The sequence below is a fragment of the Pseudarthrobacter raffinosi genome (assembly GCF_023913835.1).
In the GTDB taxonomy this organism is placed as follows: Bacteria; Actinomycetota; Actinomycetes; order Actinomycetales; family Micrococcaceae; genus Arthrobacter; species Arthrobacter raffinosi.
The window spans coordinates 285,144-340,928 of the sequence record NZ_JAMXBG010000002.1 but is presented as its reverse complement, the minus strand read 5'-3'; the positions used below and the strand labels follow the sequence as shown (position 1 = coordinate 340,928).

The window sequence follows — 55,785 nt, the reverse complement described above, 5'->3', positions numbered from 1 at the left end:
AGACCTCGCGTTCGTCGTCGGTGGCAAAACCGAACAGGGTGAGGGAATCCTCGCGCACGATCAGCGACGTGAAGAGCTTGCCTTCCTCGCCGGTGCGGAGGCGGCTGAGGGTCTGCGGTGTAGCGTTGACGCTCATGCCCGCCCCGTTGAGGTCGATCACGGCAGCGGAAAGGCCAACGTGCGCTACGGTTCCGCGAAGGAAACTGATCAAAGCCGGGCTCCTGGTGTACTGCCGGGCTCTTGGGGGTAGGACCGGCTATCCGAACATATCTACGAATACCCTAGCAAGCGCCCCGGACATTCAGCGTGCGCGGCGCGCTTTCACCTCGGCATCGGCCCACGCGCGCTGGGCAGGCGTCAGCGACAGGCTGCCGGGGCCGGTGGTGGCCATCGCGGCTCCGCTGCCCGCGCGCCAGGCGTGGGTGATGGCAAGGGCCAGGGCATCTGCAGCGTCCGCCGGCCGCGGCGGCGCGTCCAGCCTGAGGATTTTTGTGACGAGTTTGGTCACGGCTTCCTTGTTGGAGGTACCGCTGCCGGTCACCGCTGCTTTCACTTCCGACGGCGTATGCAGAGCCACCGGGATGCCGCGCCGGGCCGCGGCGGCAATCACCACACCGGAGGCCTGTGCCACGCCCATTACCGTGCTGACGTTGAGCTGGGAAAAAACGCGTTCGACGGCGAGCACCTGGGGTTCGTAGCGGTCCAGCCACTCGTCGATGGCCAAGGCAATAACCAGCAGGCGCTGGTCCAGGGTCTCCTCGGGAGAGGTACCCACCACTCCGACTGCCACCATTGTGGCGCGCCTGTTCCGCTCGACGTCCACCACGCCGATGCCGCACCGGGTGAGGCCCGGGTCAACGCCTAATACGCGCAGGGTCACCCTGGGACATCCGCCTTAGGCCACAAAGCCGAAGGTCACTCGGCTTCCAGGGCGGCCTGGACTTCGTCGCTGAGGTCGGCGTTGCTGTACACGTTCTGGACGTCGTCGAGCTCTTCCAGGGCGTCCACGAGCTTCATGAACTTCTTGGCGGCATCGAGGTCCAGCGGCACCTGCATGGACGGCACAAACTCGGCCTCGTCGGTCTCGTATTCGATTCCGGCTTCCTTGAGGGCATCGCGGATGGCCTGGAGGTCGGTCGGCTCGGAGTGGATCTCGAAGCTTTCCCCGTTGTCCTTGACTTCCTCGGCTCCGGCGTCGAGGACGGCCATCAGGACGTCGTCCTCGCTCAGGCCGTTCTTCGGCAGCGAGACAACGCCCTTGCGGCTGAACAGGTAGCTCACCGAACCGGGATCGGCGATGGTGCCGCCGTTGCGGGAGATGGCCAGGCGGACCTCGGAGGCGGCTCGGTTCTTGTTGTCCGTGAGGCACTCGATCAGCAGCGCCGAACCCTGCGGGCCGCGGCATTCGTACATGATCTCGGTGTAGTCAACCACTTCGCCGGTGAGGCCGGCGCCACGCTTGATGGCACGGTCGATATTGTCGGCCGGAACGGAGGTCTTCTTGGCCTTGGTGACGGCGAGTTCCAGGCCCGGGTTGCCGGCGAGGTCCGGTCCGCCCATACGCGCGGCGACTTCGATGTTCTTGATCAGTTTGGCGAACGATTTTGCACGGCGGCTATCGAGGATGGCCTTCTTGTGCTTGGTAGTCGCCCATTTGGAGTGTCCTGACATGCTTTACGCGTCTCCTCTGATCATGCGGATAAAAAGTTCATGTACGCGTTTCTCCCCAGTCACTTCCGGGTGGAAGGAGGTGGCCAGCAGGTGGCCGGAACGCACTGCAACAATTCTAGCTGTCCCCGGCAGAGTCGCCGCGTGGGACGCGAGCTCAGGGTCTGCGGGCTCCACCTGTGCCAGTATCTCCACGCCGTCGCCGACGCGTTCCACCCAGGGTCCGCGGATGAACACCGCGTGCACCGGAGCGACACCGGATTCCGTGGCGCTGAAGTCCAGGCCCTTGAAATCCAGGTCCGTTTCGAATGACTCGCGCTGGCGGCCGAAGGCGTTGCGCCGCACTGTGATGTCCAGGCCGCCGAAGGTCTGCTGCGGGTTGCCGGCCAGGTCTGTGGCCGGATCGGCGATCTCGTCGGCGAGGAGGATCATGCCGGCGCAGGAACCGTAGACCGGCAGTCCGTCGCGGATCCGGTCCTTCAACGGTCCGGCCAGCTCAAAGGCGCGGGCCAGCTTGTCGATGGCCGTGGATTCTCCGCCGGGAATGATGAGGCCGTCCAGGCCGTCCAGTTCGGAGGGGCGGCGGATTCCGACGCCGGCGGCACCCGCAGCTTCCACGGCCCGGAGGTGTTCGCGGAAGTCGCCCTGAAGTGCCAGGACGCCGATCCGGAGGCCCGAGCCCACGCGTGCAGAAGCAGCCGAAAGGGGGTTTGTCATCCAATCAGCATAATGTGCGCTGGTCCCGGGGCGGCGCCGGATGCGCTTCCGGGAAGGGTTCTATGCCGTTGCTGGGATATATTACAGAGCATGCTTTACATCAGTGTTCCGCTCGGCAAGCTGGTCCGCCGGGTGTCCCGGCTCAGGGGCGGAGGGTCCGCGCTGCCCGGGCTGGTGGTCGAAAAAATCGATCCCGGCTTTATGCAGCGGACACTCTCCACGATCCCCCACGGCGTCGCCGTGGTGAGCGGAACCAACGGCAAAACCACTACCACCAAGATGGTGGTGGAACTCCTGGAAAGCCAGGGCCTGAAGGTCTTCACCAACCGCACCGGCAGCAATTTCACCCGCGGCGTGGCGGCGGCCCTGCTGGGCGAAGTGGACTGGCGCGGCAGGCTCCGGGCCGACGTCGCCGTGCTGGAGCTCGACGAAGCCCACGCCACGCATTTTGTGAACCGTGTTCCGCCGCGGTACAGCCTGCTGCTCAACGTCCTGCGTGACCAATTGGACCGGTTCGGCGAGATCGACAAAACGGCCCAGCTGCTGCAGCACATCGCCGACAAAACCACCGGAACCGTGGTCCTCAACCGGGAGGATCCGCGGGTGGCCCGCATCGCGGAAACCCTCACCGGCCAGGACGTCCAGTACTTCGGCCTGGACGATTCGCTCCTTAGCACGTTCCCCAACGACGACGACATGCGGGCAGCGCCCGGCAGCCCCGCCCCCGCAGCGCTCCCCCACAAGCCAGCCGCCGACGTCGTACTCCGCAAAGTGGGGCCGGACACCGCCGATTTTGAGTACGACGGCGCCACGGTCACCACCGCGATGAAGCTCCGCGGCGTCTACAACATCTTTAACGCGGCTGCGGCGCTGACCCTGGCCCGCAGCATCTGTGGCGGCGGTGCCGCCACAGCCGACCACGCCACCCTGCTCACCGCGCTGTCCCAGGTGGAGCCGGCGTTCGGCCGCGGCGAAAGCCTCACGGTGGACGGCCAGCCCCTGGACCTCGTCCTGGTGAAGAACCCCAGCGGTTTCCGGCTGGGACTGAAGTCCTTCCCCGCGGGCGGTTACGCCACCATGATCGCCATCAACGACAACTACGCCGACGGCCGGGACATGTCCTGGCTCTGGGACGTGGAATTCGATTCGCTCCGCGACGGCGGCGTGGACCAGCTGACAGGTTCCCGCGCCTACGACATGGCGCTGCGGCTGCAGTATGACGACGTCCGGATTTGCGGGGTCCAGCCGGAGATCGCGCCCGCACTCGCCGCGTTCATCCGGGACGCCAAGGGCAAACCGAAGCGGATCTTCTGCACCTACACAGCCATGCTGGCCATCCGCCGCGAGCTGTCCAAAATCACCACAGTGGAGGTGGTCTCATGACCGCTGAATCAACCGGCATCGGGCCGGACGGCGTCGAACAGAATTCCAAGGGGACCATCCGGGTCCTGCAGCTCTACCCGCGGGACATGAACATCTACGGCGACTGGGGCAACGCCCTGGTGCTCAAGCAGCGGATCAGCTGGCACGGCTTCACCCCGGATCTGTTGGAGTACAACGTCGGCGACGAGTTTCCGGCCGACGTTGACCTGATTGTCGGGGGCGGCGGCCAGGACAGCGGACAGCTGGTCATCAAGGACGACCTGCAGTCGCAGGCCGGCGTCCTCACGAAGCTGGCCGAGGACGGCGCACCCATGCTGGTGATCTGCGGGCTGTACCAGCTGTTCGGGCGCTTCTTCAAGACCCGCTTAGGCTCGGTCATACCGGGCATCGGTGTCCTGGACGTGGAGACACACGGCACGGACGAGCGCCTGATCGGCAACGTCCGGGTGGCCACCGAAGAGTTCGGCGAGGTGCTGGGATACGAGAACCACAGCGGGCAGACCACGCTGGGTGCGGGCGTCCGGCCGTTGGGGACCACCGCGAAAGGTACCGGCAACAACAGCAGCGACGGCCACGAGGGCGCGCGCTACAAGAATGTGGTGGCCAGCTACCTGCACGGTTCGCTGCTGCCCAAGAACCCTGCCATCGCCGACTTCCTCATAAGGACCGCCGCCGAGCGTAAATACGGCACCTTCACGGCCGGCGCCCCGGACGACCGCTACGCGGTGCTGGCCCGGGAGCACGCAACGCGCCGTCCGCGCTGAGTAGCGCTGCGCGGACGATTTCCCCGTCGAACCGTCTCAGGGATCCTTGGTGATCAGCAGTTCGTGCGCGCCGGCAGCAGCCGCGCCCATCGAGTCCACCACCGTGGCGGTCCTCACCCTGGTGGCGGCGTCGGCCTCGGGAGTTGCACAGACGCCTTGCGGTGCATCGGTTGCCACCGAGCACCAGCGGTACGGGTCGCGGACAATCACCGAGGGGGCCCAGGTCAGGTCCGACGCCGTCCACTTCCCGGCTGCGTCCTGGCTGAACTGTGCCCGCACGAGCAGGCCCTCGTTGTTCACTACGTACCAGGGCGACAGTTCGGCGACTCCGTTGCCCAGGCCGTAGACGATCCAGGTTCCCTTGTAGTTTTCGATGGGCAGCACCGAGTGGGTGTGGTGGCCGTAGATCATGGTGAACTGGCCGCTGTCCACCAGGGCGTGGGCCACCTCCTGCTGCTGAGCGTTGGCTTCACTGGCATACTCGTCGCCGGCGTGCATGGCACCGAGCACGATGTCCGCGCCGAGAGCCCGCGCCTTCACGGCCTTGGCGATCATGGTGGGCGCGTCCAGCATGTCCACCTGCCAGTCGTATTCAGGGTATTGGCCGTTGAGCCCGTAGGTTCCCTGGATGATGGCAATCTTGGCGGCGTTGGTCTGCAGGATCAGGATTCCCTGCGACTCGGTCTGGGTGCGGTAGGAACCGGTGTGCTTCAGCCCCTCCGCATCCAGGGCGTCCAGGGTACGCAGTACTCCGTCCGTGCTCCGGTCGATCGTGTGGTTGCTCGCGGTGGTGCAGGCCTGGTACCCCACCGCCTTAACGGCTGTGATGATCTGCGGCGGGACGTTGAATGACGGGTACGCGGAGAACGGGCCATCGGGCCCGGCCACGGGCGTTTCCTGGTGGCAGATAGCGAGGTCGCTGGCGTGGATGTACTTTCGTTGGCCTTCGAGGAGCGGGGTGAAGTCCAGCCCTGGTTTGTCTGCTGCGGCGGCATCGTCGCGGGCCTGTTGCCAGAGTTGGGTGTGGACCAGCATGTCGCCGGTCACGACGACGGACGTGCACCGCAGCGTGGGGCAGGCCGGCCCCGCGCCGGGGGTGGGAGTGGGCGTCGGGGTGGGGGTCGCCGTCGGGCTTGGCTGCCTTGTCCCGGCGCCGGTACTCGCAGCTGCACCGGAGGAAGGAGCGGTCTGTTCGGCGACCAGGCCGCATCCTGCCAGCAGGGCAGCGGCCAGGGCGCCGGCGGACACCGCAGCAGCGGAACGAACAGCAACAGCGCGCACCGAAGCAGCGCCCAACCTTTTCCCCATAAGCGTCATTGTAGGTCTGGCCGCCGCGCAAATTCGGCAAAGCCGCGCGTTGAGAAGCATGCGCCAGTGTGAAAGGTTAGCGTGATGACGAATCCCCTCCTCAGCGCCAGCGCGCTGCCCTATGGGCTGCCGCCTTTTGCCCGGATCAAACCAACCGATTACGCCGAAGCCATCGACGCTGGCCTGACGGAACATCTGGTGGAAATCCTGGCGATCGTGGACAACCCGGCGCCGGCGGACTTCGAGAACACGGCCCTGGCCATGGAGAAGTCCGGCCAACTGCTCCAGCGGGCGGCCGACTCCTTCTTCACCCTTGCCTCAGCCGACGCAACAGACGAAATCCGTGACCTGGAAACCGAACTCTCACCCCGCATTTCGGCGCATCAGGACGAAATCTACCTCAACCGGGCACTGTTCGACAGGTTCGCGGCGATTGACACCTCCGGGCAGGACGGTGAGTCCGTCCGGCTCGTGGAGGAGTACGTGAAGGAATTCCGCCAGTCCGGGATCCAGCTCGAAAAGCCGGACCAGGAACGGCTGAAGGAAATCAACGCGGAGCTGTCCAAACTGGGCACGGAGTTTGGCCAGCGGGTCAAGGAGGCCATGAAATCTTCTGCCTTGCTGCTGGACACGGCAGCCGAATTGGCCGGCTTGCCGGCGGACGATGTCGCCAGCGCTGCTGAGGCGGCCCGCGCCGTTGGCCACGACGGAAAATTCCTGCTGACGCTGATCCAGCCCAGCAACCAGCCTGCCCTGGCTGCCCTCGAAAACCGGGACATCCGCCGTCGGCTGTTTGAAGCTTCCATCGGCCGGGGCAGTGATGGCGGCAGCCTGGACGTCCTGGAACTGGCCAGGTCGACGGCACGCCTGCGCGCTGAAAAGGCAGCCCTTCTGGGTTTCGCCAACTATGCCGAACTCGTGGTGGACCGCCAGACGGCCCGCGACTTTGACGCGGTCCAGTCCATGCTGACCAGGCTGGCCCCGGCGGCTGTGCGCAATGCCGACGCCGAGGCTGCGGCCCTGACCGAGGCGGCAGGGCATCCGCTGGAGGCCTGGGACTGGGCGTTTTACTCAGCCAAGGTGCGGCGGGAAAAATACGCCGTGGACGAGCAGGCACTCCGCCCCTATTTCGAGCTGGAACGCGTGCTCCGGGACGGCGTCTTCTTCGCCGCCACATCCCTCTACGGCATCACGTTCCACGAACGCAAGGACCTCGCAGGCTACCACCCGGATGTCCGCGTCTGGGAAGTCCGGGACCAGGACGGCAGCGGACTGGGAGTGTTCCTGGGCGACTACTACACCCGCGAATCCAAGCGGGGCGGCGCCTGGATGAACTCGCTGGTGGACCAGTCGGGCCTGCTGGGCACCCGGCCCGTGGTGATCAACAACCTCAACATCTCCAAGCCGCCGGCAGGCGAGCCCACACTCCTGACGCTGGACGAGCTACGCACCACTTTCCACGAGTTCGGACACGCACTCCACGGCTTGTTGTCGAACGTGACGTATCCGCGGTTCGCCGGGACTGCTGTCCCCCGTGACTTTGTGGAATACCCGTCGCAGGTCAACGAGATGTGGATCCTGTGGCCGGAGGTGCTTGCCCATTATGCCCGGCACCACGCCACCGGCGAACCGCTTCCGCAGCAGGTGGTGGACAAGCTGAACGACTCACGGCTCTGGGGCGAAGGCTTCGGGACCACGGAATACCTCGGTGCCGCGCTGCTGGACCTGGCCTGGCATGTGCTGGACGAAACCGAAATCCCCGACGACGTCCTGGCGTTTGAGGCGAAGTCCCTCGCGGCCGTGGGCGTGGCTCATGCCCTGATCCCGCCGCGTTATCGCACCGGCTATTTCCAGCACATCTTCGCCGGGGCTGGCTATGCGGCCGGCTATTACTCGTACATCTGGAGTGAGGCGCTGGATGCCGAAACCGTGGACTGGTTCACCGAGAACGGCGGCATAACGCGCACCAACGGTGAACGCTTCCGCCAGGAGCTGCTCTCCCGCGGCAACAGCAGGGACCCGCTGGAATCCTTCCGCGCGCTTCGCGGCCGGGACGCCCGGCTGGAGCCCCTGCTGAAACGCCGCGGCCTCGACTAACCCCCTCATCGGTTGCTCCGTAACAGCCGTTTTGAGGGCCCATAACGGCGGTTACGGAGCAATCGATGGGGTTTCGACAGGCTCAACCACCGACGACGGCGGCGGCCCACCTTCGAAAAGTGACCCGCCGCCGTCGTACTGCTTTGGAGCTGTTACCAGCCGCGCTCGGAGAGGCGGTGCGGCTGCGGGATCTCGTCGACGTTGATGCCCACCATGGCCTCGCCGAGGCCGCGGGAGGCCTTGGCAATGACGTCGGGGTCATCGAAGAACGTGGTGGCCTTGACCACGGCAGCGGCACGCTGGGCCGGGTTGCCGGACTTGAAGATGCCCGAACCGACGAACACGCCGTCAGCGCCGAGCTGCATCATCATCGCAGCGTCGGCTGGGGTGGCGATGCCGCCCGCGGTGAACAGCACCACCGGGAGCTTACCGGCCGCGGCAACTTCCTTGACCAGTTCGTACGGGGCCTGCAGTTCCTTGGCCGCGACGTAGAGCTCGTCCTCGGGCAGAGCGGCAAGCTTGGCGATCTCGGCGCGGATCTGGCGCATGTGCCCGGTGGCGTTGGAGACGTCGCCGGTGCCGGCCTCACCCTTGGAACGGATCATGGCCGCGCCCTCGTTGATGCGGCGCAGCGCCTCACCAAGGTTCGTGGCGCCACAGACGAAGGGAACCTTGAAGTTCCACTTGTCGATGTGGTGGACGTAGTCGGCCGGGGTCAGGACCTCGGACTCGTCAATGTAGTCCACGCCCAACGACTGCAGGACCTGGGCCTCCACGAAGTGGCCGATCCGGGCCTTGGCCATGACCGGGACGGACACGGCTGCGATGATCGCCTCGATCATGTCCGGGTCCGACATCCGGGACACGCCGCCCTGGGCACGGATATCGGCCGGAACGCGTTCGAGCGCCATCACTGCAACGGCACCGGCGTCTTCGGCGATGCGGGCCTGTTCAACGTTGACGACGTCCATGATGACGCCGCCCTTGAGCATCTCGGCCATGCCCCGCTTGACGCGGTTGCTGCCCGTGACGCTGTTCGCGGACGAACCGGCTTCGCTGCTTACATCAGGTGTAGACACAAAAACCCCTATGGGTAGATAGATGATCTTCGCCGGGCGTGAGGGCGGCAAGAAACCGAAAGTACACGCACCGGGTTGCCGGATCCATTGACCGGGCAGTCACAATACTAGTCCCACGGCAGGCGGCGGGCTTAATCAGGCTTAATCCGAAGCTGCGGACTCCGCAAAGGCCTGGCGGTGGACGGTGGCTACGCGCTGGATGATCGTGATGAGGCTGGCCAAGGCCAGGAGTCCAAGCGTCACCAGAAGAACCACCGGGGGCAATCCCAGGCCGGTAAATCCGGTGACCACGAGCACCGAAACCAGTCTCTCGGCGCGCTCGGCGATGCCCACATTCGCCGTGAAGCCAAGGGATTCGGCCTTGGACCGCGCATACGAGACCACCATGCCCAAAACGAGGCACAGCATGGCGGCGACGGCGATGGCGTAATCGTCGCCCCCGGTGAAGAACCAGATGGCCACACCCGCGAACAGCGCGCCGTCGGCGATCCTGTCCAGGGTGGAGTCCAGGAAGTTTCCCCAGCGGCCGCCAGTGTCCCGCAGCCGGGCCATAATGCCGTCAAGCACGTCCGAGAAAATGAACGCGGTAATGAACAGGGTCCCCCACCAGAGCTGGCCGAGGGGGTAGAAGACCAACGCACCCACCACCACGCCGGCGGTTCCGATGACCGTCACAGCATCAGGGGAAACACCGATTTTCAGGAGCCAGCGCGCAAGCGGAGTGAAAAGCGCGGTGAAAAACCCGCGCGCATGCCTATTCAGCATCCGTCTCCCCGGGCCAGGCCTCTGCAACCTGCTGGCGGACTTCATCCAGGGTCTGGGTGATGGCCTTGGTCTGGGCAATGATGGGGAAGAAGTTGCCGTCCCCGCCCCAGCGCGGCACGATGTGCTGGTGCAGGTGCGCGGCGATTCCTGCCCCGCCAACTACGCCCTGGTTCATGCCGAGGTTGAACCCGCCCGGGTTCGCCACCTTGCGCAGGACCCGCATGGCCGTCTGGGTGATCTCCGCAAATTCCGCGGTCTCTTCCACCGTGAGGTCCGTGTAGTCCGGGACATGCCGGTACGGGCAGACCAGGAGGTGCCCCGGATTGTAGGGAAACAGGTTGAGGACCACGTAACTGGTCTTCCCCCGGTAGACGATCAGGGCTTCCTCGTCAGTCCGGCCCGGACCCACGCAGAAGGGACAGTCGAACTCGCCCTTGAACTGGTGCTGGCCGCCCTTGATGTAGGCCATCCGGTGCGGAGTCCACAGGCGCTGGAAAGCATCCGGCACGCCCGCGAGCTCAAAGTCATCTGTCACGCCGGCATCCCCTGGATAGCCTGCGCCTGTGTTCTCCTGCACCGTGTTCTTATCCGTTTCCGCTAGCTGGTCCGGTTACGGACGGCTTCCGTGATCCGCTTGACGGCCTCGGCCACCGGCACGCCGTTGTCCTGGCTCCCGTCACGGAAACGGAAGGACACCGCGCCCGCCTCGGCGTCGTCGCCGCCGGCGATCAGGACAAACGGGATCTTGTCCTTGCTGGCGGTGCGGATCTTCTTGGGGAACCTGTCCGAGGACGTATCCACCTCTGCGCGGATGCCCGCCGCCTTGAGCTGGTCAACGACGTCGAACATGTATTCGTTGAACGTTTCGGCCACCGGGATGCCCACCACCTGCACGGGGGAAAGCCACGCGGGGAACGCGCCGGCGTAGTGCTCGGTGAGGACACCCATGAACCGCTCGATGGAACCGAAGAGCGCACGGTGGATCATCACAGGACGCTGGCGCGTGCCGTCAGCTGCCTGGAATTCCAGCTCGAAGCGTTCCGGGAGGTTGAAGTCCAGCTGGATGGTGGACATCTGCCAGGTTCGCCCGAGTGCATCCTTGGTCTGGACGGAGATCTTCGGGCCGTAGAAGGCCGCGCCGCCCGGATCCGCGACGAGTTCCAGGCCGGATTCCTCGGCCACTTCGGCGAGTGTCCGGGTAGCTTCTTCCCAGGCTGCGTCTTCGCCGACGTACTTCTCCGGGTCCTTGGTGGACAGCTCCAGGTAGAAGTCGTTCAGGCCGTAGTCCTTCAGCAGGTCGAGCACGAACTTCAGGGTCTTGGTGAGTTCGTCCTTCATCTGCTCGCGGGTGCAGTAGATGTGGGCGTCGTCCTGTGTCATGCCACGGACCCGGGTCAGGCCGTGTACCACGCCGGACTTTTCGTACCGGTAGACCGAACCGAACTCGAAGAGACGCAGGGGCAGTTCGCGGTAGGACCGTCCACGCGAGCGGAAGATCAGATTGTGCATGGGGCAGTTCATCGGCTTCAGGTAGTAGTCCTGGCCGGGCTTGCGCACGGTGCCGTCCTCGTTGAGTTCCGCGTCCACATGCATGGCCGGGAACATGCCCTCCTTGTACCAGTCCAGGTGGCCCGAGACTTCGTACAGGTGACCCTTGGTGATGTGGGGCGTGTAGACGAACTCGTAGCCGGCGTCGACGTGGCGCTGGCGGGAGTAGTCCTCCATCTCCTTGCGGATAATGCCGCCCTTGGGGTGGAACACGGGCAGGCCGGAGCCCAGCTCGTCAGGGAAGGAGAACAGGTCAAGTTCGACGCCGAGCTTGCGGTGGTCGCGCCGCTCAGCCTCGGCGATGCGCTCCTGGTAGGCCTTGAGCGCTTCCTTGGTGGGCCAGGCGGTGCCGTAGATGCGCTGCAGCTGCTGGTTCTTCTGGTTGCCCAGCCAGTACGCGGAGGAGGATCGGGTCAGGGCGAAGGCGTTGGAGATGAGCTTGGTGTTGGGCAGGTGCGGGCCGCGGCAGAGGTCGCACCAGACCGTGGTGCCCTCTTTGCGCTCGACATTGTTGTAGATGGTGATGTCGCCGGCGCCGACCTCGACGTTGACGCCCTCGCCGGCTTCGGCGGCGTTGTTCTTCTTCCCCAGGAGTTCGAGCTTGTAGGGCTCGTTCTTCATGGCCTCGCGGGCCTCGTCCTCGCTGACCACGCGGCGGACGAACTTCTGGTTCTGGTTGACGATCTTGAGCATCATCTTCTCGAGGGTCTTGAGGTCCTCGGGGGTGAACGGTTCTGCGACGTCGAAGTCGAAGTAGAAGCCGTCGGTGATGTACGGGCCGATGCCCAGCTTGGCGTCCGGGCGCAGCTGCTGCACGGCCTGGGCCATGACGTGGGCGGTGGAGTGGCGGAGTACGTCCAGTCCGTCCGGGGAATCGATGGTGACGCCCTCGATCTCGGCGCCCTCGGGCAGCTCCTGGTCCAGGTCCTTCAGCTCGCCGTTGACGCGGGCAACAACAACATCGCGGCGCTCAAAGAAGAGTTCCGCACCGGTTGTCCCGGTAGTCACCTTGGTCTCTTCGCCATCGACGATGAGGGTGATCTGCTGGGCATCTGACACGGGTGTCTCCTATTCAAAGTTTTAGGCTTCATAGCTTGCGGCGTACGGGGACCACAGCCAGCCATCGTCAATGCTATCGGGTTCCCGGGAGGCCGACCAACGGGACCGCGGCCGCTCAGCCGCCCATTCCGGTAATCGCCAGGCTTCGGCTGATCCCGTCCAAAGGATGCGGCACATCGGTGCTCTCCACCCGATCCGCCGCGAACGGCAGGGATTCCACCCGGCTCAGGTCCCAGGCCATGCTGGCGCTCAGGCTGATTCCCCGGGGACCTGTCCGCCGGGTGGTGCCCCGGATCAGCAGCAGCCTGGTGCCGAACAGCAGCAGCCCCGCCTGTTCCTGGGCTTCATGGAAAAACACGGAGTCGACGCAGCCGGTGCCATCGTCGATGCTGATGAACACCACCCGCCGGCCGCCACGCATGGGCGGTGTCTGGGTGGCGATGCGCACCCCGGCCACCAGCACCTCGGTGCCGTTGCGCAGGCTCAACAGTTTGTCTGCAGTGGTGACCCCCAGCCGGTCCAGCATGGGCCGGTGGCTGTCCATCAGGTGCCCGCTGACATCAATGGCCATCAGGTCCAGTTCTGCCCGGACGTTTTCCACCAGGGTGGGCGCGGGAAGCCCGGGCTTGACGTTCCGCAGCTCCACATCCCCCAGCGGCAGGGACAGCTGCCCGTCCATGATGTCGAGGCCCTTCCGGGTACCGCCCGCGGCCTGGAGCTGTTGCAGGTGCTGGACGAGGTCTGCGCGGTTGGCGGCGCCTCCCGATTCACGGTGCAGGGAGTCAAAGGCACCCAGCTGGGCGAGCCTTTTGATGCTTGGCTTGCTCAGCCTGGACCGGGCACGGAGGTCAGCCAGGGAGTCGTAGGGCTGGCCGGCGACAATCCGCTTGAGCTCGGTCCCGGACAGGCCATAGATGCCGTTAAGGCTCAGCCTGATCCCCAGCTTGCCGGCGTCCGGCCCGTCCGTCACCCGTTCCACCCGGTACTCGGCCTGGCTGCGGTTGATGTCCAGCGGCAGGATGGGGATGCCCAGCCTGCGGGCCTCGGCCACCAGCAGCCGTTTGGGGTACATTCCGGGATCGTGTTCCCACAGCCCGGCTAGGAAAGCCTCGGGGTGGTGCGTCTTGAGCCAGGCGGACTGGTAGGTGGGAACGGCAAATGCCGCACCGTGCGCCTTGCAGAAGCCGAAACTGCCAAAGGCTTTCAGGGTCCCCCAGACCTTGTCCACCACTTCCGGGGAGTACCCCTTGACCCGGGCCTCCTTGCGGAAGAACTCTTCCACTTTCAGCTCGTGGACCTCGTTGCCGAGCGCCCGGCGGAACTCATCCGCGCGTGCCAGGCCGCAGCCGGTCATCACGTGGAAGGTTTTCAGGATCTGTTCATGGAAGACAGTGACGCCATGGGTTTCCTGCAGCACGGGTTTCAGGTCCGGGTGCGGGTACACCTCCGGCGCGAAGCCGTGCCGGTGCTCCAGGAAAGGCCGCACCATGTCCGATTTCATGGGGCCTGGCCGGAACAGCGAAATGTCGATGATGAGGTCATTGAACTCACGCGGCGCCAGCTTGCCGATCAGTTCACGCTGGCCGGGTGACTCGATCTGGAAGCAGCCCAGGGTGTGGGTGCTGCGGATCAGTTCGTAGGTTGGTTCATCATCCAGCGGCACGGCGTTGAGGTCGATGTGGCCGTTCTCGGCGATGTAGTCCGGCCCGGTCCCGTCAGGACCTGCAGGGTGGGCCCCTGCCGCCACCACTTCCGCTTTGGAAGGATGGATCCGGATGACTTCCCGGACGGCAAACGCCATCGCGCTCTGCATCCTGACCCCCAGGACATCAAGCTTGAGCATGCCCATGGGATCCATGTCGTGTTTATCGAACTGGCTCATGGGCAGCCCCAGCCCGCTGGGCTGCACAGGGGTCCGGTCAAGCAGCGTGGCATCGCCCAGGATCACCCCGCAGGGATGCATGGAGATATGACGGGGCAGCCGGTCCAGCCGTTCCGTGAGGTCCACCAGCAGGTCAAGCTGCTGGTTTTCGGCGAAGTCCCGTTGTTCCACCCGCCCGGCGAACTCCCGCAGCTCAGGTTTCTCAACCAGTGCCTCACGGAATTTCCGGGCCGAAAAACGCCACAGCTGCTTGGCTATCTCACCGACGTCGTCATCGTCCATCCCCAGGGCCATCCCGGCGTCGCGGACGGCACCGCGTGCGCGGTACCCGTTCTGCATGCTCATCAGCGTGACGCGCTCGGAACCGAATCGGTCAAAGATCCGCCGGTACACGTTGTGCCGTTCGGCGCTTTCGACGTCGATGTCGATGTCCGGCAACGTGGCCCGGTCCCGGGACAGGAAACGTTCGAAGATCAGGTCGTGTTGCAGGGGGTCCACCTGGCTGACATCAATCAGGTAGTTGACCAGGCTGGAGGCCCCGGAACCGCGGGCGGCTGCCCTGACCCCCATGTCCATGATCATCCGGGAGACCTCCGCGACCGTGAGGAAATAGGAGGAAAACCCGAGGTTCCTGATGATTCCCAGCTCGTGCTCCAGCCGCGAGCGCATGTCCTTGTGGGCTGAGCCTGATATTCCGGGGAACCGCCTGCTGATCCCGGCCTCACAGCGCTGCACCAGTTCATCGTGCGGGTCCCGGCTGATGCCTATGACCGATGCCTCGGGGACCACCGGCTGCTTCCAGCCCATGTCAGTCACCGGGTCAATCCGGCAGAAGTCGGCGAGCGCCTCGGTCTGCGCCATCAGCTGTTTGAGGTCCGCTGCGCCATACCCTGCGGCGCGGATGATTTCCTTGCCGAGCTGAAGCATCTGCGCTGAGGATTTGAGCCAGGCCTGCCCGTTGGGCTGGAGCAGCGGTTCGGCCGCGAGCTCGGGGAGGGACTTCAGCGTCCGGGCGGAGTCGAGCACGTCAGCTGTGGCGGCGCCGTCCTCTGCGCAGTAGCGGACAGCGTTGGTGAGCACGGCGGGTACGTGGTGTTCTTCCGCGAGTTTGAGCATTCGTACTGCGTGGGCGGTGCTCAGGGGCGCTCCGGGGGCAGTGAGCTGGGAAACGACTTCCGCCACCAGGGTTCTTGGGGGCATGGCGTCCAGCCAGCTTTTGAAAAGGGTGCGCGGACGGAGGTAGCGCCGGCCGCTCATGGCCCGTCCAACGTCGGAATCCGGGCCGATCAGGACCGTCAGGACCGGTTTCAGGGTTTTGGGGTCGAGCGTGCGGGAGGCGAGTTCGGCGCGGGTGACCGCCACGGGCACCGCTCCCCCGGCTTTGCCGGAGGTGCGGGCATGGGCATCGGACACCAGCCGGCACAGTGCGCGGTAGCCCGCCCCGTTGTTATGGCCGCGGGCGAGCACCACCACCCTGCCGGCGAGCTGGGTGCGGTGGTCGCCGTCGTCGTCGAAAACCGCAAGGTCCACCCCCACGATGGGGTCGATGCCGGCTTCCATGCAGGCTTTGAGGTGTTTGATGGTGCCGTAGAGGCCGTCCCTGTCCGTGCAGGCGAGCGCGGTTGCGCCGTCCGCGGCGGCAACCTGGGCCAGTTCGTCGGGCCAGGCAACGCCATAGTGTGCACTGAAGGCCGTGGAAACGTGAAGGTGGGAGAAGCTCATGCTGTTTGTGGCCGGAGGGCGTCGTGGATCCGCAGGAGCCTCCAGCGGCCGCTGCCGGTATGCCGGCTCAGGTCCAGGGTGAGCGGCTCTCCTGCATCCCGGGGGCCGGCACCCCGCGGGTCCGCCTGCACTTGGACGCGCCAGATTTCGTGGTCCACCAGCCCCGGCCCGCTGCCGAGCGGCGCACGGCGTTCCTCGGCCCACCACTGCCGGCGTTCATACCACCGGACGGGCTCGGCGCACACCGTGTAGTGCCGTCCGGCCCACTGGAGGTTCAGCGGCTGGCCGGCGGGGGTGCAGACAACGTCCACGGACTCGCTGAACATACCCATGGGCGCCTCCCGGAACTGAACGGAGCTGATGCAAAATGCTGATGCAAAAGCAAGGTATTCGAATACATGTTCGAATACCTTGAGTCTACGACGACGCTCCGACAAAACCTAGACAGGGGTGGACGGACGGGCAGCAGGGAGGCAGGATTGTGGCATGAGCACCAATGACGCACTCCTCAAGCACGTAAGCATCAAGGCCCAGGACGAAAAGCTCGTGGCAACCTTTGATATCGACGGCAACATACCGGGGGCAGGTGCGTACGTAGTGGGACTGGTGGCGGCGAGCCCTGATTACTCATCGCAAAGACGCTTGGGCATTGAGTTCATGAACGGGGAGGCCATTGCCTTCTACTCGTTCAGCCATGACCAGAGCGCCGAGGAAAACTATGATCTTGGCGGCGTGACGCACTCGGGCAGCACCATCACCGGCAACTTCCCCGTCGCGGCCGTCCATGGCCTGGGCAAGGGCCACATCATGTCGGCCTTCAGCGAGGCTGACGGCCGGGAGTTCCAGTCGGGCGTCGCCGTCGACGAAGCGCTCTAAGTCGACGAAACGCTCTAGGGAACACCGCGGCAGGTGCTGCCGGAACTGTGTCCGGACAGCACCCGGCGCGTCGTCAGCTGCTTTCTTTGTGGACCTTCATTTCGAGTTCAATGAACCCCGAGATCATGGCCCGGTACGTTGATTCCACGATGTCCGGGTCAATGTCCTTCTTTTCCGCGGCGGCCCGGACATGCTCGATCACCCGTTCCACCCGGCCGGGGGCGCGGACTTCAGCGTCGTCCCCTTTCAGGGTTCCGGCGATCCGGATCAGGCGTTCACGCCGCGCAATGAGGGTGACAATCTGCTCGTCAACTTCGTCGACCGCAATCCGAACCGCAGCGAGCTGTTCTTTGTCGGCCAAAGCGTCCCTATCGTTTCCTTGAATTGTTGCCATCAACTGAGAGTATCGAAGCATGCAGCCCAGAGTCGACTTCATCTCACTAGGCGTTCGCAGTGTTGACGCCTCCCGCCGGTTCTACGCGGAGGGCCTCGGCTGGCCTGTCCACCGCGAGTTTCCCGGCGATGTGGTGTTCATCCAGGTCAACCACGGCCTCATCCTTTCCCTGTGGGACGCCGCGCAGATGCACGCCGAGGCGGGGGTAGGTGCCCCCGGCCCGGTCCCCTGCATCACGCTCAGCCACAACCTGCCCAGCACCGAGGCGGTGGACCGGGTCATGGCGGAAGCGGCATCGGCCGGGGCAACTATCGTCGCCGCGCCGGTCACCCAGCCCTGGGGCGGGTACAGCGGCTATTTCGCCGATCCGGACGGCTTCCGCTGGGAAGTTGCCTACAACCCCACGTGGACAGTGGACGACGCCGGCAAGGTCACCGTTTAGGGGCATGTGGCCCCGAGTGCCGGTTTAGAACAAGGCTTCCACCGGCCGGATCAGTTCCGGGGAGTTGTTGCGTACGTTGCCCACCTCGGTGCCTACCGAATCCACATGCCAGTCGGCCGCGACTTCCTTCACGTGGGCCCGGACCAGGTCCACGAGGAAGGCGGCGTCATCGATCTGCGGATCAAGCCACGACGCCATCGTGGCCCGGTCCATGGGCAGCGGCACGCGGTCGTGCAAGGCGGTGAGCTTGCCGAAAATTGTGGACTCGGCACCGGGCGGCGGGGTGTCTGCCGTCAGGATGGATGTGGAGAGCATCCACCGTCCGGGATCACCCTCGGCCTTGGACGGATCCTTCCACCACTCATACAGGCCCGCGAACACCAGCCCACTGCCTTTGCCTGGATGGACGTAGTAGGGCTGTTTGGCTTTGCCGGTGCCCTGCTTCCATTCGTAGTACCCGTCCGCCGGGACGGCGCAGCGACGTGACTTCACGGCCTTGCGGAAGGCCGGCTTCTCCAGCACAGTCTCGCTCCGCGCGTTGATCATCTTGGGGCCGATGCCCGGATCCTTCGCCCAGGACGGCACCAGGCCCCAGCGGGCCACATGCAGCTGCCGCACGGGGCCGTCGTCGATCAGCCGTTCCAGGACGATCGGCACGTGGTCGGTCGGCGCCACGTTCCATGACGGCGGAAGGTGCACTTCCTCTTCCAGCTGGGCATCAAAGTCGGCCAGCAAGTCACCCACGGCCCGTGCCATCACATAGCGTCCACACATGGCTCCAGCATGCCATCAGCGTTATGTACTGTCATCCGGCACCGCATCCGCCGGGCAGGCTCAGGGAATAGCCCGCCGCGGGTTACCGTTGACAGGAACGAACCCCCTCAACGATTTCAGGAGAGCTCCGTGGACTTTACCCCCGAGAACGGCACCATCACCATGTTTTCCACCACCTGGTGCGGCTACTGCAACCGGCTGAAGAAGCAGCTGGACGCGCAGGGCATCGGCTACACGGAAATCAACATCGAAGAGGTGGAGGGCACAGCCGACCTCGTGGAGAAGCTCAACGGCGGCAACCGCACCGTCCCCACCGTGCTCTTCCCGGACGGCACCGCCGCCACCAACCCCTCCGCTGCCGAGGTAAAGAGCCGCCTCGCAGCCTGACCACGGCAGCTCGTGTGGTAGACAGAACGGGACCAACATCCGTGTTGGTCCCGTTCTGTCTATCTGCATTGAGGGAGCCTTTCGTGGTCCATAAAGTCAAAGGTGTCGTAGCCCGCTCCAAAGGGGCCCCGGTCACTCTGGAGACCATCCTGGTCCCGGAACCGGGCCCGGGCGAGGCCCTGGTGGACATCATCACCAGCGGCGTCTGCCACACCGACCTGCACTACAAACTGGGCGGCATCAGCGATGACTTCCCGTTCCTCCTGGGCCACGAGGCCACCGGAGTGGTCAGCGCCGTGGGCCCCGACGTCACGGACGTCGCCCCGGGCGACCGCGTGGTGCTCAACTGGCGGGCCGTCTGCGGCAACTGCCGCGCGTGCAACCGCGGCCAGGCACAGTACTGCTTCAACACCCTCAACGCCACCCAGAAGATGACGCTTGAGGACGGCACCGAACTGTCCGCCGCCCTGGGCATCGGCGCGTTCATCGAAAAGACCCTCGTGGCCGCCGGCCAGTGCACCAAGGTCGATCCCGACGCCGATGCTGCCGCCATCGGCCTGCTCGGCTGCGGCGTCATGGCCGGACTGGGCGCCGCCATCAACACCGGGGGCGTCAAGCGCGGTGATACGGTCGCCGTCATCGGCTGCGGCGGTGTGGGCGTGGCCGCCATCGCCGGCGCCGCGCTCGCCGGCGCAACCACCATCATCGCCGTCGACATCGACGCGAAAAAGCTGGACCGTGCCAAGGGCCTCGGCGCCACCCACACCGTGGACTCCTCCGCAACGGACCCTGTCGAGAAAATCCGGGAACTCACCGGCGGCTTCGGCGCTGACGTGGTGATTGACGCCGTCGGGCGCCCCGAAACGTACAAGCAGGCGTTCTACGCCCGCGACCTCGCCGGCACCGTGGTGCTGGTGGGCGTCCCGACGCCGGAGATGACCCTGGAGCTGCCCCTGCTGGACGTCTTCGGCCGCGGCGGCTCGCTGAAGTCCTCCTGGTACGGCGACTGCCTGCCGTCCCGGGACTTTCCCATGCTGATCAGCCTCTACAAGCAGGGCAAGCTGGACCTGGATGCATTCGTGACCGAGCGGATCACCATCGACCAGGTGGAGGAAGCGTTCGAGAAGATGCACTCCGGTTCCGTGCTGCGTTCGGTGGTGGAACTGTGAGCGTCCGGATCGATCGTCTCGTCACGTCCGGAACGTTTTCGCTCGACGGCGGTACCTGGGATGTGGACAACAACGTCTGGATCGTGGGCAACGAGGAGGAATGCGTGGTGATCGACCCCGCGCACGATGCCAAGGCCGTAGCCGCGGCCGTCGGTGGCCGGAAGCTCAAGGCGATCCTGCTGACCCACGGCCACGACGACCACATCCGTTCAGTAGCTGACTTCTGGGACCTCGTCCAGGCACCGATCCACCTCCACCGGGAAGACTGGATGCTGTGGCGGAACGTCTACCCGGATGTGGAACCCGACGTCGCCATCAATCACGGCGACGTCATTGAAGTGGCGGGGGCCAGCCTGACGGCCCTGCACACCCCCGGTCACTCGCCCGGCTCGGTGTCCTTCCACCTGGCTGACGGACCCGACGGCGAGGGCTCGCTCTTCAGCGGCGACACCCTGTTCCAGGGCGGCCCCGGCGCCACGGGCAGGTCCTACAGCGACTTCCCCACCATCATCGAGTCGATCCGGACGTGGCTGCTGCCGCTCCCGGCCGAAACGGTGGTCCGGACCGGCCACGGCGCCAGCACCACCATCGGGGTCGAAGCCCCGCACCTGGACGAATGGATCGCCCGGGGCCACTAAAGGGGCCCCGGCCGGCCTGAAACCGGGCCAGCCGGCCCGGCAAGCGCGGGCTACGCCTCCCGAGTATCCAATCCTGCATAGCTGCTGAAGTCGGCATGCTGGAGGGAGGCGTGGCCCGCGTACGCGGCAATAACGGCGTCCTCAACATCCTGGACCATGAGGCCAGGCACCAGATCGTTGGCCGCGCCGGCGGTGGCTGGGTCCCAATCCAGGCCCAGGGCTGCATAGCTGTCCGTCAGGACGCTGCGGATGGGGGCGGAATTTTCCACCACGATCACGGAACTGAACAGCCACCCGCCGCTCACCACGCGCTGCGCTGTGCCCACGAGCTTGATCCGGTGCGCCGGGTCGTCCGGGTGGGTGCCGTGAACGCTGAACTCCCCGGGGCAGTACTCCCCCGGAATTTCGCCAACCGCTGCCTGCACACCGACGTCCCGCAGGGACTGCGCCAGGAGCTCACCAAAGAAGCTGAACCGGCCCTTGGAACCGGCAATGGCGTCCGCATGGGGCATCACATGGTCCACCACCAGCGTGCCCTCGTGGTAGGCGGCGGCGCGTCCGCCGGCCTTCCGCACCAGGGGTTCGAATCCGTGCTCGCGGCAGGCCCGGGCGGCCGCGTCGAAGCCGGGCAGGCGGGTATCCCGCTGGCCGAAGGCAACAGTCGGCGCGGGCCGGTACAGCCGCAGCGTGGGGCCGATCCTGCCGGTCTTCGCCTGGGTCAGCAGTTCGAGGCCGAATTCCAGGTCACGTGCGGCGCCGAGGGAATGATCCTGCCGCACCACGGTGAGCGTCCGGAGTCCCGCTTCGGCGTCCTGCATATTGCTAAGCTCCCTTATGGTCATATTGCAATTCCTTGTCGTCGCGGCTGCGTTCGCGGTCATCGACGCCGTCTGGCTCAAGCTCATGAACCCGTTCTACCGCAGCCACATCGGTGACCTGCTCGCAGACAAGCCACACTTAGGTTACGCCGTGGCTTTCTATGTCATGTACATAGCGGGGATTGTCTTCTTTGCGCTGCGGCCGGCGCTCGACGGCGGCAGCTGGCTGACCGCCGTCGGCTATGGGGCCGCCCTGGGCGCCTTTGCCTACGCGACGTATGACCTGACGAATGCCGCCACGCTCAAGACGTGGCCGGTGCAGCTCATTGTTGTGGACATCCTGTGGGGTGCCGCCCTGACGGGACTGTCCACCCTCGCCGGCTGGCTGGTGTTCCGCGCCACCTGACATCCAGCGGTGTATTGCTGCACCGTCCCCCATCGGGTGGCTAAACTCAGGAACTGGGTCCACCCGCTACTCCTCAGAAGAGGTAATCCACTGATACGCGTCATTAGCTACAACCTCCGCAAGCACCAGGCCAGTGGGGAACTGGTTGATCTTGCCCAGAACTTCGGCGTCGATGCCCTGTGCCTCCAGGAGTGTGACACCTCGGACCTGCCGGACACGCTGGGTCCGCTGCAGCTCGCCGACTCCACCAAGGGCAACCGCCTTGGGCTGGCCATTTACTACCGGCCTGACCGGTTCACGGCCCACGGCACCAAGACCTTCGCGCTCAAAAAGTCCCTGCACGACATGGTCCTGGCGCCCGCCCATGAGCGCCTCATCGGCACGCGCGTGCGGGACAACGAGACCGATCACGAACTGGTTATCGCCTCGTTCCACGCCGCTCCGCTGACCGCCACCAACTCGCTGCGGCGCAACCAGATCCACGCGGCCCACGCGGAACTCCTGGGTATGGGCACCGGCCTTATGACTCTGATGGTGGGTGACTTCAACTACCCCTTCTTCACCAAGAACCTCAACGAACACATGAAGAACACCGGCTACGAACTCTCCCTCAGCGACCGCAGGACCTACACCCGCTACAAAGTATTCAAGGGCCACTTCGACTTTGCCACGTCCCTGGGACTGAACATCGAGAATGTGGAAACCCTGCCCCGCGGCGCCTCCGACCACCTGCCGATTCTGGTGACCGCCGAATATGGCCAGGATTCGACGCCGTTCCAGGAGCCCCCCGCGTCCTGATTTCACCAATTTGGAGGCCCGAGTGCGGCACGACTGGATCAACAAGGCGCTACCGGGCGTTGGTGTTGCGCGTGGCTACAAACGGTCCTGGCTGAAGTCGGACCTGGTGGCCGGGGCGGCCTTGAGCGCAGCCCTGGTGCCGGCAGGGATGGCGTACGCCGAGGCCAGCGGGCTTCCTGCGGTGAACGGGCTGTACGCCTCCGTGGTGCCCATGATCTTCTATGCCGTGTTCGGGCCATCCCGGGTTGTCATTGTGGGGCCGGACTCGGCGCTGGCCCCCATGATCGCGGCCGCCATCCTTCCGCTGGCCGGGCAGGATCCGGAGAAGGCGGTGACCATGGCCGGAGTGCTGGCCATCCTGATCGGCGTCTTCCTGATAGCCGGCCGGATCTTCAAGCTGGGGTTTGTGACCGGATTGCTGTCCCGGCCGATCCGCGTCGGGTACCTGAACGGCATCGCACTGGCCGTCACCGTCAGCCAGCTTCCGCGGCTGCTGGGGATCGATGTCTCGGCCGATGGCCTCTTTGAGCGCCTCACGTCCCTGGCGGACGCCGTCCTCAGCGGCGGTATCAATCCCATCGCCCTGGCTGTGGGTGCCGGCAGTGTGGCCGTCATTGTCGCCGGCCGTTTTCTTCCGTGGAAGGTGCCCAGCGTCCTGTTCGCGGTGGCCGGCTCCATCGCCGCAGTGGCCGTACTGGGCCTGGCCGGACAGCTGCCCATGGTGGGCGCCCTGCCGCAGGGACTCCCGGCCCCTGCGCTGGGCGGAATTGGCGTGGACGAGGTCCTGTCGCTCGTGGGCCCTGCAGCAGGCATCGCGCTGATTGCTTTTGCGGACACCTCCACTTTGTCCAAGAGCCTCGCAGCGCGACGCGGAGCGAGGGTCAACGGCAATGAGGAAATGGGGGCCTTGGGCATCGCCAACGTGGCAACCGGGGTGCTGGGCGGCTTTCCGGTGAGCGGAAGTTCCTCCCGCACCCCGATTGTGCTCGACGCCGGGGCGAAGACGCAGCTCAGCGGTGTGGTGGCAGCCTTGCTCGTAGTCCTTTTTATGGTCGCCACACCGGGGGTGACGGCTTTCCTTCCCACCGCCACGCTCGCCGCCGTGGTGATCGTGGCGGCGTCTTCGCTGGTTGACGTGCGAACGCTCGTGCGCCTCGTCAGGATGAGCCGGCTGGAGGCCCTCCTCCTGGTGGTTACATTCCTCGGCGTCGCCTTTGTAGGGGTCCTGCCGGGAATTGCCGTGGCCATTGGACTGTCCCTTCTGGCCTTTGTCCAGCGCGCCTGGGATCCCTACCGCACTGAGCTGGCCAGCGTGGCGGACGTTCCGGGCTTCCATGACCTGGACCGGCATCCCGAAGGCCGGCGGGTGGAGGGCCTGGTGATTGCCCGTTTCGATGCACCGTTGTTCTTTGCCAACGGGGAAGTGTTCGCCGAGCACATCCACGGCCTGGTGGACGCTGCGCCCTGGCCGGTGAAGTGGGTCATTGTGGCAGCCGAGCCGATCACAGGCCTTGATACGACAGCGCTGGATGAGCTCGTTCTGCTCGACGATGAACTGGCGCAGGACGGTATCAGCTTGGTCTTCGCAGAAATGAAGGGACCGATCAAGGACCGCCTGATCCGGTTCGGGGCGAGCGCACGGTTCACTGCGGACCATTTCTTCCCCACCCTGCGCAATGCGGTGCACAGCTACAAAAGCATTACCGGCGCCGACTAGTCACAGGGACAGGTAGTCACAGCGGTCCGGTAGTCACGGGCAAGGCCGTCAGGTCCGGCGAAGCGTCAGGATCTGTTCGGCACGGCCGAACGGGCCCTGAAGATCGTGCAGGACGGTGGACGTGAGGCCAATCCCGTCGGTTCCGAAGGAGACGGCGTTGTCCAAGCCAAGCCATTCGCCGTCGGGCCTGCGGTACATGTGGATCTGCAGGTCCAGGTTGGGGAACGCATAGCTGTCCTTGCCCGGCGGGACCCTGGCCGCGATCCCGTTGGCTGTGTCAACGAGGCCCATCAGGCGGGCCAGGTCGCCGCTGTCGGCTTTATCCGTCAGGGGGTGCTGCGTGCGGAGCCAGACGATGCCGGCGCCGGGCCGGTGGCCCTCGGCCACGCGCATCTCCAGGGACCGGATATAGCCGCCTGGCCAGATGGCGGCGCCGTCGAACGGTTTGCATTCATCCGGTGCCGGGATGGCAGTGTCCTCGACGGCGGCAACCGCGGACGTGTCGCTGGTGATCATCCGCCACGCGGTGGCGCGGATGGCCACCCGCCCGTTGGCTACCAGTTCTGCCTGCAGGAGCTCGATGGTCCGGCCGGGGCGGAGGGTGGTGGTTTCGATGTGGAACCCGCCGCCCGGGATCAGGCCCAGGATCTCGTAGCTCAGCCGGGCCATGCGCATGTCGGCGCGCGGCTCGTGGCGCTCCAGGCTGTCCGCCATCAGTCCGGACGCTGGCGCCATGTGCTGTTCGTGCTCGTTCCAGGCCCCTTGGGCGTGGATGGTGGAGCGGAATTGGCCGTCGCCCTGCGCCTGGTAGTAGAAATCGCCGTCGGCCAGTTCCGGGAGTGCAGCAGTCAACATTGACCCTTTCGCTTTGTTCTTGTGTGGCTCAGCCCACCCTATCCGCTGTGCCTGCCTCGGCCCGGTCGGCAGCGCTCCCCCGCGACCGGCGCCGCCGCCGTACCAGCAGCCAGGCGATAAGTCCGGCCGCTGCGGCGGCCAGCACAACAATCCCCCACGGGGAGCCGGCAGCCAGCGCCAGCCACGCCTCCACGGCGGCGAGCCCGATGGTGGCGTAGAGCAGTGCCCAGAGGATGGAACCGGCGACGGCGGCGGGAAGGTAGCGCCGCAACGGCATCTTCGCAGCGCCGGCGGCGAGGTTGACGGCGGTCTGCAGGCCGATGGTCAGGAACGAAAGCGTCACGGCGAGTGGTCCCCACCGGCGGACCAGCTCCTTCGCGTGGACGGCACGCCGGCCGTTCCAGGACGACGCGAACCGCGTGTGTTCCATGCCTGCTGCGGCTCCCCGGCCGATCCAGTACGTCGCATTCACGCGCAGCATAACAATCGCGAACAGGCTGGCTGCCGCCACGCCGAAGGGCAGATCCCGGAACTGGTCCATGGGGTCAGGCCGCAGGCTGCGGTCGGGCCCCGACGGCGAGCTGCAGGTCCGCGAAGATGCCGCCGTTGAGCCGGAAGGCGTGGGCGGCGTGCGCGAGCACCTCCTCGGTCCCGTCCTTGTCCAGCTGGGCAGTGAGGGCAGCGACGGCGGCCGCGTCCATCCTGCCCTTGAGCAGGTCGCCCATAAACGGGGACGACTCAGCTTCTTCGTGGGCCGCACTGGTGGACTGTGTGAGCAACACGGAGAGCGGGGCGGTCATGTTCTTCCTCATGCGCAGCAGGGGGTCGGAACACCATTATGGCGCACCGCACTTAGGCAACCCTAATCTCGCCCTTCCAGCATGCGCGTCCGCAGGTCCGGCCACGATTTTGCGAAACCGGGATGGAGCTCCTTCGCGTCCACCTCGTCCAACCGAACCCACTGGAGTTCGAGGCTTTCCGGATCGCTGATTACGGGCTCAAAAGGCGCGGTCACCAGCACTACAACGGTGGTGTAGGACCAGTAGCCCAAGTCCAGCACAGACGTGAAGAGGACGCTCACATCCGCGGCCGGTACCGCGGCTTCCTCGTGCGCCTCGCGGAGGGCCCCGGTGACTGCGTCCTCGCCCTGGTGCAATGCTCCGCCGGGCAGTCCCCAGGTACCACCGTTATGGCTCCACAGCGCGCGGTGCTGCAGGAGAACGCCCTTGCCGGGGTCATAAGCCAGCACGCCCGCGGCACCGAACCTGCCCCAGAACTTGCCGCCGCCGCCCTCCACCCAGGCGTCACCGGGGTCCCGCGGACCGGTCCGGGCCGGTGGAATCGTGAGGTTCGCGTCAGGGGACGTGGCAGCCAAGGAGTGATCCATTCCACCAGTCTGACAGGTGCCCGGTGGCCCGGACGCGCGGCCGCCCGCGGCGCGTCAGCCGGCCTGTCCCGCGTGACCGCGTTCGACGGCGAAATCACCGCCCGGGTACATAACGGTTTCGTGTCCGTCGTCGAACCTGACCAGGTAGGGCGGATGACCTTCCTGACCACGGACTTCCACGATCACGCCGTGCCGGTCCGAAGATCCGACGGTCCTCCCCCGGACGATAATCCTGTCGCCCTGCGCTGCCTCCATGGCAATCACCTCCAAGCCCCAGAGTACGACTGACGGGGACCGGGGAACAGGGGTCAGTCGCGTTCCGCGTCGCGGTTCCCGGAAATGCGCTGCAGGTCGGGTCCCTGAGACGCGATGAGCCGGGCAGCGTGGCGAAGCGAATCGTCGGGGTCCTGGTGCCAGCGGGTGATGACGACGTCGGCGCGCTGGCGGCCGCTTTCGCCCAGTCCCTGCAGCAACGGAACCACAACGTCGGCAATCAGTGGGTCCACCAGCTCACCGGTCTGCGCGGTTCTGATGAAGCCCTCCAGCCGGGTCAGGTCAGAGTGGCGGAGGAGGGCAACCCGGGACTGCAGCAGCACCACGGCCGCGAGCCGCCTTTCATAGACCGGCCGCCTGCCGGGACCGGGCCGGCCCCAGAGGAGGGATGCCAAAGCGGTCACCTCGTCGTGGCCAAGATCCTTGAATTTCGTGCCGGCGTCGCGGACGGTGCCGCGTACGGCTCCCACCGACGATCCGTAGGACCCAAGTGCCCCGCCCACCCGGGACTCCACGCCTTCCGCCCGGTACCAGGCGCCCTCATTCTGCAGGGTGGCATCGATGAAGCCGGCAGCCTCCTGCACACGCCCGTTCACAGCACCCTCCCGGTGGCCGCGTGGAGGATGCAGAACGGCGTCGACGGGCGGGCTTCGAGCCGTCCCTCCGCGATGGGGTCCCCGCACACGGCGCACGTTCCGTACGTGCCCGCCGCAATCCGCGCCAGGGCCGCATCCACCTGGTCAAGTCCCGCACTGCTCTGCTTCAGGAGCGCCGAGGCCTGCGACAGCTCGAACGCAATGGTGGAACCCTCGGGGTCGTGTTCGTCATCCACGTTGGAATCCTGGCGTGCGGCGTTCGCCGAGGAGATGTCCGCACGGAGCGCGGGGAGCAGCTCGAGTTTCCGGGCGCGCTCTTCTTCCAGCAGGACCCGGAACCGTTCAAAATCGGGCATGGGAAAAGCCTAGTGGTTTGGGTCTCGACAAGCGCCGCCGGCGGGAGGATGCTGGCAAGCGTAAGCGCCTCAGATGTGGTCTGGCAGCCAGGGACAGAAAGCTGCCGGACACAAAACCAACAGAGAAAGTCTGCGTGTCATGCCTACAAACATCGTCACAGAACTGGCAGTCAAGTCCCACAACACACCGGATGAGAAGCGCCGGCCGGAGAAAACCGAAGTGGATGTCGTCAACCTGGGCGACTACACGGTCGGCCGGTTGACGTTCAGTCCCGGCTGGCGCTGGTCGGACTGCATCAAGCCGGTGGTCCAGACCGAGTCCTGCCAGAACAACCACGTCGGATACTGCGTTTCCGGTGCCCTCAACGTCGAGACCACCGGTGGCAACCGGATCAGCATCAGCGCCGGCGATTCGTACACCATTCCACCCGGGCATGACGCCTGGGTGGACGGCGACGAAGCCTTCGTCGGCATTGAATTCTTCAGCGCCGCGGAATTCGCCAAGCCCCCGGGAACGTGACCCGGCTGCCCTCCCCCGGCAGGTCAGTACCAGTTGTTGGCCACGGAATGGTTCCACGCGCTGCACGGTGACCCGTAGCGGTCAGCGATATAGGACAGGCCCCAACTGACCTGGGTCCGGTAGCTCGTGAGCCAGTCGCTGCCGGCGCTGGCATACTTGCTGGCCGGCAGCGACTGGGCGATGCCGTATGCGCCCGAGTACGGGTTGGTGGCGGTGGTCAGCCAGTTCGACTCCTTGGTCCACAGCGACGCCAGGCACGGAAACTGGTCCTGGCCCCAGCCGTAGGCGCCCAACTGCCCGGCCGCGTAGGTATTTGCGCCGGCGGGGTCGTTCACAGCGCCGCCCGGCACGGAAGGCACGACGACGACGGGCGGCGGAGCCGGCGTCGGGCTCGGGACAGGAGCGGGGGCTGGCACTCCCGGTACAACAGGTGGGGCCGGAGCCGGTTTCTGCGCAGCGGCGAGGGCCGCCGCCCTGGCTGCCGCCTCCGCCTGTTGGCGTGCCTGTTCCTGCGCCGCGGCCCGTTTGGCGGCCTGCGCCGTTTCGTACGCGGCCAAGGCCACCTGGCCCTGCCGGAACTCACCCTCCACCGCAGCGGTGGTGCCCTTGAGGGATGCCAACTGCGCGGTCAGTTCCTGGCCGTGCTCCTGCTGCTCCGCGATCTGCCTGGACATGGCCTGCTGGGCGGACTGGGCGGCGGCGAGCTTGGTTCTGGCTTCGCTGGACAGACGCTCGCGCTCTGCCCTGGCTGCCTGCTCCTGATCGGCCAGGGCGCGGGAAATGCGTTCGGCGGCTGCGGATTTGTTCACCAGGGCTGCAGTCTTGTCGCTGACGATCTGGACGATATTCAGGCCTTGGATGCTGTTGTTCTGCACGGCGTCGAGAGCAACGAAGAAACCCATGTTTGTGCCACCGGTCTTATACGACTGCGCCGCCAGGGCACCGATTTCCTTCTTGTACTGTCCCAGTTCGGCCGCGGCGCGTGCCGTCTGGGCGGTCAGGGCATCCACAGTGGAAGTGGCGGCCTGAAGCGCCGCTTCGGCCTGGGCGTACTCCGCGGCGGATGTCACGGCCGCATTGCCCAGCGCCTCCGCTTCGGCCTGAAGCCCGCCCAGCAGCCCGTTGATCCTGGTGACCTCTGCCGCTTTGCCGGCCTCGCTTTGCTTGGCGTTCTGCACGTCCTGCCACGAGGGATAGCCGCCGGGCGGGGCGTCGTCGGCGGCATGTGAGGGCAGCAGCGCAGCCGACCCTACCAGGGCGACCGCCAGCATGCCGGCGAGGGCGGGCAGCCGCATTTTTTGAACAATCCGGGACATAGTTGGTGAGCTTACCGGGCATATACGGATTACGGGGGTTGACCTGCAACATCGTTACCAGGGAGTAGAGAATTCGCGCTGACATACGAGTGAATTTCACTCCTACATTCCGTTACCGGAATGTGACATTGCCGCCGAGCAGAAGTTATGGTCAAACGGTGGCCCGGCTCAAGCCGGACCATTCCCGCCAGTATGCCGAGCCCTGCCGCTGACCGGGATCCAGTCGCTTTCCAGCTGGCAGGGACGGGGGAACCACGTTTCCACGGCTTCTTGCGAAGCCTTGGGGTTAAGTCGGTATCGCTCCGTTCAGTGCGGCGCCGCTACCGGCCGGGTATCTCCGACCCGAACCCGACAGCTCACCCCGCAGGCATGGGAGAGGCGATCAACCGTGTCCAAGAATTCCGCTTCCGCACGCCATCGTGTGGTTTCTGCCAGCTCTACCGTCCCTGTCGGCCTGTCGTCAACGGCCAAAGCACACGCCCTGACGTTTGGCCGTCCGGCCCTGGTGGCTGTTGCTGCATCCGGCCTGCTGTTCGGCATCGGCGTCCCGGCTCAGGCCGGCGTCCACGGCCCGGATGATGCCGGGACTGCCAACGCCCAGGTCCAAACCGGTGCGGCGGCAGCGGCTCCGGCCGCTGTTGCTCCGGCCCCCGCCGCAGCGGTCCCCGCCGCGGCCAACGTTCACACCGTCGTTTCGGGTGACACGCTGGGCCAGATTTCCGCCACCAACGGCGTCCCGCTCAACGACGTCCTTGCCGCCAATGGACTCTCGCTGACCACCATCATCTACCCCGGCGACCAGATCCGGATCCCCGGCGCCGGCTACACGGCACCGGGCGCCGCACCGGCTCCGGCGGCGAAGGCCGCAGCGGCGCCGTCCTCCGCCACCAACACCGGTATACAGCTGGCCTCAACGTCCGCACCGGCAGCCCAGGCTCCGGCCGGCTCGCTCGGCGCGGCCATCCTGGCTTCGGCCACTTCACAGCTCGGCGTGCAGCAGGACTGCACCGCCATGGTGGAGAAGGCGCTGCGCTCGGTGGGTAAGAGCGTGGGTGACCTGGCTCCCGGCCAGTTCTACCAGTACGGCACGGTGGTGGGCACCCCGGCCGCAGGGGATCTGGTCATCACGGCCGGCCATGTGGGCGTCTACGCCGGCAACGGCCAGGTAGTCAGCGGCGGGGTGGACGGTTACAAAACCGAAGTCCACTCCCTCAGCTGGCTCGCCGGAGCGTCCTTCGTCCGCGTAGCGTGATCCGACCATGCTCGACGGCGGCGGGCGGCACCCGGCCGCGCGCCGCCGTCGTCCATCCCTGGTGTTCGCTCAGGTCCCGCAGAAGGTCCGGTAGCTCCCGAAGTCTTCAGGGGCGGGGCCGGCGTAGCGTTCCAGCCCGGGGCGCTGCGTGTACGGATCGGCCAGGACGTCCACCAACCGGTTGAATGGGTCCAGGTCGCCTGCGATAGCAGAGTCCAGAGCCTCTTCAACCAGGTGGTTCCTGGGGATGTAGACGGGGTTGACCCGGTCCATCAGGTCCGCGTCCGGCGCCAGGGCCAGCCACCGTGCGGCCCAGGCGTCGAAGACGCCCGGGTCCGCAAACATGGACCGCGCAGTTTCCGGGGTCCCGCGGGCCGCCGAGCCGAGGCTCCGGAAGAAGGAGGTGTAATCCACCTGGCCTTCCTGGAGCAGCGCCAACACGCCGTCCACCAGGGGCGACGCGACGTCGTCGTGCGTGTCCGGGCGCAGCCCAAGCTTGGACTTCATGCCGGCTGACCAGGCAGCGCTGTACAGCGTGCGGAAGGCGCCGAGGGATTCAACGGCGAGCGCCACGGCCTGGTCCTGGTCTTCATGGAACAGGGGCAGGAGTGCTTCGGCGAGCCGGGTGAGGTTCCACTCGGCAATGACCGGCTGGTTGGCGTAGGCGTAGCGTCCGTCCGCGTCGATGGAGCTATAGACCGCGCCGGGGTTGAAGGCGTCCATAAACGCGCAGGGACCGTAGTCGATGGTCTCGCCGGAGATGGCCATGTTGTCGGTGTTCATCACGCCATGGACGAAGCCCACCAGCATCCAGTGCGCCACCAGGGACGCCTGCGCGGCTATGACCGCCTCGAAGAACGCGAGATAGGGCTTGTCGGCGAGCGCCGCGTCGGGGTAATGGCGGCTGATGGCATGATCGGCCAGGCGGCGGAGAAGGTCCGTCTCGCCGTTGACGCGGGCGAACTGGAAGCTGCCAACGCGCAAGTGGCTGCTGGCCACCCGGGTGAGCACGGCGCCGGGCAGCATGGTTTCGCGGCGGACGGGCCGGCCCGTGGCCACCACGGCGAGGGACCTCGTGGTGGGGATGCCCATGGCGTGCATGGCTTCGCTGACGATGTACTCGCGCAGCATGGGACCGACGACGGCGAGACCGTCACCTGCGCGGGCGAACGGTGTCCGGCCGGAGCCCTTGAGGTGGATGTCCCGAAGCTGCCCGTGGATGTCCGTGACCTCACCCAGCAGGAGGGCCCGCCCGTCGCCGAGCAGGGGTGAGTAGCCGCCGAACTGGTGGCCGGCATAGGCCTGGGCCACCGGTGTGGCACCGTCAGGAATCTGGTTGCCGATGAGCAACCGGGTCCCCTTGGGCGTCCGCAGCGAGGACGGGTCCAGGCCCAGTTCGCCGGCCAACGGCTCGTTCAGGACCAGCAGCTGCGGGTCTGGCGCTTCTTCCGCCTGCCAGGGAACCGCCAGCTCCTCGAGTTCGCGGGCGAAACGCCCGTCGAAGGTGAGCGTTAGTGGGATTGCGGTGCTCATCCTTCAAGACTACCCGCGGCCGCGGGTGAGTGCCCCGCCCTCCCAACTGAGTAGCGCTATCTGTCGTTCTGGAGGCTCAAAACGTCAGATAGCGCTACGCAGATCAACCGTGCTGGCGTCACCCCTCAGACGTGCTGTCCGAACCAGGCGAGGGTGTCGTTCCAGGCAGCCGTGGCCTGGGTTTCGTTGTAGCGCTCGCCGGTGTCGTTGTGGAAGGCATGGTCCACGCCGGGGTAAACGGTGAGCTGGTGCGTCACCGTGGTGGCGTCCAGGGCATCGCGGAGGCCCGGCATCGCGCCGGTGATCCGCGCGTCGCGTTCGGCATAAACCCCGAACACCGCGGCCTTGATGGCCGGCACCTTGTTCAGGTCCGGCGCCGGACCATAGAACGCCGCGGTGGCCTTCAGCCCGGCCAGCTCGGTTGCCGCCTGCCAGGTAATGCCGCCGCCGAAACAGTACCCGTTCATGGCGATGCGTCCGGAGTCCACGAAGTCCTGGCCCTGAAGGTAGTCAAAGGCCGCCGCGAAGTCAGCAACATGGCGTGGGGCGCCGGCGCTGGTCAGTGCACCCGACACGGCGTCGGAGTCAAGGCTGGCGGTGCCGCCTTCCCTGCTGAGCAGGTCAAGGGCCAGCGCCGCGTACCCGGCTTTGGCAAAGCGGCGGGCAACGTCCTGGATGTGAGGGGTCAGGCCGCGGTTCTCGTGGCAGACCAGCACCGCAGGGCCGGCTGCTCCGGATTCGGGCCGGGCGAGGTACCCACTGATCTCGGTTCTTTCGGCCGGGAACCGCACGGTCGCCGTCGTCAGCCCCGCGGCGCCCTCCGGGACGGAGAGCGGACTTTTGGCCCCCGGAACAGCACCGGCAGAAGCGGTGCCGGTGCCCGCCGTCGACGATGACGGCGTGGGTGTGGGCATGGGGTCCGTGCTGCGTGGGACTTCCTCGGGTGTGCATCCGACGAGCAGCATCGCGCCCGATGCCGCCGCCATGCTTCCCATGATGAATGCGACCCGGCGGGTGAAGGTGCGGTGCGTCATTGCGCCGGCGCGGTAGTCGTCGAAGAATTCCTCGATCAGGTACCGTTCAAACTTTCCAAGCTGGACCATGGTTGGCCTCCTCGAGTGAGGGTCATATCCTTCTCCGAAGCCGGCGGTCCTGCAAGGGTCCCATGCGCCCGGTCAGAACTGCTCCGCCGGGATGGAAAACCCGAGGTCCAGGAGTCCGCGGCCTGCCTGTTCCAGGATCGGATCCATGGTCAGGGAGGCGTGGTTGAGCAGTACATTGACATCGCGTTGGATCCGCTGGAGTGGGTGCGTCAGCCGGTGAACACTCCCTCCGGAGCCCGTCAGGATGAGGCGGACAGCCTCGGCGGATGCCGCGCCACTGAGACCGAGGGAAAGCCGGTACTGTGCCCGCTCCTCATCCGTGAAAGCGACCGGCCGCCGGCCGTAGGAAGCGGCCACCACCCGGACAGCTTCCTGCCAGTGCAGCCGCGCAGTCGCCACCTGCCCGAAGGCCTGGGAGAACCGGGCCTGCGCGAGCGGCGAATCCGCCTGCCGCGCCTGCGTTGTCTGCTTGACCTTGCGCACCATCATCAGGTCCCGGAACACCTCGATGGCGTGCTCAGCGCCCCCCAAAGCAGCTGCCGGGGCAACCATGTTCAGGAACGTGGACATGGGGATGTGGATGTTCGGATCCGGATGGATGCGGCTGCCGGGGTTGTCGGCGGCGGCCAGGAGGTTCCACTCCAGAGCGCGGTGCGCTGGGACAAAGAGATTCTCCGTCCGGAGATCGTTGCTTCCTGTCCCCCGCAGGCCGGCCGTGTGCCAGACGTCCAGGAGGTCAAGATCGGACACCGGGACCAGGCACTGTAGGCGGATCTCGCCGTGCTGCACAGCCAGGAGCGCCCACTCAGAATGCATGACACCGGAGGCGAAGCTCCAGCGGCCCGAGATAATGAACCCGCCGGGAACCTTCTCTGCTTTACCTGGAGGGGCGCCGGTGGCGGCAGCCAAGGGCGCCGGCCCGTTGGCGAAGACTTCATCCTGGGCTTCCTGCGGCCAGCGGGCCAGCATCCAGACATGTTCCACCAGGTGCCCGACGCTCCACGCCGTGGAGACACATCCCTGGGCGAGGTGGCGGACCACCTCCACGTAGGTTTCCAGCCCCAGGCCGAAGCCGCCCACGGCCTTAGGCGCGAGCATCTGAAAAACGCCCGCCGCCTTCAGTTCAGCCATGGTGGCTTCCGGAATACGGCGGATCTCCTCGGTTTCAGATGCGCGTTCCCGCAGCCGGGGAACGAGGGCATCCACCCGGGCTAGCAGCTCGTCGTGCGTCGGAACTGCCACAGCCGCCGCGGTCGGCATCACGGCCGGGAGCACCTCTTCGGGAAGCTCAATGGTGTGCGCTGTATGGCTGCGCTTCGCGGCCAGGTAGCGGCGGTTCGCCTCCGAGAGGTGCACCCCGGTGGGGACCTGCTCCGAGACGTCAACGCCGAGGGCCGTCAGCTGCCCTACTTTGTCCGGGTTGTTGGTGAGGAGGCGGATCCGGCCGGCGCCAAGCGCTCCGAGCATCTGGGCGGCGGCGCTGTAGTCCCGCTCGTCCTCGCCGCGACCCAGGGCAACGTTGGCTTCGTAGGTATCCAGGCCGGTGTCCTGCAGGGCATAGGCGTCGAGCTTGGAGTACAGTCCGATGCCACGCCCTTCCTGCCGGAGGTACAGCAGGAAGCCCCCGACGGCGGCAATCTCCTCGACTGCCTCGCGCAGCTGGGGTCCGCAGTCGCAGCGCTCGCTGCCGAACACGTCGCCGGTGAGGCACTCGCTGTGCAGTCGGACCAGCGGGGCCGTACCTTCCGGGCCCTGGTCCAGGAGCGTCTGCTCCCATTCGCCGAGCGCGAGCAGCAGGTGCTCCTTACCGTCGGCCAGCCCATGGAACGTCATGATCTCGGCTGTGGCCGCGAAGCCATCAGGGAAGCGCAGCGGGACGGTGACCTGGCTGCGGACGGCGGCCGGTTGTTCGAATGGCCGCGCGACGGTCTCGGACATGACGGTCATCTGGGCTCCTCAGGAAGTCTGAAAGTACTTGAATGTTGAAGTAAACAGTACTGGTCATTAGTTCACGACGCAAGTGATTTGCCGGACATAAAACTTCACTCATGAAGTAAATGCCTTAGGCTTGCCCTATGGAAAATTCCGTCGAACCCCGCTGGCTGAGCAGCGATGAACGTGAGGTGTGGCTGACCCTCGTGGGCATCATGATGAAGCTCCCCGCCGCCCTGGACTCCCAGCTGCAGCAGGACGCCGGGATAAGCCACTTTGAGTACATGGTCCTTGCCGGCCTGTCTGAAGCTCCGGAACGAACCCGCCGGATGAGTGACCTGGCGGGCTTCACCGAGTCCGGACTCCCCCGCCTGTCCCAGGTTGTCAGCCGGCTTGAAAAGCGGGGCTGGGTTCACCGCTCCACGGATCCTTCCGACGGACGCATCACCCTGGCCACACTCACCGACGAGGGCTGGGCGAAGATTACCCAAACCGCTCCGGGGCACGTGGAAGCAGTCCGAGCGCTCGTGTTCGATCCCCTCACGAAGGCGCAGTCGCGCCAGCTGGCGAGCATCGGCAAGCGCATCATGGGCGCCATCGACCCAGAGGACCGCTGCCTGCGTGAAAGCGCCCCGCTCTGAGAAACTTGATCCGGAGCGCAAAGAGCCCCCGGCCTCTGCCGATTAACAGGAACTGCCGCCATTCAGGTAGGTCAGTGGTCGAAATGGATCCGTACGGGGTGGGGCTCGTCGGCCGCGGCAACAATCTCGGCCGCCAAATCGCGGATACTGACGTTGCGGGTCCGTGATGCACGGAAGAGCCACTCAAGCGCATCATCGTAGCTGCACCGTTCCTGGCCGATGATGACACCCAGCGCGAGATCTGTCGGCGTCCGCGAAGCCATGGCCGCCCCAAGGTTCTCCTCCGTTTCCTGCAGTGACACGATCCGGAGGACGAGGCGCAGTCCCTTCGACGCCTCCGCAGCCAAGGAATGGGCTGCTTCCATGGCGTCCCGGCCGAATCCGTGCGGCCTGGAGCTGTAGAAGATCATTCCTGCGCTGGCCTCGCCCTCCAGGTGCATCCGCAACGCCAGGAGCGACAGCACCTTCTCGCGCCGGGCGGCTTCGACGAAGCTGGGCCAGCGGTCCTCGGACCTCAGGTCCGTGACCGTGACAATTCCTACTTCCAGCTGGCGGCTTGGGAGGCGCTGTGGCATCGGGCCTTGCACGTGAGGGTGCCTTGGTGGTCGTGGCGGGGCGATCAACAACCCGGGCGAGCGAGGCGATGGCGGGCATCCGCCGGCACGTTCCGGGCGCCAAACTTGAACCACTGGTCTGTGACCTCTCAGACCAGTCCTCGATCCAGGCGGCGGCGGCGGACTTCCTGTCCCGCCACGACCGGCTCGACGTGCTGGTCAACGCAGCGGGCGTGTTCCGCAAGGAGCGTCAGGTAACCCGCGATGGAATAGAACTGACCTTCGCCACTAATGTGATGGCGTACTTCCTCCTGACGAACCTGCTGCTGGACGCGCTCACGCACCGCGCAGCCGCACCACCCAGCAATCCCCGCATCGTCAACATCGCGTCCCGGTATGGCAATTCCAGGCTGAACTTCGACGACCTCCAGACGGCAAGCGGCAAGTACAGCTACCTTCGCTCGACGCCGCCCACAATGCTGGCCCGGGTTCTGCTCACGCAGGAGTTCGCTGAGCGTCTGCGCGGCTCAGGCGTGGTCGCCAATGCCGTCCATCCTGGACTGGTCAAGAACACGACGCTGCTGCAGGACGTCGGGGCCCATTCCGCTGGATCACGAACACGTTCGGAGCACCCGCAGAAAAGGCCGCGGATACACCGCTCTGGCTCGCCACGTCACGCGAAACAGCGGGAGTCTCCGGAAAGCTATGGGCCAAGCGCAAGGAGCTCCCGACGCCCGGAATGGGATCGGACCCCGAAGCCCGGAAGCGCTTGTGGGACGCGTGCGCGCACCTGGCCGGGATGCCCTGACGTTGAGCCTGTTGGAGCAGGCTTCAGGATCAAGTAGCCGAGTGCAACACCATCAAGTGGTTGTATGCAGTCATCGACCCCATGAAGCCTTTCGCCAGAAAGCAAATGGGCAAGCACTTCGTGGAACCACCGCTCGAAGGCCTCTGGTGGGCGGACGATATCCAGGACCTCATCCGCGGAAACCGAGACAAACTGAACTGGCGGATGATGATCGTCTTTGAACCGGGCTGGCTGACGGCGGCGATGTTTGAGGATGCCGTCGATAAGGCGAAAGCAAGCATGGGTGAACCGCCGGCCAGCCTGCGGATCGAAAGCCTTTACGAAGGCCTGTGCGCCCAGATCATGCACGTGGGGCCGAACAGTGGGGAAGTGCCGACCCTTGCCAGGCTGCACAGTAAGTTCCTGCCCGCCCATAACCTGGTTCCAAACGGGAACCACCACGAGATCTACCTGGACGACCCCAAGCGAGTGCCTCCGGGGAAGCTAAGGACTGTGCTGCGCCAGCCAGTACGTCCATCCGGATAGGCCAAGGTACGACCGCTCCACGCAAGCAGGCCTCAATACAAGAAGATCGGCAGCCAGTCGCGGTTGTGCGCGTGCACGAGTGCGAGGAACAGCACAAAGTCGAAGACTAAGTGCACCGTCACAACATAAGTGAACGACTTGGTCAGCTTGAAGGTGTATCCCTGCAGCAGCGCGAACGGGAACGTAAGGAGCGGTCCCCAGGCCATGTAGCCGATCTCCCACAGAAAGGACGAGAAGACCACGGCCTGCAGGATGTTGGCGAGCCAGTCCGGGAAGTGCCGCCGCAGCAGCGTGAACGTGGTGCAGATGAAGAACAGTTCGTCCCAAATTCCAACCGCGTTGACGCCGAGAAAGAGGCGCCAGAAAATGGTGGGGTCGGAGGCGTCCGGCCAGTTCTGATACACCCCGGTGCGGATCAGGTAGACCGGAAGGATGAGGTAGCCGAGGGCCACAACAACGATCAGGTACAGCTTTGCGCTCAACGGCCATTTGCGGCCCGTGTTCACCGGAAACTTGATGATCCTCTCGCGGTAGGCGAAACGGGACACCAGCCACGGCACCAGCACGGCCAACGCAAGGGCTCCACCCATCAAAGCAATGTGCGGGATGCTCAAATCAGCGTTCAGCGGAACCAGGCTGATGATCACCATTCCCGCCGCAATCAGCGCGAGGTGCCGTAGGAATTCGCGGTCGATGACTGCAGCCGTGACGAGGCTCAACGCAAGCACGCCGTAGCCCATGAGGTCATTCTCGACGCCGAATAGCAGCACTCCGGACACCGAGAGCAGGACCGCTGGCACCAGTTTCCATGTGAGCGCGGTACGGGGTGGTTCGGTCAAGATCGAAGTCACGCTACCAGCATGTCAGCGACGGCGCCGTCTGGGAAAGATGGCTGCGGCGGTCCACGCCTGGGTGAGGCCCCCAAAGCACTGTTAACGCGAACCCTGCCCACACGCGGTTTTCCGGAGTACGATGTGGGCGTCGGCAGGATTTTTGCGACTCCTTGCCGCAAGGCCGCCTCTCCATCTGAAGAGCCGGCAACCAGCGTGAAAGGGAGACAAAATGACTACCGCGTCACACCCTGCCCAACACCACATGATGGGGTTGACACTTCACAACACCGCCATCGGTATCGGTGCAGTTTTCCTGCTGGTTGGAGTCCTCGGGTTCATCCCGGGAATCACCACCAATTACGGCGCCATGACCTTCGCGGGACATGAGTCCGGGGCCATGCTTCTTGGCGTCTTCCAAGTGTCAGTGCTGCACAACATCGTGCATTTGCTGTTCGGTGTGGCTGGGATCGTTATGGCCCGGACAAGCCCGATGGCCCGCTGGTTCCTGCTCGGCGGCGGCATCGTGTACCTGGTCCTGTGGATCTACGGCCTGGTCATCGACATGAACGCGGCTGCCAACTTCGTCCCTTTCAACACTGCTGACAACTGGCTGCACCTGGTTCTGGGCCTCGGCATGATCGGCCTGGGCCTCTGGCTGGGCAGGGATGCCATGGAGAAGACGAAAGGAAGCACCTCATAGCGCCACGGTTCGTGGGAAACCGACGACGGCGGCCGTCCCCTGGAGTAGAAAATCCTCGGGACGGTCGCCGTCAGTCCCTCGGCGTCGGCTGCTGCTGACGCAGCCTTAACACAGCCGAGCAGTACCGGGTGATCCTGAGGTGACGCAGTGAATGACGCATCGAACAGTGGACGGCCGGAAGGTGAACCCCGCTCCCTCTGGGTCGCTACCGCCGGAACCACCGATTATCCGGTCCTGCGGGGGGATCTGGAGGTGGACTTCGCGGTTATCGGGGCCGGCATCGCCGGGCTGACCGCCGCGTTGGCACTCAAACGCACCGGCCGGACCGTCGCGGTCATCGAGACCGCCCGCATCGGAACCGGCGTCACCGGCCACACCACCGGCAAGGTCACCTCCCTTCACCGCCTTGCCTACACGGAACTTGCCCGCCGACACAGCAACGACACCGCGCGTATCTACGGGGAGGCCAACCAGGCCGCAGTCGAACACGTCGCGCAACTCGTGGCCGAGGAAGCCATCGACTGTGACTTCCGCCGCGTAGCCAACTACACCTACGCCGAATCCGACGACGCGCTCAGCCTCGTGCGCGCCGAAGCCAACCTTGCCGCCCGCCTCGGCCTGCCCGCCGCCTTCACCACCGACGTGCCACTTCCCTTCCCGGTCAAGGGCGCGGTCCGATTCGACGGACAGGCGCAAATCCATGCCGTGAAATACCTCCGGGGTCTCGCCCGCGCGGTCAACGGTGAGGGCAGCTTCGTCTATGAGCAGACCCGGGCGCAGCAGGTCCACGATGGTTCCCCGGCCGTCGTCGATACCGAACACGGCACCGTCCGGGCCCGCGGCATCATCGTCGCCACGAATGTGCCGTGGGGCGGCCAGGGCCTGTTCTACCTGCGGTCTCATCCGCACCGCTCCTACCTCGTCGCAGGACGCGTGGACACGCCACCGCTGGACGCCACGTTCATCAGCGCCGACGAACCGATGCGATCCATTCTGACCACCAGCGTCAACGGCACAAGCTACGTGCTTACCGGCGGTGAGGGCCACCGCGTATCCGAGCCCGGCGACACAGCCGCGCGGTACCGCAGACTCGCAGCCTTCGCCCACGACCGCCTCGGCGTGGAAAAGATCGCCTACCGCTGGTCAACACAGGACGGCATCCCGCTCGACGGGCTGCCCTACGCCGGACTCATGTCCCCCGCCGCCAAGCACGTGTACGTGATCACCGGTCTGCGGAAATGGGGCCTGTCCAACGGAACCGCAGCCGCCCTCATTCTTGCCGACACCCTCAGCGGCCGGGAAAACCCTTGGGCCTCGGTGTTCAACAGCAACCGGTTCACCCCGGCAGCCAGCGCGAAACGGTTCGCGGAGGAGAACTTCAAGACCGTGGCAGCTGTCCTGGCCAGCAAACTCCGCCGCCGGCCCAGCCACTCGGACCTCTCGCCGGGAGAGGGGACAGTCATCAAAGTCAACGGCGAGAGCACCGCCGTCTACAAAGACGCAGACGGGCAAGTCCACGCCGTCTCCGCCACCTGTACCCATCTGGGCTGCACCGTCGGCTTCAACACCGCCGAGACCACTTGGGACTGCCCCTGCCACGGCTCCCGATTCTCCACCGACGGAACCGTCATCCAGGGACCCGCTGCCAAGAACCTGCCACCCGCGCAGATGCCCTGATCGCCCACTAGTTGCCCTCGGCCCGTCGCTTCGGGGCGGTACGGACCAGACCTACTGCGGCCAGGAGTGCTCCCACTCCTTCGACCACGGCGCTGAGCGACTTCTCAAGAAACCACACCGGCTCATACATCGCGGGGAAGGGTCCGAAGGCCGGAAAATCCACATACCGGTATAACACCACGGCGACGAATGCGCTCAGGGCCACCACCAGTGCCAGGGCAAAGGAGGCTCGGCTGCCGCGGAACAGAACCCACAGCGCCGTCAGCACCGCCGCCGCCGATTCGAGATAGAACAAGTTGCCTTGTCCGATTCCGCCAGGCGCGGCCGCCTGGTAGCCGGGGGCCAGATAAATATGGACCCCGGCATCGATGAACAAAGCCAGTGCTGTCAGTACCCTCAGTGCCATGTTCATTTGACTATCAGCGTCCCGCGCATATTGGGGTGATAGGTGCAGAAGTACGGGTAGGACCCGGGTGCCGAGGGCGCCGTGAACGTGGCCGTCCCGCCGCTTCCGCGGACATCCACGTCAAATGCCTGGCCCTGGTCCGCGGTGACGGTATGGCCCGCTGAGTCCATGTTGGTGACCATGACAATTGCGCCCGGCGCAACGGTCAGCGGCGCGCCATACTCGAAGTCCTTGATGGTGATAACTGGCGCTCCGGGGGTGACCGCTCCCGTCGTCGCTGTCCCCGGCTCGGAGGACGCTGCGGGACTTCCGCCGCCGGAGCCGCACCCGCCCACGAGGAGCGCCGCCATCAGCAGCACTGCGGCCTTGGTCTGAATCGCTCTCACGGTGACCGTCCTCGACTCCGGAAACCAAGGCCGGCCAGGCCCTGCCTGTCCCTACCATTGTGCGCGCATCAGACGGAAATGGCGCCTGCGGTTCGGTGAAGGGGGGCCGACGGCGGTGCTGCCGCAGCCTGTCCTGTCTCCTCCCCGGAGCGGCGGAGGCAGCAGCCGAGCGGGACTATCGTATAGCCGACTGCCTACTTGCTGTAGACATCGCGCCGATGACCAACGGTGACAACAACCACCAGCAGCACATCGTCCTGGATTGTATAAATGATCCGATAATCGCCAACCCGGACCCGAAATCCCGGACGTCCACGCAAGGCGATGGCCTTGGGCGGTCGCGGATCGGATCCGAGGAGTGCGATGGCGCCGTGGATACGATCGCGGTCGTTCGGATGGGTCTGGCGGAGGGCCCGAAGTGCCGCAGGACGCAGCTCAATCCGATAGCTGGTCATACCCAGCCAAGATCGACCTTCACCTGGGCCCAGGGGATATTTTCGCCCTCTTCGGCCATCGCCTCGTCGAACGCTGCGATATCTTCGACTTCTTCCAGGGCGTCGAGCATTTGCTCGTAGCGCTCCGGGGACACGAGAACAGCTACCCGTCGCCCCCTGCGCTCAATGAATACCGGCTCGGATTCAGCCACACTGACGAGCTCCGGCAGATGAGATCGCGCGTCAGTGATGTTGATGGTGGACATTCTTCAAATGTACACCTGAGCTCACCGAGTGTACATGCAAGCCCCGGGTGCCATGCCTACCAGGCGGACAGCGCTTCGAATCTGACTGTCAGTGACCCGGCGTCATCCCGGGGTGAGGACGCAGAACTCGTTGCCCTCTGAGTCGGCGAGGCATACCCATGGCACATCGCCCTGGCCGACGTCGGCGTCCGTGGCGCCCAGAGCCCACAGCCGGGCCACTTCTGCCGCTTGATCGTCACCGGGATACGGCATCAGGTCGAGGTGGACACGGTTCCACACGGTCTCCACGCCGGACGTGCGAAGGAACTCCAGATACGGCCCGACACCCTTGGCCGAACGCAGCCTCGCATGATCATCGTTCACCTCGTGCAGGGTCCAGTCCGTAGCCTCGCCCCAGAACCGGGCCATGGCGCGCGGATCCGCGCAGTTGACCACCACCGTGGCGATCGGCCCTGTGTCCCGGTAGATCGGTCGCGGCTCCAGTACACAGAACACATTGCCCTCCGGGTCGGCCAAGACCGTCCACGGCACATCACCCTGGCCCACGTCGGCGGGCGTCGCACCGAGCTCCAACAGGCGCGCGACCAGCTCCGCGTGATGAGCCGCAGAAGTGGTGGCTAGATCGAGGTGCGCGCGGTACTTCACTGTCTCGGGGTCCGGGACGGTGACGACATCGACGCACACGGCGGTGGGGTCCGGCCAGACGAAGTCCACAGGTTCAACATTCGTCACACCGGGTCCCTCGCTGGAAACACCCCAGCCGAGCGCCTCCGCCCAAAACCGGCCCAGCGTTGAGTCATCCCGAGCCTTGAAATTCACCTGAACAAGTCGCAGCGCCATAGCGCCCGACCCTATACCTAGGTAATACCCGATATGGGAGGCACGCCCTAGTCCGGGCCATTATCGCGGAGTCTTTACTCCAACGCGTCGTCGAGTCAACAATGGCTCTAACAACAGCCTCCGCTGGCTCGGCAGCGCGCCGCCCATCCGACTGCCGCCCCACCGGGCTGCCCTACACAGGAGCACTGACATGAACGATCCGACAGCCACATCCCAGACAACGTCGGCGGTATCTGATCGCGCTGCACGGCTGGCGTCGATCCCATCCCTTCAACGGGTTAACGCCTACATCCGGGAGTACAGTGCCCGCGGGCACGGGCAGGTGCCGGGCTGCGACTTCACCTTCGGCAACCCGCACCAGATGCCGGCTGACCGCTACGTCAATACGCTGCGGGACGCGCTGACTCCTCAGAACGATCAGTGGTTCGCCTACCAGACCAACGGCGAGGCCGCCCGGGAAGCGGCCGCTCAATCCCTTCACAGGCTGCTGGATGTGCCCTTCCGGACGGAGGATATTTACCTCACCACCGGTGGCTTCGCCGCCATCGCCCTTGCCCTGAAGACCGTCGCCGATCCCGGCGACGAGATCATTTACAGCCTGCCGCCCTGGTTCCTATACGAGCCGCTGATCCTTGAAGCCGGGCTCGTACCGGTGAAGGTGAAAATCAACACAACCACGTTCGACCTGGACCTCGACGCGATCGAGGCAGCCATCACGGAACGCACCCGGGTAGTGATCGTCAACTCGCCCAACAATCCCACGGGGCGGATTTATCCCCCCGAATTGCTGGTCCGGCTGGCCGAATTGCTGGAGGCGGCCTCGGCGAGGATTGGACGGCGGATTTACCTCATCTCGGACGAAGCCTACAACCGGATCGTTTTCGACGGCTTGCGATTCCACAGCCCTGTGGAGTTCTACCCGCACACGCTCCTGGCCTACTCCTACGGCAAGACCCATCTCTCCCCAGGCGAGCGCGTCGGCTACCTGGCGTTGCCGCCCACCATGCCGCAGCGGGATGAGATGGAGCCGGCTATCACCGGCCTGCAGGTCGCGATGGGCTGGGTGTATCCGAACGCCCTGCTGCAGCACGCGCTTCCCGAACTAGAGAAGTTCACCATCGACGTCGGCCAGTTGCAGCGGCGCCGGGACCGTCTCGTCGATGTGCTCGGCGGCATGGGGTACCGCGTCCTGCGGCCGGAAGGCACGTTCTACCTGTATGTCACGTCCCCCATTTCGGACGATGAAGCGTTCACCAACTCACTTGCCCGCCGGGATGCCTTCGTGTTGCCGGGCGTGCTGTTCGAGACGCCAGGCTTCTTCCGGATCTCCCTGACAGCCAACGAGGACATGATCGAACGCAGCTTGCCGGCATTCGAAGCGGCGATGAAGGAAAGCCGCCCGTGATTCATGCTGAAGGAGTCCTGCCGGCTGTAGCCGACAGGACTCCCTCCGCGTCCCGCTGAAGTTCCGGTTACCCCGGGATCTGGATCCGCGCCGCTTCCTGCATCAGCGGGTCGGAGATCATCACGGTCGCCGCCCCGGGCGCCATGTCGAAAGCGATGAACCCGCGGGACTTGTCCCCCGGCAGGACGTCTCCGGAGCCCAGCTGGTTATCGGCAAACATGCTGAGGTCAGCCTTGCGGCCGCTTTCATCCTTGGCTGAGAAGTAGAAAGGATTCGAGCTCGTCTTCCCCGCCTCGGTCTCCCACAGCACGTCCAGAAGCAGGTACGTTCCGTTCTTCGGCGGCGACGCAAACGCCGTCGTGGTCACCGTGTCCGTCCGCACGGCGGAGACGATCGTGATTCTGGCGACGTCGCCGTTGCGCATTTTCACGGTGAAGGGTGTCCCCACCGCCGGTCCCGTGGGAGCCGCCGGTGCGGGGGCGGCCGACGGCGGTGCTGCCGCCGGCGGCGCCGCGGCCTCGGCCGGAGCCGCGGAGGCAGCCGCCGAAGCGATGGGGCTGGTGTCCGCCACAGGCTTACTGCCGCTGGAGCAGGAGCCCATGACGATTCCGAGCAGCAGGACGCCAGCCGGAATCACAAAGCGCTTCTTCTTGTAGAAAGGGCGCTTGACTGTGGCCGTAGCAACCGGCATGGACGGGACTGAATCAAAGTTCTGGTGAGACATGGTGGTGGTGCCTTTCAAGGGTGCGATTGGTGATGCTGCGGGTGCTATTGCTTTTCCCATTTGCCGCAGCGGCTGGATTTGAAATCTTGGCCGGCGGACAGCGCAACGGAGGGTCGGCCGCCGCCCGGGAGGTCGTTGTCGATGATGTTGCTGCCGTTGCTGCCGGTGGCGTAGATGCCCCAGTAGCAGGAGGAGCCGACGTCGGCGGATGCCCGGTAGGTTCCGGGTTCGATGTCGGACCCCACTGTCCAGGTGCCGTCACTGACGGTGTTGGCAGCCTTCGCCTTCTCAGCCCCGGTCACTGCCTCTTCCCTAGCCTTGACGGCTGCTTCGGCAGTCTTGACAGCAGCGTCGGCCTTGCCCACTTCGGTCTCCCGTGCGGAAACCTTGGATTCCCGGGCAGTGATGCCGCCCTGAAGGCTGTCGTACTTGCCCTTCACAGACGCGTAACTGGACAGTGCGGCGTCGCGCTCAATCTCGACCGTTGCCTTCTCATCCACCAGTGCCGTGTAGGCATCGCTGGTCTTCGGGTCAGGAAGTACGGTTCCGAAGGCCACCCCGCCGGCGAGAAGCACGACGACGGCGGCTGTCGCCAGCAGGGAGCCCCTATTGCGGCTGGACTTCGCGGCCGGAGCGGGTTGCTCCTCGGCTGCCTCAGGAGCAGTCTGGCCGTCAGGCAATTGCGCCTGGCCGGCGTCAGTGTTCAACATGTTCTCTTCCTTTGTTTGTGGATGACCGCTAAACGGCGGCGGGATACTGATCCCCCAATACGCGGTTCCCCGCCGCCGTCGCAGCTCCGGAAGATTGCTTCGTGGCTGCAGAATGAACCTACGATCGAATCTGTGTACCCTCGCAGGATCTGACCGATAACCCGGGTTATCAGTTGAAATCTCAGAATGTCTGCCGCCGCTACTAAGCTGATGGGACGATCACGACTGAGGGGGCAGCCATGGAGACATTCACGGAAACATTGCGCATGACGCTCTCCGATGTCGCCTCGCTCGCGCAGGTTCAGCGTCCCGTCGTTTCCATGTGGCGCAAGCGAAGCAGCGGAGGCCCGCTGCCATTCCCGGCATCCACTGCGCAAGCCAACGGCGTAGAGCTGTTCGACGCAGACCACATCACCGCATGGCTCCAGGCCACTGGCCGGGGCAACAACCCGGAGGCTCGGAACGATGTCGCAGTTTTCGCGCGACTGGCCGGCCCACCTGGCGAGATGCCACGTGACAGTAGGCAGACCTTCGAAGGCCTGACCGCGATCCTCGCCCTGAAGGTCATCATGGGTCAGGCTGTGGGTGAACGTACCGCGGCCGAGCTGTTGGACGCCGCAGACGAAGCAGACCCTGACGATGTGTTCCTCTACTCCGAACTCGAGGCGCTCGGCTCGGCGCTCTCAGGATTGGCTGGCTTCGCCGACCGGTTGGCGGACAGTGCGTTCAGCGCGCCGGCGGCCTTTGAAAAACTGCTCGCCCACCGGTTCAAGGAGGGGCTGCGAGAGCAATCAGACACCGCGCTGACGGAAGAGGCACTGAAGCTCGTGGGCGCAACTGCCATGGAACTGGCATCCACCCTGGACAGCAGGCTGTTATTCGTCGACTCGACGCCCGGCGGGAGCGACGTGATGCTGAGCATCGTCGAGCAAGTCGGAGAGTCGCGGCCCATCACTCTCCTGGCAGCCGACCACCATGGCAGAGCGTCGCGACTGGCCCGCCGTCGTCTGGCAGTGCATGGCACGGACAGCAGCCCCGTGAAGATCGACGCCAAGGGAGCCTTCGCGGTCAGCGGCCCTGCGGTGCACGTGGCCCAATACCCCGCCCCGGGCAATCCAGCTTTGGACACCACTGGCATCCTGAACAGCATTGAAAACATCGTCCTGCAAATGGACGACAGTCAGCGAGCCGTTGTCATCGCGCCTGCCCGGGTATTGTGCGACGCTCTCGCTGGAGAGACCGGCAACCTGCGCTCAGATCTGTTGCGCTCGGGCAGAGTTCGTGCCGTCGTCCGCCTCCAGCCGGGGCTTCTTCGTGCCAAGCCCCGGGAGCCGCAGGCACTCTGGGTGCTGGGACCGTCCTTCGCTGATGTGCCGATTGCGGAGCGCTGGACGAGCGTAGCGGACCTGAGCACCACTCCGCTCACCCTGGATGTCAGCCAGGACCTGATCAGCGACGTCGTCGCCTCGATGGGCGACCGCGCCACCATCCGCGCGCACTCGTTCAGGTTCACCCGGCTGGTACAGACCCGGGTCCTTCTCGCCGGCAAGGGTTCCCTCGTGAGCGGTCTGCCTGTCAGAAGTACGACGGCGGCGGGCGGCGCCGAGTCTGCGCTCCGGGTCGAAGAACTTGTGCGCCTGTTGTCGACTGGGGCGTCAACATCTGCACTGCCCGGAGTACAGCCGGCCGTACCGGGCACTGGACTCCGGCCCGCTTCAGTTCAGGTACTCCTGTCGGCAGGAACCCTCAAGTACGTCAGAGGCATCAGGGTGGAGGCGACTGACCTCAACCGGCAGGCCGGAAGCAGAATCCTCGGCCGCGAGGAAGTCACGGACCCGGGCAAGGCCAAGCCACGCTTCATCGCGCTCCTCGACTTCGCCGCCAAATACCCGAACGGGCGCCTCACCGAACCTGGCGATGTTGTCTTCTGTACCAGCCCGCGACCCGCAGCGATGGTCGATGCGGAGGGCGGCGCCGTCGTCGTCTTCCCTGCCCGAATTCTGAGAATCGACCGCGGTGACCCCGGCGGTCTGGTACCGGACGTTGTTGCCGCAGACATCAGCTGCCGCCCCGCCGCAGACAAGTCCTGGCGCAACTGGCGGCTGCGCCGCACGCCTGAAGTGCAGCGCCGGCCGCTCACAAATACATTAGCAACCCTGCAACACGAGCAGGCAGAAGCCCGTCAACGCCTCAAACGACTGGAAGAACTCACTACCCTGATTACGGACGGCGTAGCGGGCGGAAGCCTTACCCTGACAGACCCTATCTCCATCGCCGCACCAACAGAAGGAATCGCGAAATGCCCCCGAAACTGAAGGTGGACCTCGCTCCGTCCACCATGAAGGAACTGAAGGACACCCTCTGGAAGGCGGCGGACAAGCTCCGCGGTTCGATGGATGCCTCGCAGTACAAGGACGTGATCCTGGGGCTGGTCTTCCTGAAATACGTATCGGACGCGTTCGAGGAGCGGCGCGGGCAGATCCAGGCCGAGTTGGAGGCCGACGGGCTCAACGAAGAGCAGATCGCCCAGCTGATCGACGACGTGGACGAGTACACCGGCCGTGGCGTGTTCTGGGTGTCGTCCCGGGCACGCTGGACTTACCTGGCGGAAAACGCCAAGGGCTTGGACGCGATCGACGGCGCGGAGCCCAAGTCCATCGGGCTGCTCATTGATGAAGCCATGGACCTCCTCATGGCCGACAACAAGAGCTTGGCCGCCACTCTCCCCCGCATCTACAACCGCGACAATGTGGACCAGCGCCGCCTGGGCGAGCTGCTGGACCTCTTCAATTCGGCCCGCTTCACGGGCCAGGGAGCCAGCAAGGCCCGCGACCTGCTGGGTGAGGTGTACGAGTACTTCCTGGAGAAGTTCGCCAAGGCAGAGGGCAAGCGCGGCGGCGAGTTCTACACTCCTGCCGGCGTGGTCCGGGTGCTGGTGGAGGTGCTAGAACCCCACAGCGGCCGGGTCTACGATCCCTGCTGCGGTTCGGGCGGCATGTTCGTCCAGGCCGAGAAGTTCCTGGCGGCGCACAATATGGAGGGCTCGGACATCTCCGTCTACGGCCAGGAGCTCAACGAGCGCACCTGGCGGATGGCCAAGATGAACCTCGCAATCCACGGCTTGAACGCCAACCTCGCCTCGCGCTGGGGCGACACGTTCGCCCGCGACCAGCACCCGGAGCTGAGCGGCACCAACGGCGCGGACTTCATCATGGCCAACCCGCCGTTCAACATCAAGGACTGGGCCCGCTCCGAATCCGACCCCCGCTGGAAATATGGCGTTCCGCCGGCCGGCAACGCCAACTACGCCTGGATCCAGCACATCATCTCCAAGCTGGCCCCCGGAGGTTCCGCGGGCGTGGTCATGGCCAACGGCTCTATGTCCTCCAACTCCGGCGGCGAAGGCGAGATCCGCGCCCAGCTCGTGGAGGCAGACTTGGTCTCGTGCATGGTGGCCCTACCCACCCAGCTGTTCCGCAGCACCGGCATCCCGGTCTGCACCTGGTTCTTCGCAAAGGACAAGACCGCCGGTCCGCGCGGCTCGGTGGACCGGACCGGACAGGTGCTTTTCATCGACGCCCGGAACCTCGGTTACATGGTGGACCGCGCCGAGCGCGCCCTCTCCGACGAGGACATCGCCAAGGTCGCCAACACCTACCACGCCTGGCGTGGCACCTCTACGTTGGTTGAGCCTGTCGAAACCGATACCCCGGTGGTTGAGCCTGTCGAAACCTACGAGGACATCCCGGGCTTCTGCTATTCGGCAACCCTCACCGAAATCAAGGCAGCGGATTACGCACTGACGCCGGGCCGGTATGTCGGGGCTGCTGATGTTGAGGACGACGGCGAGCCGATCGAGGAGAAGATTATGCGGCTTTCTAATGAGCTGTTTGAGCAGTTCGAGGAGTCCGAGCGGCTGGCGGTTGTAGTGCGCGAGCAGTTGGGGCGGGTGTCGTGAACAACTGGCGCGTTGACTCCTTTAGCAGCGCACCACTGCGGATGATCGACGGAGACCGAGGTAAGAACTATCCCAATGGAGCTGATTTTTCGGCACACGGAGACTGTCTTTTTCTCAGTGCACGGAACGTAACTAAATCCGGCTTCCTGTTCGGAGAGACTTCGTTTATCACAACAGACAAAGACGCCTCCCTCCGCGGTGGAAAGGTTCAGCGCGGAGACGTACTCATCACAACGCGGGGCACCGTGGGAAACGTGGCATATTTCGACGATTCAGTCCCATTTGACAACATGCGCATCAACTCCGGAATGCTCATCCTCCGCACCGACGAATCGCTCCTCGACTCTCGCTATCTGTATCACTTCTTAAGGTCCAATTCCTTTGCCACCCAGATCGAATCTCTGACGTCCGGGAGCGCGCAACCACAACTTCCGGTTCGCGATCTGGGCAATGCCCTTATTCCGATTCCCAGCATGCAGGAGCAACGAGCGATCGGGGAGGTGCTGGGTGCCATCGACGGCAAGATCGCGGCCAACACCAAACTCGCCGCCGCGGCCGATGCGCTTGTTACCACCTACTTCCATCAAGCCGTTCATGGAGTGGCATTTTCGGATCACACCTTTGACGACATCGCGGCGATTTCTGGAGGTGGGACACCCAGCACGAAGGTCCTTGACTACTGGGACGGCGTCATCCCATGGGCCACCCCAACGGACATCACACCTCTGCAGGGCCCATATCTCGAATCAACGAATCGAACGATTTCCCAGGCTGGCTTATCTGCTTGTGCTTCACCGCTCTATCCGGCAGGTTCAATCCTCATGACCTCAAGGGCAACTATTGGGGCATTTGCCCTCGCTCAGACGCCCATGGCTGTGAATCAGGGTTTCATCGTGGTGCAGCCGACTGATCCCACGCTCAACTTTTGGGTCTTTCATGAGATGCGAAGCCGTGTGGACGAATTCATTTCTCTAGCCAACGGAGCTACATTCCTTGAGCTCAGCCGTGGCAACTTCAAGAAGTTCAAAGTCAGACTGGCTGATCCGGGAGCCATGGAAGAGTTCGGTCGCCAAGCGGAGAATCTCCATGCCGTTGCCCGGAATGCCCTGCTTGAAAATGCCAAGCTCGCCGCTACGCGCGACGTCCTCCTCCCTCAGCTCATGTCCGGCAAGATCCGCGTCAAGGACGCGGAAAAGGTGTTGGAGACAGCCGTGGTGTGAACGCGCAACGCGTTGCGACACTGCCAGAAGGGAGACACCAGTGAGCAAGTGCCGCTTGCACATTAGGTCTGGAGCGTTCAAATCTTGGAAGCGGCAGTTGCAAGATTGACCGGGTCCGAGACCATTCCAATGTTGCAACGGCTGTTGCAACACTTCACGGAGACCCACAATGTCTGTAAGTCGGGAGCGGGTTCAGGGTTGTACGGGATAGAGCAACCAGCGATGGGGCCAAAGCGAATTATGCAGCAGCCGGCTGCACAAATGGCATTGAGCGAGCGCCGATGTTGCAGCCGGCATCTGCAACACATCAATTTCAAGCCAATAATCCCAGCGGGTGAGGCCAGCCGCCAGCCGCGGCGTGTAGCGTCAGCTCGCTTGGCGTCTGAGTAAGCTGAGCAACAAACAACTTTGGGGGAATCACCGTGACAGCACCAGCAGTAGCCTTTTCTGAAGCCGATTGGGAGGGCGCCGCGAAGGAGCGGCTCGGCGAGCTCGACTGGAAGCCGACGGAGGGGCAAGCCATCGCTCCCGGCACCGGAGAACGCGATTCCTGGGCCGAACTGCTGATCCGGCCGCGGCTACTCGCGGCCCTCCAGCGCTTCAACCCGACGGTCCCGGCCCAGTACCTACAGCAGGCACTGTCGGAAATCGCGGCACCCAAATCCAACGACGCTCTCGCCGAGAACCACCGGATCCACAACTGCCTCGTGGACGGCTACCGGCTGACCTACATCGACTCCGACGGCAACGAAGCCAACCCCACCATCAGGCTCATCAGCCAGGAACCGGACCAGAACGACTGGCTCGCGGTCAACCAGGTCACACTCGTGGAGGGCGACTACAAGCGTCGCTTCGACGTCGTGCTCTATTGCAACGGCATGCCCGTGAGCATCATCGAGCTAAAGAAGGCGGGCAGCGCGCACGCCGACCTCCCGGGCGCCCACGCCCAGCTCCAGACCTATCTCCGCGAATTCCCCATGGCGTTCCGCTTCTGCGTGTTCACGCTTGCTACGGATGGCATCCAGGCCAAGTACGGAACGCCGTTTACGCCCTTTAATCACTTCTCACCCTGGAACGTGGACGACGACGGCGTGCCCGTCCCCCAGGGCTTCATGCTCGACGGCGATGCGGTCACCGCTTTGGACACCGCATTAGATGGTCTGTACAACCAGGAGCGCTTCCTCCAGCTGACCCGCAACTTCACCGCCTTCGACCAAGGCTCCAGCGGACTGGCCAAGCGCATCGCGAAGCCGCACCAGTACTACGCTGTGACCAAGGCCGTGGCCAGCACTATTCAGGCGGTGGAAAGCAACGGCAAGGCCGGCGTTGTCTGGCACACCCAGGGTTCGGGCAAGTCCATGGAAATGGAACTGTACGCGAACATGGTGGCCCGTCAGCCAAAGTTGAAGAACCCGACCGTCGTGGTCATCACCGACCGGAACGAATTGGACGGCCAGCTGTTCGAAGGCTTCGACCGCAGCCTGCTCCTGGCCGAATCGCCGAAGCAAATCAAAAAGCGCTCCGAGCTGCGGGACGAGCTGAGCAACCGAACAACCGGTGGCATCTACTTCACCACGCTGCAGAAGTTCGGACGCAGCAAGTCCGAAAAGGACGCCGGAGCCGACCACCCGCTACTGTCCGACCGGCGCAACATCATTGTGGTGGTCGACGAGGCGCACCGCTCTCACTATGACGACCTGGACGGCTACGCCCGTCACCTCCGCGACGCGCTGCCGCACGCCACTTTGATCGCTTTCACCGGTACGCCGATCTCCTTTGATGATCGGAACACCCAGGACGTCTTCGGCGACTACATCGACATCTACGATCTGTCCCGCGCGGTGGACGACGGCGCCACGGTTCCCGTCTACTTCGAGCCTCGGCTGATCAAGGTGGGGCTGGCCTCCGATGTCACCGAGGATGACTTGGACAAGTCCGCCGACGAAGTGACCTTCGGCCTGGACGATACCGAGCGGGCACGCATTGAGGCGAGCGTCGCCGTCGTCAACGCTGTCTATGGTGCGCCGCAGCGCATTGCAGCGCTGGCGGCTGATTTGGTGGCGCACTGGGAGAATCGGCGTGACCGGATGGGCAAGTTCATCGAGGCGCCGGGCAAGGCGATGATCGTGGGCGGGACGCGGGAGATCTGCGCGAAGCTGTACTCAGCGATTGTGGAGCTGCGGCCGGACTGGCATTCGAACGACCTCTCCAAGGGCAAGATCAAGGTGGTTTATTCGGGCGACGCGACTGACGTGCCGCCCGTTTCCGACCACGTGCGCCGGGACTCGTTGAATGCTCAGGTGAAAGAGCGGCTCAAGAACGTTGACGACGAGCTGGAGCTGGTGATGGTCAAGGACATGATGCTCACCGGCTACGATTCCCCACCCCTACACACTCTCTACCTGGACCGGCCGCTCAAGGGCGCACTGCTGATGCAGACCCTGGCGCGTGTGAACCGCACGTTCCGCGGCAAAGAGGACGGGCTGCTGGTGGCCTACGCTCCCTTGGCAGAGAACCTGGCCAAGGCGTTGGGCGAATACACGCAGTCTGACCGGGCGAACAAGCCGGTGGGCAAGAACATCGACGAGGCTGTTGGTCTGACGATGACCTTGGTGGGGTCGCTGCGCTCCTTGCTGGCGGGCTACGACTGGAAGTCCGTTTTAATGAAGGGCGGGCCCAAAGCATTCCTGAATGCCGTCACCGGTGCGGTCAGTTACTTGCGCAGCCCGGGTTCGCCCGGTAACCAGCCGGCTGACGGGGAAGAGTCGCTTGCCGCGAAGTACCGCAAGTTCTCCAGCCAGCTGTCACGTGCCTGGGCACTTTGCTCGGGCTCCGAGACCCTGGCTGAACTACGTCGCGAGATCCAGGTGTACGAGGAGATCCGCGTCTGGATGGCGAAGTACGACGCGGCCGACCGGCAGGCCAGCGGCGAGCCAGTTCCTGAAGAGATTCAGCGCCTTCTGGGGATCCTGATTGCTTCGGCGACGTCGTCCGGTGAGGTGCTCGACATCTACGAGGCAGCCGGCATGCCCAAGCCGTCCCTGGATGACTTGACTCCGGAGTTCATCGCGAAGACTCAGAAGGCGCGGAACCCACAGCTTGCGATTGAAGCGCTGCGGAAGCTCATAGCGGACGAGTCCGCGGCATCAACACGGAATAACGTGATCCGGCAGCGGGCGTTTTCCGAGCGAATCACCGAGCTCATGAAGAAGTACACGAATCAGCAGCTGACGTCTGCGGAGGTTATTGCGGAGCTGGTGGAGCTGGCGCGCGAGGTCGCCGCGGAGGGTAAACGGGGCCAGCAGTTCACTCCCCCGCTGAATTCTGACGAGCTGGCGTTCTACGACGCCGTTGCTCAAAACGAGTCGGCGGTGGAGGTCCAGGGCGAAGGTGTCCTGGCCGACATTGCCCGCGAGCTGGTGTCCGTAATGCGGCGTGATGTACGGACCGACTGGACGGTGCGCGATGATGTGCGGGCGAAGTTGCGGTCCTCCATCAAGCGGTTGCTGGTTAGGTTCGGATATCCGCCGGACAAGCAGCCCGAGGCCATCAAGCTGGTCATGGAGCAGATGGAGTCCATGGCTCCGCGGTTTGCCGAGGCGCGAGCATAATGTCGAAGCTGGATGATGTGCTTGTTATCGGAATAGCCTCAAGTGCCCTTTTCAATTTGAGTGAAGGACACCGCGTCTTTACTGATCAAGGAGTGGACGCCTACCGCGACTATCAACTGAAGAATCGGGACGCGATTCTCAACCCTGGGACTGCGTTCGAATTTGTGAGAAAGCTGCTGGCTCTAAACGACCTCGCCAAGGACAGGAAGCTTGTCGAGGTAGTGCTGCTATCCAGAAACAGCCCTGATACGGGCCGCAGAATCATGACTTCTATCAAGCACTACGGACTTGACATGTCGCGAGCAGTATTCACTCAAGGGCGCTCGCCCTATATTTACCACGAGGCATTCGAGATCGACCTATTCCTCTCCGAAGACGACAGTGACGTACGTGAAGCGATCAAGCTTGGGTGTCCAGCGGGAAGAGTCTACCCAGCGCGGGAGCCGGTTCTTCCTGCTCAGATAGAGCATTCACTCACCATCGCGTTCGACTTCGATGGCGTCTTGGCAGATGACTCCTCTGAGAGGGTCTATGCAGAAGGCGATCTGCAAAG

General features: G+C 64.9%; 58 protein-coding genes and 1 riboswitch (2 of these 59 running past the window's edge). Of the genes, 24 read left to right on the top strand and 34 right to left on the bottom strand.

Annotated elements, in window-relative coordinates:
* The 4 genes from ruvA to pdxT all read right to left on the bottom strand — a co-directional run.
* Positions 1-211, bottom strand: partial view of a Holliday junction branch migration protein RuvA gene (ruvA, locus tag NG697_RS03430; RefSeq protein WP_141140748.1) — the 5' portion only. 434 nt of this gene lie to the left of the window's left edge; the window shows 211 of its 645 coding nt (coding positions 1-211); its start codon is at positions 209-211; its stop codon lies beyond the left edge, outside the window.
* 90 nt (positions 212-301) lie between these two features.
* Complete coding sequence (gene ruvC / locus NG697_RS03425) at positions 302-880, bottom strand: crossover junction endodeoxyribonuclease RuvC (protein ID WP_252613625.1); 579 nt, start codon at positions 878-880, stop codon at positions 302-304.
* Positions 881-915: 35 nt separating this feature from the next.
* On the bottom strand, positions 916-1,671 hold the full coding sequence (locus NG697_RS03420) for a YebC/PmpR family DNA-binding transcriptional regulator (protein WP_058932337.1): 756 nt from the start codon (positions 1,669-1,671) through the stop codon (positions 916-918).
* Positions 1,672-1,674: 3 nt separating this feature from the next.
* Positions 1,675-2,385 (bottom strand): pyridoxal 5'-phosphate synthase glutaminase subunit PdxT, encoded by a 711-nt coding sequence (gene pdxT, locus NG697_RS03415; protein WP_252609590.1) that lies wholly within the window; start codon positions 2,383-2,385, stop codon positions 1,675-1,677.
* 90 nt (positions 2,386-2,475) lie between these two features.
* On the opposite strand from pdxT, the gene NG697_RS03410 reads away from it, so the two are divergent.
* Together NG697_RS03410 and NG697_RS03405 are read left to right on the top strand one after the other, a co-directional pair.
* Positions 2,476-3,768 carry a Mur ligase family protein gene (locus tag NG697_RS03410; RefSeq protein ID WP_252609589.1) on the top strand — a complete coding sequence of 431 codons (1,293 nt, stop codon included), beginning with the start codon at positions 2,476-2,478 and terminating at the stop codon, positions 3,766-3,768.
* Positions 3,765-4,532 carry a type 1 glutamine amidotransferase gene (locus NG697_RS03405; protein WP_252609588.1) on the top strand — a complete coding sequence of 256 codons (768 nt, stop codon included), beginning with the start codon at positions 3,765-3,767 and terminating at the stop codon, positions 4,530-4,532. The genes NG697_RS03410 and NG697_RS03405 overlap by 4 nt, the downstream gene beginning before the upstream one ends.
* Before the next feature lie 36 nt (positions 4,533-4,568).
* On the opposite strand, the gene NG697_RS03400 is transcribed toward NG697_RS03405, so the two are convergent.
* Positions 4,569-5,840 carry a CapA family protein gene (locus tag NG697_RS03400; protein WP_252609587.1) on the bottom strand — a complete coding sequence of 424 codons (1,272 nt, stop codon included), beginning with the start codon at positions 5,838-5,840 and terminating at the stop codon, positions 4,569-4,571.
* An 84-nt stretch (positions 5,841-5,924) separates the two neighbouring features.
* On the opposite strand from NG697_RS03400, the gene NG697_RS03395 reads away from it, so the two are divergent.
* Positions 5,925-7,937, top strand: coding sequence for a M3 family metallopeptidase (locus NG697_RS03395; RefSeq protein ID WP_252613624.1), 2,013 nt, complete (start codon positions 5,925-5,927; stop codon positions 7,935-7,937).
* A gap of 152 nt (positions 7,938-8,089) precedes the next feature.
* Here the strand turns inward: NG697_RS03395 and pdxS are convergent, their stop codons facing one another.
* From pdxS to NG697_RS03365, 6 genes are all read right to left on the bottom strand, one after another.
* A complete protein-coding gene (gene pdxS / locus NG697_RS03390) occupies positions 8,090-9,016 on the bottom strand; it encodes a pyridoxal 5'-phosphate synthase lyase subunit PdxS (RefSeq protein WP_308216167.1) in 927 nt (308 codons plus the stop codon).
* A gap of 141 nt (positions 9,017-9,157) precedes the next feature.
* Positions 9,158-9,781, bottom strand: a complete 624-nt coding sequence (gene pgsA / locus NG697_RS03385; RefSeq protein WP_058932331.1) for a phosphatidylinositol phosphate synthase — start codon at positions 9,779-9,781, stop codon at positions 9,158-9,160.
* Complete coding sequence (locus NG697_RS03380) at positions 9,771-10,358, bottom strand: HIT family protein (RefSeq protein ID WP_252599464.1); 588 nt, start codon at positions 10,356-10,358, stop codon at positions 9,771-9,773. The genes pgsA and NG697_RS03380 overlap by 11 nt, the downstream gene beginning before the upstream one ends.
* A gap of 20 nt (positions 10,359-10,378) precedes the next feature.
* A complete protein-coding gene (thrS, locus tag NG697_RS03375) occupies positions 10,379-12,388 on the bottom strand; it encodes a threonine--tRNA ligase (RefSeq protein ID WP_252599465.1) in 2,010 nt (669 codons plus the stop codon).
* Between the two features lie 115 nt (positions 12,389-12,503).
* The gene (locus NG697_RS03370) at positions 12,504-15,992 is read right to left on the bottom strand and encodes a DNA polymerase III subunit alpha (RefSeq protein WP_252599466.1); all 3,489 of its coding nucleotides are present in this window, start codon (positions 15,990-15,992) and stop codon (positions 12,504-12,506) included.
* Positions 15,989-16,324 (bottom strand): DUF6504 family protein, encoded by a 336-nt coding sequence (locus tag NG697_RS03365; protein WP_104060764.1) that lies wholly within the window; start codon positions 16,322-16,324, stop codon positions 15,989-15,991. Before NG697_RS03365 ends, NG697_RS03370 begins: the two co-directional genes overlap by 4 nt.
* A gap of 154 nt (positions 16,325-16,478) precedes the next feature.
* Here NG697_RS03365 and NG697_RS03360 point away from each other — a divergent pair, with 154 nt between their 5' ends.
* On the top strand, positions 16,479-16,868 hold the full coding sequence (locus NG697_RS03360; protein ID WP_056340376.1) for a hypothetical protein: 390 nt from the start codon (positions 16,479-16,481) through the stop codon (positions 16,866-16,868).
* Between the two features lie 73 nt (positions 16,869-16,941).
* On the opposite strand, the gene NG697_RS03355 is transcribed toward NG697_RS03360, so the two are convergent.
* Positions 16,942-17,262: a chorismate mutase gene (locus NG697_RS03355; protein ID WP_104060765.1), complete on the bottom strand. Its 321-nt coding sequence runs from the start codon at positions 17,260-17,262 to the stop codon at positions 16,942-16,944.
* Between the two features lie 19 nt (positions 17,263-17,281).
* Here NG697_RS03355 and NG697_RS03350 point away from each other — a divergent pair, with 19 nt between their 5' ends.
* Positions 17,282-17,704: a VOC family protein gene (locus NG697_RS03350; protein ID WP_104060766.1), complete on the top strand. Its 423-nt coding sequence runs from the start codon at positions 17,282-17,284 to the stop codon at positions 17,702-17,704.
* 24 nt (positions 17,705-17,728) lie between these two features.
* Here the strand turns inward: NG697_RS03350 and NG697_RS03345 are convergent, their stop codons facing one another.
* Positions 17,729-18,460 carry an SOS response-associated peptidase gene (locus NG697_RS03345; protein WP_252599560.1) on the bottom strand — a complete coding sequence of 244 codons (732 nt, stop codon included), beginning with the start codon at positions 18,458-18,460 and terminating at the stop codon, positions 17,729-17,731.
* Positions 18,461-18,607: 147 nt separating this feature from the next.
* Between NG697_RS03345 and NG697_RS03340 the strand changes: the two genes are divergently transcribed.
* From NG697_RS03340 to NG697_RS03330, 3 genes are all read left to right on the top strand, one after another.
* Complete coding sequence (locus NG697_RS03340; protein WP_056340387.1) at positions 18,608-18,865, top strand: mycoredoxin; 258 nt, start codon at positions 18,608-18,610, stop codon at positions 18,863-18,865.
* An 83-nt stretch (positions 18,866-18,948) separates the two neighbouring features.
* Positions 18,949-20,034, top strand: a complete 1,086-nt coding sequence (locus tag NG697_RS03335) for an S-(hydroxymethyl)mycothiol dehydrogenase (protein WP_252599467.1) — start codon at positions 18,949-18,951, stop codon at positions 20,032-20,034.
* Entirely contained in the window at positions 20,031-20,672 is a 642-nt protein-coding gene (locus NG697_RS03330; RefSeq protein ID WP_252613623.1) for an MBL fold metallo-hydrolase, read from the top strand. Before NG697_RS03335 ends, NG697_RS03330 begins: the two co-directional genes overlap by 4 nt.
* A gap of 50 nt (positions 20,673-20,722) precedes the next feature.
* Here the strand turns inward: NG697_RS03330 and NG697_RS03325 are convergent, their stop codons facing one another.
* A complete protein-coding gene (locus tag NG697_RS03325) occupies positions 20,723-21,514 on the bottom strand; it encodes a lipoate--protein ligase family protein (protein WP_374209882.1) in 792 nt (263 codons plus the stop codon).
* Between NG697_RS03325 and NG697_RS03320 the strand changes: the two genes are divergently transcribed.
* From NG697_RS03320 to NG697_RS03310, 3 genes are all read left to right on the top strand, one after another.
* On the top strand, positions 21,507-21,896 hold the full coding sequence (locus tag NG697_RS03320; protein WP_252609580.1) for a DUF2177 family protein: 390 nt from the start codon (positions 21,507-21,509) through the stop codon (positions 21,894-21,896). The two genes, NG697_RS03325 and NG697_RS03320, sit on opposite strands and share 8 nt — an antisense overlap.
* A 93-nt stretch (positions 21,897-21,989) precedes the next feature.
* Positions 21,990-22,694 (top strand): endonuclease/exonuclease/phosphatase family protein, encoded by a 705-nt coding sequence (locus NG697_RS03315; protein WP_104060881.1) that lies wholly within the window; start codon positions 21,990-21,992, stop codon positions 22,692-22,694.
* Positions 22,695-22,716: 22 nt separating this feature from the next.
* Positions 22,717-24,411 carry a SulP family inorganic anion transporter gene (locus NG697_RS03310; protein ID WP_252599469.1) on the top strand — a complete coding sequence of 565 codons (1,695 nt, stop codon included), beginning with the start codon at positions 22,717-22,719 and terminating at the stop codon, positions 24,409-24,411.
* A gap of 48 nt (positions 24,412-24,459) precedes the next feature.
* Here NG697_RS03310 and NG697_RS03305 read toward each other — a convergent pair whose 3' ends face one another.
* The 7 genes from NG697_RS03305 to NG697_RS03275 form a co-directional block, all read right to left on the bottom strand.
* Positions 24,460-25,263, bottom strand: a complete 804-nt coding sequence (locus NG697_RS03305) for a thioesterase family protein (protein WP_252599562.1) — start codon at positions 25,261-25,263, stop codon at positions 24,460-24,462.
* A gap of 31 nt (positions 25,264-25,294) precedes the next feature.
* Entirely contained in the window at positions 25,295-25,807 is a 513-nt protein-coding gene (locus tag NG697_RS03300; RefSeq protein WP_252599470.1) for a DedA family protein, read from the bottom strand.
* A gap of 4 nt (positions 25,808-25,811) precedes the next feature.
* Positions 25,812-26,066, bottom strand: a complete 255-nt coding sequence (locus tag NG697_RS03295) for a biliverdin-producing heme oxygenase (protein WP_252599471.1) — start codon at positions 26,064-26,066, stop codon at positions 25,812-25,814.
* Between the two features lie 62 nt (positions 26,067-26,128).
* Positions 26,129-26,653 carry an NUDIX domain-containing protein gene (locus tag NG697_RS03290; RefSeq protein ID WP_252609578.1) on the bottom strand — a complete coding sequence of 175 codons (525 nt, stop codon included), beginning with the start codon at positions 26,651-26,653 and terminating at the stop codon, positions 26,129-26,131.
* A 54-nt stretch (positions 26,654-26,707) separates the two neighbouring features.
* The gene (locus tag NG697_RS03285) at positions 26,708-26,908 is read right to left on the bottom strand and encodes a DUF1918 domain-containing protein (protein WP_056340407.1); all 201 of its coding nucleotides are present in this window, start codon (positions 26,906-26,908) and stop codon (positions 26,708-26,710) included.
* A gap of 53 nt (positions 26,909-26,961) precedes the next feature.
* Positions 26,962-27,522 carry a DNA alkylation repair protein gene (locus NG697_RS03280; RefSeq protein WP_252599473.1) on the bottom strand — a complete coding sequence of 187 codons (561 nt, stop codon included), beginning with the start codon at positions 27,520-27,522 and terminating at the stop codon, positions 26,962-26,964.
* Positions 27,519-27,878: a TraR/DksA family transcriptional regulator gene (locus NG697_RS03275; protein WP_252599474.1), complete on the bottom strand. Its 360-nt coding sequence runs from the start codon at positions 27,876-27,878 to the stop codon at positions 27,519-27,521. The genes NG697_RS03280 and NG697_RS03275 overlap by 4 nt, the downstream gene beginning before the upstream one ends.
* Before the next feature lie 139 nt (positions 27,879-28,017).
* Between NG697_RS03275 and NG697_RS03270 the strand changes: the two genes are divergently transcribed.
* On the top strand, positions 28,018-28,398 hold the full coding sequence (locus tag NG697_RS03270; protein WP_058932317.1) for a cupin domain-containing protein: 381 nt from the start codon (positions 28,018-28,020) through the stop codon (positions 28,396-28,398).
* Positions 28,399-28,421: 23 nt separating this feature from the next.
* Here the strand turns inward: NG697_RS03270 and NG697_RS03265 are convergent, their stop codons facing one another.
* Positions 28,422-29,714, bottom strand: coding sequence for an aggregation-promoting factor C-terminal-like domain-containing protein (locus tag NG697_RS03265; RefSeq protein ID WP_252613622.1), 1,293 nt, complete (start codon positions 29,712-29,714; stop codon positions 28,422-28,424).
* Between the two features lie 214 nt (positions 29,715-29,928).
* A riboswitch (cyclic di-AMP (ydaO/yuaA leader) is annotated at positions 29,929-30,099 on the top strand.
* Between the two features lie 3 nt (positions 30,100-30,102).
* Here NG697_RS03265 and NG697_RS03260 point away from each other — a divergent pair.
* Positions 30,103-30,966 (top strand): C40 family peptidase, encoded by an 864-nt coding sequence (locus tag NG697_RS03260; protein ID WP_252613621.1) that lies wholly within the window; start codon positions 30,103-30,105, stop codon positions 30,964-30,966.
* 69 nt (positions 30,967-31,035) lie between these two features.
* On the opposite strand, the gene NG697_RS03255 is transcribed toward NG697_RS03260, so the two are convergent.
* From NG697_RS03255 to ribA, 3 genes are all read right to left on the bottom strand, one after another.
* Complete coding sequence (locus NG697_RS03255; protein WP_252613620.1) at positions 31,036-32,499, bottom strand: protein adenylyltransferase SelO; 1,464 nt, start codon at positions 32,497-32,499, stop codon at positions 31,036-31,038.
* 125 nt (positions 32,500-32,624) lie between these two features.
* Positions 32,625-33,602, bottom strand: coding sequence for a dienelactone hydrolase family protein (locus tag NG697_RS03250; RefSeq protein WP_252613619.1), 978 nt, complete (start codon positions 33,600-33,602; stop codon positions 32,625-32,627).
* A 72-nt stretch (positions 33,603-33,674) separates the two neighbouring features.
* On the bottom strand, positions 33,675-35,549 hold the full coding sequence (ribA, locus tag NG697_RS21145) for a GTP cyclohydrolase II RibA (protein ID WP_305884326.1): 1,875 nt from the start codon (positions 35,547-35,549) through the stop codon (positions 33,675-33,677).
* Positions 35,550-35,677: 128 nt separating this feature from the next.
* On the opposite strand from ribA, the gene NG697_RS03235 reads away from it, so the two are divergent.
* Complete coding sequence (locus tag NG697_RS03235; RefSeq protein WP_252613618.1) at positions 35,678-36,175, top strand: MarR family winged helix-turn-helix transcriptional regulator; 498 nt, start codon at positions 35,678-35,680, stop codon at positions 36,173-36,175.
* 71 nt (positions 36,176-36,246) lie between these two features.
* On the opposite strand, the gene NG697_RS03230 is transcribed toward NG697_RS03235, so the two are convergent.
* The gene (locus NG697_RS03230) at positions 36,247-36,750 is read right to left on the bottom strand and encodes an ANTAR domain-containing protein (protein WP_252613617.1); all 504 of its coding nucleotides are present in this window, start codon (positions 36,748-36,750) and stop codon (positions 36,247-36,249) included.
* Here NG697_RS03230 and NG697_RS03225 point away from each other — a divergent pair.
* Together NG697_RS03225 and NG697_RS03220 are read left to right on the top strand one after the other, a co-directional pair.
* Positions 36,744-37,574, top strand: coding sequence for an SDR family NAD(P)-dependent oxidoreductase (locus tag NG697_RS03225; protein WP_252613616.1), 831 nt, complete (start codon positions 36,744-36,746; stop codon positions 37,572-37,574). The genes NG697_RS03230 and NG697_RS03225 overlap by 7 nt on opposite strands.
* Before the next feature lie 23 nt (positions 37,575-37,597).
* Positions 37,598-38,062 (top strand): GyrI-like domain-containing protein, encoded by a 465-nt coding sequence (locus NG697_RS03220; RefSeq protein ID WP_374209881.1) that lies wholly within the window; start codon positions 37,598-37,600, stop codon positions 38,060-38,062.
* Positions 38,063-38,094: 32 nt separating this feature from the next.
* On the opposite strand, the gene NG697_RS03215 is transcribed toward NG697_RS03220, so the two are convergent.
* Positions 38,095-38,913 (bottom strand): CPBP family intramembrane glutamic endopeptidase, encoded by an 819-nt coding sequence (locus NG697_RS03215; RefSeq protein ID WP_252599483.1) that lies wholly within the window; start codon positions 38,911-38,913, stop codon positions 38,095-38,097.
* A 211-nt stretch (positions 38,914-39,124) separates the two neighbouring features.
* Between NG697_RS03215 and NG697_RS03210 the strand changes: the two genes are divergently transcribed.
* Entirely contained in the window at positions 39,125-39,595 is a 471-nt protein-coding gene (locus tag NG697_RS03210) for a DUF4383 domain-containing protein (protein ID WP_252599484.1), read from the top strand.
* Between the two features lie 147 nt (positions 39,596-39,742).
* Complete coding sequence (locus NG697_RS03205; RefSeq protein WP_252613615.1) at positions 39,743-41,272, top strand: FAD-dependent oxidoreductase; 1,530 nt, start codon at positions 39,743-39,745, stop codon at positions 41,270-41,272.
* Positions 41,273-41,279: 7 nt separating this feature from the next.
* Here NG697_RS03205 and NG697_RS03200 read toward each other — a convergent pair whose 3' ends face one another.
* From NG697_RS03200 to NG697_RS03180, 5 genes are all read right to left on the bottom strand, one after another.
* The gene (locus NG697_RS03200; protein WP_252613614.1) at positions 41,280-41,678 is read right to left on the bottom strand and encodes a hypothetical protein; all 399 of its coding nucleotides are present in this window, start codon (positions 41,676-41,678) and stop codon (positions 41,280-41,282) included.
* A 2-nt stretch (positions 41,679-41,680) separates the two neighbouring features.
* The gene (locus tag NG697_RS21165) at positions 41,681-42,064 is read right to left on the bottom strand and encodes a cupredoxin domain-containing protein (RefSeq protein ID WP_252599487.1); all 384 of its coding nucleotides are present in this window, start codon (positions 42,062-42,064) and stop codon (positions 41,681-41,683) included.
* Positions 42,065-42,258: 194 nt separating this feature from the next.
* Positions 42,259-42,519: a type II toxin-antitoxin system RelE family toxin gene (locus tag NG697_RS03190; protein ID WP_252613613.1), complete on the bottom strand. Its 261-nt coding sequence runs from the start codon at positions 42,517-42,519 to the stop codon at positions 42,259-42,261.
* Positions 42,516-42,764, bottom strand: a complete 249-nt coding sequence (locus NG697_RS03185; protein ID WP_252613612.1) for a type II toxin-antitoxin system Phd/YefM family antitoxin — start codon at positions 42,762-42,764, stop codon at positions 42,516-42,518. Before NG697_RS03185 ends, NG697_RS03190 begins: the two co-directional genes overlap by 4 nt.
* Positions 42,765-42,866: 102 nt before the next feature.
* On the bottom strand, positions 42,867-43,604 hold the full coding sequence (locus NG697_RS03180; protein WP_252613611.1) for a VOC family protein: 738 nt from the start codon (positions 43,602-43,604) through the stop codon (positions 42,867-42,869).
* Between the two features lie 190 nt (positions 43,605-43,794).
* On the opposite strand from NG697_RS03180, the gene NG697_RS03175 reads away from it, so the two are divergent.
* Positions 43,795-45,009, top strand: a complete 1,215-nt coding sequence (locus tag NG697_RS03175) for an aminotransferase class I/II-fold pyridoxal phosphate-dependent enzyme (RefSeq protein ID WP_252599492.1) — start codon at positions 43,795-43,797, stop codon at positions 45,007-45,009.
* Between the two features lie 67 nt (positions 45,010-45,076).
* Here NG697_RS03175 and NG697_RS03170 read toward each other — a convergent pair whose 3' ends face one another.
* A complete protein-coding gene (locus NG697_RS03170) occupies positions 45,077-45,733 on the bottom strand; it encodes a DUF4352 domain-containing protein (RefSeq protein WP_252599493.1) in 657 nt (218 codons plus the stop codon).
* Between the two features lie 44 nt (positions 45,734-45,777).
* On the bottom strand, positions 45,778-46,443 hold the full coding sequence (locus tag NG697_RS03165) for an Rv1352/Rv1906c domain-containing protein (RefSeq protein WP_252613610.1): 666 nt from the start codon (positions 46,441-46,443) through the stop codon (positions 45,778-45,780).
* Positions 46,444-46,709: 266 nt separating this feature from the next.
* Between NG697_RS03165 and NG697_RS03160 the strand changes: the two genes are divergently transcribed.
* The 5 genes from NG697_RS03160 to NG697_RS03140 all read left to right on the top strand — a co-directional run.
* Positions 46,710-48,758 carry a hypothetical protein gene (locus tag NG697_RS03160; RefSeq protein ID WP_252613609.1) on the top strand — a complete coding sequence of 683 codons (2,049 nt, stop codon included), beginning with the start codon at positions 46,710-46,712 and terminating at the stop codon, positions 48,756-48,758.
* Positions 48,743-50,401, top strand: coding sequence for a class I SAM-dependent DNA methyltransferase (locus NG697_RS03155; protein ID WP_252613608.1), 1,659 nt, complete (start codon positions 48,743-48,745; stop codon positions 50,399-50,401). The genes NG697_RS03160 and NG697_RS03155 overlap by 16 nt, the downstream gene beginning before the upstream one ends.
* Positions 50,402-50,442: 41 nt before the next feature.
* Positions 50,443-51,621, top strand: coding sequence for a restriction endonuclease subunit S (locus NG697_RS03150; RefSeq protein WP_256472705.1), 1,179 nt, complete (start codon positions 50,443-50,445; stop codon positions 51,619-51,621).
* A gap of 422 nt (positions 51,622-52,043) precedes the next feature.
* Positions 52,044-55,232 carry a type I restriction endonuclease subunit R gene (locus NG697_RS03145; protein ID WP_252613606.1) on the top strand — a complete coding sequence of 1,063 codons (3,189 nt, stop codon included), beginning with the start codon at positions 52,044-52,046 and terminating at the stop codon, positions 55,230-55,232.
* Positions 55,232-55,785, top strand: the 5' portion of a protein-coding gene (locus tag NG697_RS03140) for a 5'-nucleotidase (RefSeq protein ID WP_252613605.1). Its footprint extends 421 nt past the window's final position; 554 of the gene's 975 nt are visible here — the first part of the coding sequence; it begins with the start codon at positions 55,232-55,234; its stop codon lies off the right edge, out of view. Before NG697_RS03145 ends, NG697_RS03140 begins: the two co-directional genes overlap by 1 nt.

What these genes read in the sequence shown, in the direction of transcription:
- NG697_RS03420 (WP_058932337.1), bottom strand. Translation starts at nt 1,671, where the DNA reads ATGTCAGGACACTCCAAATGGGCGACTACCAAGCACAAGAAGGCCATC.
- pdxT (WP_252609590.1), bottom strand. Translation starts at nt 2,385, where the DNA reads ATGACAAACCCCCTTTCGGCTGCTTCTGCACGCGTGGGCTCGGGCCTC.
- NG697_RS03410 (WP_252609589.1), top strand. Translation starts at nt 2,476, where the DNA reads ATGCTTTACATCAGTGTTCCGCTCGGCAAGCTGGTCCGCCGGGTGTCC.
- NG697_RS03405 (WP_252609588.1), top strand. Translation starts at nt 3,765, where the DNA reads ATGACCGCTGAATCAACCGGCATCGGGCCGGACGGCGTCGAACAGAAT.
- NG697_RS03400 (WP_252609587.1), bottom strand. Translation starts at nt 5,840, where the DNA reads ATGGGGAAAAGGTTGGGCGCTGCTTCGGTGCGCGCTGTTGCTGTTCGT.
- NG697_RS03395 (WP_252613624.1), top strand. Translation starts at nt 5,925, where the DNA reads ATGACGAATCCCCTCCTCAGCGCCAGCGCGCTGCCCTATGGGCTGCCG.
- pgsA (WP_058932331.1), bottom strand. Translation starts at nt 9,781, where the DNA reads ATGCTGAATAGGCATGCGCGCGGGTTTTTCACCGCGCTTTTCACTCCG.
- NG697_RS03370 (WP_252599466.1), bottom strand. Translation starts at nt 15,992, where the DNA reads ATGAGCTTCTCCCACCTTCACGTTTCCACGGCCTTCAGTGCACACTAT.
- NG697_RS03365 (WP_104060764.1), bottom strand. Translation starts at nt 16,324, where the DNA reads ATGGGTATGTTCAGCGAGTCCGTGGACGTTGTCTGCACCCCCGCCGGC.
- NG697_RS03360 (WP_056340376.1), top strand. Translation starts at nt 16,479, where the DNA reads ATGAGCACCAATGACGCACTCCTCAAGCACGTAAGCATCAAGGCCCAG.
- NG697_RS03355 (WP_104060765.1), bottom strand. Translation starts at nt 17,262, where the DNA reads ATGGCAACAATTCAAGGAAACGATAGGGACGCTTTGGCCGACAAAGAA.
- NG697_RS03350 (WP_104060766.1), top strand. Translation starts at nt 17,282, where the DNA reads ATGCAGCCCAGAGTCGACTTCATCTCACTAGGCGTTCGCAGTGTTGAC.
- NG697_RS03345 (WP_252599560.1), bottom strand. Translation starts at nt 18,460, where the DNA reads ATGGCACGGGCCGTGGGTGACTTGCTGGCCGACTTTGATGCCCAGCTG.
- NG697_RS03320 (WP_252609580.1), top strand. Translation starts at nt 21,507, where the DNA reads ATGGTCATATTGCAATTCCTTGTCGTCGCGGCTGCGTTCGCGGTCATC.
- NG697_RS03325 (WP_374209882.1), bottom strand. Translation starts at nt 21,514, where the DNA reads ATGACCATAAGGGAGCTTAGCAATATGCAGGACGCCGAAGCGGGACTC.
- NG697_RS03300 (WP_252599470.1), bottom strand. Translation starts at nt 25,807, where the DNA reads ATGGACCAGTTCCGGGATCTGCCCTTCGGCGTGGCGGCAGCCAGCCTG.
- NG697_RS03295 (WP_252599471.1), bottom strand. Translation starts at nt 26,066, where the DNA reads ATGACCGCCCCGCTCTCCGTGTTGCTCACACAGTCCACCAGTGCGGCC.
- NG697_RS03290 (WP_252609578.1), bottom strand. Translation starts at nt 26,653, where the DNA reads ATGGATCACTCCTTGGCTGCCACGTCCCCTGACGCGAACCTCACGATT.
- NG697_RS03285 (WP_056340407.1), bottom strand. Translation starts at nt 26,908, where the DNA reads ATGGAGGCAGCGCAGGGCGACAGGATTATCGTCCGGGGGAGGACCGTC.
- NG697_RS03275 (WP_252599474.1), bottom strand. Translation starts at nt 27,878, where the DNA reads ATGCCCGATTTTGAACGGTTCCGGGTCCTGCTGGAAGAAGAGCGCGCC.
- NG697_RS03270 (WP_058932317.1), top strand. Translation starts at nt 28,018, where the DNA reads ATGCCTACAAACATCGTCACAGAACTGGCAGTCAAGTCCCACAACACA.
- NG697_RS03265 (WP_252613622.1), bottom strand. Translation starts at nt 29,714, where the DNA reads ATGTCCCGGATTGTTCAAAAAATGCGGCTGCCCGCCCTCGCCGGCATG.
- NG697_RS03255 (WP_252613620.1), bottom strand. Translation starts at nt 32,499, where the DNA reads ATGAGCACCGCAATCCCACTAACGCTCACCTTCGACGGGCGTTTCGCC.
- NG697_RS03250 (WP_252613619.1), bottom strand. Translation starts at nt 33,602, where the DNA reads ATGGTCCAGCTTGGAAAGTTTGAACGGTACCTGATCGAGGAATTCTTC.
- ribA (WP_305884326.1), bottom strand. Translation starts at nt 35,549, where the DNA reads ATGACCGTCATGTCCGAGACCGTCGCGCGGCCATTCGAACAACCGGCC.
- NG697_RS03235 (WP_252613618.1), top strand. Translation starts at nt 35,678, where the DNA reads ATGGAAAATTCCGTCGAACCCCGCTGGCTGAGCAGCGATGAACGTGAG.
- NG697_RS03230 (WP_252613617.1), bottom strand. Translation starts at nt 36,750, where the DNA reads ATGCCACAGCGCCTCCCAAGCCGCCAGCTGGAAGTAGGAATTGTCACG.
- NG697_RS03210 (WP_252599484.1), top strand. Translation starts at nt 39,125, where the DNA reads ATGACTACCGCGTCACACCCTGCCCAACACCACATGATGGGGTTGACA.
- NG697_RS03200 (WP_252613614.1), bottom strand. Translation starts at nt 41,678, where the DNA reads ATGGCACTGAGGGTACTGACAGCACTGGCTTTGTTCATCGATGCCGGG.
- NG697_RS03190 (WP_252613613.1), bottom strand. Translation starts at nt 42,519, where the DNA reads ATGACCAGCTATCGGATTGAGCTGCGTCCTGCGGCACTTCGGGCCCTC.
- NG697_RS03185 (WP_252613612.1), bottom strand. Translation starts at nt 42,764, where the DNA reads ATGTCCACCATCAACATCACTGACGCGCGATCTCATCTGCCGGAGCTC.
- NG697_RS03180 (WP_252613611.1), bottom strand. Translation starts at nt 43,604, where the DNA reads ATGGCGCTGCGACTTGTTCAGGTGAATTTCAAGGCTCGGGATGACTCA.
- NG697_RS03175 (WP_252599492.1), top strand. Translation starts at nt 43,795, where the DNA reads ATGAACGATCCGACAGCCACATCCCAGACAACGTCGGCGGTATCTGAT.
- NG697_RS03170 (WP_252599493.1), bottom strand. Translation starts at nt 45,733, where the DNA reads ATGTCTCACCAGAACTTTGATTCAGTCCCGTCCATGCCGGTTGCTACG.
- NG697_RS03165 (WP_252613610.1), bottom strand. Translation starts at nt 46,443, where the DNA reads ATGTTGAACACTGACGCCGGCCAGGCGCAATTGCCTGACGGCCAGACT.
- NG697_RS03160 (WP_252613609.1), top strand. Translation starts at nt 46,710, where the DNA reads ATGACGCTCTCCGATGTCGCCTCGCTCGCGCAGGTTCAGCGTCCCGTC.
- NG697_RS03155 (WP_252613608.1), top strand. Translation starts at nt 48,743, where the DNA reads ATGCCCCCGAAACTGAAGGTGGACCTCGCTCCGTCCACCATGAAGGAA.
- NG697_RS03150 (WP_256472705.1), top strand. Translation starts at nt 50,443, where the DNA reads ATGATCGACGGAGACCGAGGTAAGAACTATCCCAATGGAGCTGATTTT.